This window comes from Isoptericola sp. F-RaC21, from assembly GCF_038593535.1.
Classification (GTDB): domain Bacteria; phylum Actinomycetota; class Actinomycetes; order Actinomycetales; family Cellulomonadaceae; genus Isoptericola.
The window spans coordinates 675768-732110 of sequence record NZ_JBCFYX010000004.1 but is presented as its reverse complement, the minus strand read 5'-3'; the positions used below and the strand labels follow the sequence as shown (position 1 = coordinate 732110).

The 56343-nt window shown below is 74.1% G+C and carries 50 protein-coding genes (2 of these 50 running past the window's edge); 24 read left to right on the top strand and 26 right to left on the bottom strand.

Going from position 1 to position 56343, the window contains the following annotated elements:
• Together AAG589_RS18195 and AAG589_RS18190 are read left to right on the top strand one after the other, a co-directional pair.
• A protein-coding gene (locus AAG589_RS18195) for a GDSL-type esterase/lipase family protein (RefSeq protein ID WP_430568685.1) crosses the window boundary here: on the top strand, positions 1–570 show its 3' portion. The gene continues 33 nt to the left of window position 1, outside the view; the window shows 570 of its 603 coding nt (coding positions 34–603); the start codon falls outside the window, past its left edge; it ends in the stop codon at positions 568–570.
• Between the two features lie 46 nt (positions 571–616).
• Entirely contained in the window at positions 617–1390 is a 774-nt protein-coding gene (locus tag AAG589_RS18190) for an alpha/beta fold hydrolase (protein WP_430568684.1), read from the top strand.
• A gap of 4 nt (positions 1391–1394) precedes the next feature.
• Here the strand turns inward: AAG589_RS18190 and AAG589_RS18185 are convergent, their stop codons facing one another.
• Positions 1395–2606 (bottom strand): beta-ketoacyl-[acyl-carrier-protein] synthase family protein, encoded by a 1212-nt coding sequence (locus AAG589_RS18185; protein WP_430568683.1) that lies wholly within the window; start codon positions 2604–2606, stop codon positions 1395–1397.
• Between the two features lie 205 nt (positions 2607–2811).
• On the opposite strand from AAG589_RS18185, the gene AAG589_RS18180 reads away from it, so the two are divergent.
• Entirely contained in the window at positions 2812–4308 is a 1497-nt protein-coding gene (locus AAG589_RS18180; protein WP_430568682.1) for an APC family permease, read from the top strand.
• 71 nt (positions 4309–4379) lie between these two features.
• Here AAG589_RS18180 and AAG589_RS18175 read toward each other — a convergent pair whose 3' ends face one another.
• The 4 genes from AAG589_RS18175 to AAG589_RS18160 all read right to left on the bottom strand — a co-directional run bounded on the left by AAG589_RS18175 (position 4380) and on the right by AAG589_RS18160 (position 7806).
• Positions 4380–5894: an HNH endonuclease signature motif containing protein gene (locus AAG589_RS18175; RefSeq protein ID WP_430568681.1), complete on the bottom strand. Its 1515-nt coding sequence runs from the start codon at positions 5892–5894 to the stop codon at positions 4380–4382.
• 75 nt (positions 5895–5969) lie between these two features.
• A complete protein-coding gene (locus tag AAG589_RS18170; protein WP_430568680.1) occupies positions 5970–6494 on the bottom strand; it encodes an O-acetyl-ADP-ribose deacetylase in 525 nt (174 codons plus the stop codon).
• Between the two features lie 34 nt (positions 6495–6528).
• On the bottom strand, positions 6529–6777 hold the full coding sequence (locus tag AAG589_RS18165) for a PspC domain-containing protein (protein WP_430568679.1): 249 nt from the start codon (positions 6775–6777) through the stop codon (positions 6529–6531).
• 96 nt (positions 6778–6873) lie between these two features.
• Complete coding sequence (locus tag AAG589_RS18160; RefSeq protein ID WP_430568678.1) at positions 6874–7806, bottom strand: aminoglycoside phosphotransferase family protein; 933 nt, start codon at positions 7804–7806, stop codon at positions 6874–6876.
• 51 nt (positions 7807–7857) lie between these two features.
• Between AAG589_RS18160 and AAG589_RS18155 the strand changes: the two genes are divergently transcribed.
• Positions 7858–8718, top strand: a complete 861-nt coding sequence (locus AAG589_RS18155; protein WP_430568677.1) for an endo alpha-1,4 polygalactosaminidase — start codon at positions 7858–7860, stop codon at positions 8716–8718.
• A gap of 16 nt (positions 8719–8734) precedes the next feature.
• On the opposite strand, the gene hrpA is transcribed toward AAG589_RS18155, so the two are convergent.
• The 3 genes from hrpA to AAG589_RS18140 all read right to left on the bottom strand — a co-directional run bounded on the left by hrpA (position 8735) and on the right by AAG589_RS18140 (position 14388).
• Positions 8735–13261, bottom strand: a complete 4527-nt coding sequence (gene hrpA / locus AAG589_RS18150; RefSeq protein WP_446719762.1) for an ATP-dependent RNA helicase HrpA — start codon at positions 13259–13261, stop codon at positions 8735–8737.
• A gap of 14 nt (positions 13262–13275) precedes the next feature.
• On the bottom strand, positions 13276–13875 hold the full coding sequence (locus AAG589_RS18145) for a VanZ family protein (protein ID WP_430568676.1): 600 nt from the start codon (positions 13873–13875) through the stop codon (positions 13276–13278).
• Positions 13876–13944: 69 nt separating this feature from the next.
• Positions 13945–14388, bottom strand: coding sequence for a winged helix-turn-helix transcriptional regulator (locus AAG589_RS18140; protein ID WP_430568675.1), 444 nt, complete (start codon positions 14386–14388; stop codon positions 13945–13947).
• 139 nt (positions 14389–14527) lie between these two features.
• Here AAG589_RS18140 and AAG589_RS18135 point away from each other — a divergent pair, with 139 nt between their 5' ends.
• Positions 14528–15445 (top strand): alcohol dehydrogenase catalytic domain-containing protein, encoded by a 918-nt coding sequence (locus AAG589_RS18135; protein WP_430568674.1) that lies wholly within the window; start codon positions 14528–14530, stop codon positions 15443–15445.
• Positions 15442–15819, top strand: coding sequence for a DUF4267 domain-containing protein (locus AAG589_RS18130; RefSeq protein ID WP_430568673.1), 378 nt, complete (start codon positions 15442–15444; stop codon positions 15817–15819). Before AAG589_RS18135 ends, AAG589_RS18130 begins: the two co-directional genes overlap by 4 nt.
• A gap of 18 nt (positions 15820–15837) precedes the next feature.
• Here AAG589_RS18130 and AAG589_RS18125 read toward each other — a convergent pair whose 3' ends face one another.
• Entirely contained in the window at positions 15838–16608 is a 771-nt protein-coding gene (locus AAG589_RS18125; RefSeq protein ID WP_430568672.1) for a class I SAM-dependent methyltransferase, read from the bottom strand.
• A gap of 86 nt (positions 16609–16694) precedes the next feature.
• Here AAG589_RS18125 and AAG589_RS18120 point away from each other — a divergent pair, with 86 nt between their 5' ends.
• Positions 16695–17636, top strand: a complete 942-nt coding sequence (locus AAG589_RS18120; protein WP_430568671.1) for a D-2-hydroxyacid dehydrogenase family protein — start codon at positions 16695–16697, stop codon at positions 17634–17636.
• Between the two features lie 16 nt (positions 17637–17652).
• On the opposite strand, the gene AAG589_RS18115 is transcribed toward AAG589_RS18120, so the two are convergent.
• Both AAG589_RS18115 and AAG589_RS18110 read right to left on the bottom strand, forming a co-directional pair.
• Positions 17653–18081 carry a hypothetical protein gene (locus AAG589_RS18115; protein ID WP_430568670.1) on the bottom strand — a complete coding sequence of 143 codons (429 nt, stop codon included), beginning with the start codon at positions 18079–18081 and terminating at the stop codon, positions 17653–17655.
• 64 nt (positions 18082–18145) lie between these two features.
• A complete protein-coding gene (locus AAG589_RS18110) occupies positions 18146–18649 on the bottom strand; it encodes a VOC family protein (RefSeq protein WP_430568669.1) in 504 nt (167 codons plus the stop codon).
• 68 nt (positions 18650–18717) lie between these two features.
• Between AAG589_RS18110 and AAG589_RS18105 the strand changes: the two genes are divergently transcribed.
• Complete coding sequence (locus AAG589_RS18105; RefSeq protein WP_430568668.1) at positions 18718–19566, top strand: siderophore-interacting protein; 849 nt, start codon at positions 18718–18720, stop codon at positions 19564–19566.
• 19 nt (positions 19567–19585) lie between these two features.
• Here AAG589_RS18105 and AAG589_RS18100 read toward each other — a convergent pair whose 3' ends face one another.
• On the bottom strand, positions 19586–20557 hold the full coding sequence (locus tag AAG589_RS18100) for a LacI family DNA-binding transcriptional regulator (protein ID WP_430568667.1): 972 nt from the start codon (positions 20555–20557) through the stop codon (positions 19586–19588).
• Positions 20554–21552, bottom strand: coding sequence for a LacI family DNA-binding transcriptional regulator (locus AAG589_RS18095; RefSeq protein ID WP_430568666.1), 999 nt, complete (start codon positions 21550–21552; stop codon positions 20554–20556). The genes AAG589_RS18100 and AAG589_RS18095 overlap by 4 nt, the downstream gene beginning before the upstream one ends.
• 237 nt (positions 21553–21789) lie before the next feature.
• On the opposite strand from AAG589_RS18095, the gene AAG589_RS18090 reads away from it, so the two are divergent.
• From AAG589_RS18090 to AAG589_RS18060, 7 genes are all read left to right on the top strand, one after another.
• A complete protein-coding gene (locus AAG589_RS18090) occupies positions 21790–22749 on the top strand; it encodes a carbohydrate ABC transporter permease (protein ID WP_446719761.1) in 960 nt (319 codons plus the stop codon).
• On the top strand, positions 22749–23654 hold the full coding sequence (locus AAG589_RS18085; RefSeq protein ID WP_430568665.1) for a carbohydrate ABC transporter permease: 906 nt from the start codon (positions 22749–22751) through the stop codon (positions 23652–23654). Before AAG589_RS18090 ends, AAG589_RS18085 begins: the two co-directional genes overlap by 1 nt.
• Positions 23651–24280, top strand: coding sequence for a hypothetical protein (locus tag AAG589_RS18080; protein WP_430568664.1), 630 nt, complete (start codon positions 23651–23653; stop codon positions 24278–24280). The genes AAG589_RS18085 and AAG589_RS18080 overlap by 4 nt, the downstream gene beginning before the upstream one ends.
• Before the next feature lie 23 nt (positions 24281–24303).
• On the top strand, positions 24304–25617 hold the full coding sequence (locus AAG589_RS18075; protein ID WP_430568663.1) for an ABC transporter substrate-binding protein: 1314 nt from the start codon (positions 24304–24306) through the stop codon (positions 25615–25617).
• 155 nt (positions 25618–25772) lie between these two features.
• Positions 25773–27389 (top strand): glycoside hydrolase family 43 protein, encoded by a 1617-nt coding sequence (locus AAG589_RS18070; protein WP_430568662.1) that lies wholly within the window; start codon positions 25773–25775, stop codon positions 27387–27389.
• 53 nt (positions 27390–27442) lie between these two features.
• Complete coding sequence (locus tag AAG589_RS18065) at positions 27443–29899, top strand: glycoside hydrolase family 28 protein (protein WP_430568661.1); 2457 nt, start codon at positions 27443–27445, stop codon at positions 29897–29899.
• Between the two features lies 1 nt (position 29900).
• Positions 29901–31355 carry a glycoside hydrolase family 28 protein gene (locus AAG589_RS18060; protein ID WP_430568660.1) on the top strand — a complete coding sequence of 485 codons (1455 nt, stop codon included), beginning with the start codon at positions 29901–29903 and terminating at the stop codon, positions 31353–31355.
• A gap of 37 nt (positions 31356–31392) precedes the next feature.
• On the opposite strand, the gene AAG589_RS18055 is transcribed toward AAG589_RS18060, so the two are convergent.
• Positions 31393–31869 carry a hypothetical protein gene (locus AAG589_RS18055; protein WP_430568659.1) on the bottom strand — a complete coding sequence of 159 codons (477 nt, stop codon included), beginning with the start codon at positions 31867–31869 and terminating at the stop codon, positions 31393–31395.
• 81 nt (positions 31870–31950) lie between these two features.
• On the opposite strand from AAG589_RS18055, the gene AAG589_RS18050 reads away from it, so the two are divergent.
• Both AAG589_RS18050 and AAG589_RS18045 read left to right on the top strand, forming a co-directional pair.
• Positions 31951–33228 carry an amidohydrolase gene (locus AAG589_RS18050; RefSeq protein ID WP_430568658.1) on the top strand — a complete coding sequence of 426 codons (1278 nt, stop codon included), beginning with the start codon at positions 31951–31953 and terminating at the stop codon, positions 33226–33228.
• 59 nt (positions 33229–33287) lie between these two features.
• Positions 33288–34142, top strand: a complete 855-nt coding sequence (locus AAG589_RS18045; protein ID WP_430568657.1) for a DUF3592 domain-containing protein — start codon at positions 33288–33290, stop codon at positions 34140–34142.
• Positions 34143–34148: 6 nt separating this feature from the next.
• Here AAG589_RS18045 and AAG589_RS18040 read toward each other — a convergent pair whose 3' ends face one another.
• On the bottom strand, positions 34149–34907 hold the full coding sequence (locus AAG589_RS18040) for an IclR family transcriptional regulator (RefSeq protein ID WP_430568656.1): 759 nt from the start codon (positions 34905–34907) through the stop codon (positions 34149–34151).
• A gap of 151 nt (positions 34908–35058) precedes the next feature.
• Between AAG589_RS18040 and hutH the strand changes: the two genes are divergently transcribed.
• The 3 genes from hutH to hutI are packed head-to-tail and all read left to right on the top strand — an operon-like array spanning position 35059 to position 39720.
• The gene (hutH, locus tag AAG589_RS18035) at positions 35059–36675 is read left to right on the top strand and encodes a histidine ammonia-lyase (protein WP_430568655.1); all 1617 of its coding nucleotides are present in this window, start codon (positions 35059–35061) and stop codon (positions 36673–36675) included.
• A 41-nt stretch (positions 36676–36716) separates the two neighbouring features.
• Positions 36717–38435 (top strand): urocanate hydratase, encoded by a 1719-nt coding sequence (gene hutU, locus AAG589_RS18030; protein ID WP_430568654.1) that lies wholly within the window; start codon positions 36717–36719, stop codon positions 38433–38435.
• A 1-nt stretch (position 38436) separates the two neighbouring features.
• Entirely contained in the window at positions 38437–39720 is a 1284-nt protein-coding gene (gene hutI / locus AAG589_RS18025; protein WP_430568653.1) for an imidazolonepropionase, read from the top strand.
• A 184-nt stretch (positions 39721–39904) separates the two neighbouring features.
• Here the strand turns inward: hutI and AAG589_RS18020 are convergent, their stop codons facing one another.
• A complete protein-coding gene (locus AAG589_RS18020) occupies positions 39905–40876 on the bottom strand; it encodes an arginase family protein (protein WP_430568652.1) in 972 nt (323 codons plus the stop codon).
• Between the two features lie 427 nt (positions 40877–41303).
• Here AAG589_RS18020 and AAG589_RS18015 point away from each other — a divergent pair, with 427 nt between their 5' ends.
• A complete protein-coding gene (locus AAG589_RS18015) occupies positions 41304–42779 on the top strand; it encodes a dicarboxylate/amino acid:cation symporter (protein WP_446719760.1) in 1476 nt (491 codons plus the stop codon).
• A gap of 60 nt (positions 42780–42839) precedes the next feature.
• Here the strand turns inward: AAG589_RS18015 and AAG589_RS18010 are convergent, their stop codons facing one another.
• From AAG589_RS18010 to AAG589_RS17980, 7 genes are all read right to left on the bottom strand, one after another.
• Positions 42840–43331, bottom strand: a complete 492-nt coding sequence (locus AAG589_RS18010; RefSeq protein WP_430568651.1) for a hypothetical protein — start codon at positions 43329–43331, stop codon at positions 42840–42842.
• 73 nt (positions 43332–43404) lie between these two features.
• Entirely contained in the window at positions 43405–44103 is a 699-nt protein-coding gene (locus tag AAG589_RS18005) for a response regulator (protein WP_430568650.1), read from the bottom strand.
• Entirely contained in the window at positions 44100–46613 is a 2514-nt protein-coding gene (locus AAG589_RS18000; protein ID WP_430568649.1) for a sensor histidine kinase, read from the bottom strand. The genes AAG589_RS18005 and AAG589_RS18000 overlap by 4 nt, the downstream gene beginning before the upstream one ends.
• Positions 46614–46615: 2 nt before the next feature.
• Positions 46616–47242 carry a K(+)-transporting ATPase subunit C gene (kdpC, locus tag AAG589_RS17995; protein ID WP_430568648.1) on the bottom strand — a complete coding sequence of 209 codons (627 nt, stop codon included), beginning with the start codon at positions 47240–47242 and terminating at the stop codon, positions 46616–46618.
• A 32-nt stretch (positions 47243–47274) separates the two neighbouring features.
• Positions 47275–49428, bottom strand: coding sequence for a potassium-transporting ATPase subunit KdpB (gene kdpB, locus AAG589_RS17990; RefSeq protein WP_430568647.1), 2154 nt, complete (start codon positions 49426–49428; stop codon positions 47275–47277).
• Between the two features lie 2 nt (positions 49429–49430).
• Positions 49431–51104 (bottom strand): potassium-transporting ATPase subunit KdpA, encoded by a 1674-nt coding sequence (kdpA, locus tag AAG589_RS17985; RefSeq protein WP_430568646.1) that lies wholly within the window; start codon positions 51102–51104, stop codon positions 49431–49433.
• A complete protein-coding gene (locus AAG589_RS17980) occupies positions 51104–51193 on the bottom strand; it encodes a potassium-transporting ATPase subunit F (RefSeq protein ID WP_430568645.1) in 90 nt (29 codons plus the stop codon). The genes kdpA and AAG589_RS17980 overlap by 1 nt, the downstream gene beginning before the upstream one ends.
• Positions 51194–51492: 299 nt before the next feature.
• Between AAG589_RS17980 and AAG589_RS17975 the strand changes: the two genes are divergently transcribed.
• Entirely contained in the window at positions 51493–52248 is a 756-nt protein-coding gene (locus tag AAG589_RS17975) for a DUF4118 domain-containing protein (RefSeq protein ID WP_430568644.1), read from the top strand.
• A gap of 72 nt (positions 52249–52320) precedes the next feature.
• Entirely contained in the window at positions 52321–53064 is a 744-nt protein-coding gene (locus tag AAG589_RS17970; protein WP_430568643.1) for a class I SAM-dependent methyltransferase, read from the top strand.
• 9 nt (positions 53065–53073) lie between these two features.
• Here the strand turns inward: AAG589_RS17970 and AAG589_RS17965 are convergent, their stop codons facing one another.
• On the bottom strand, positions 53074–54270 hold the full coding sequence (locus tag AAG589_RS17965; protein ID WP_430568642.1) for an FAD-dependent monooxygenase: 1197 nt from the start codon (positions 54268–54270) through the stop codon (positions 53074–53076).
• An 89-nt stretch (positions 54271–54359) separates the two neighbouring features.
• Between AAG589_RS17965 and AAG589_RS17960 the strand changes: the two genes are divergently transcribed.
• A complete protein-coding gene (locus tag AAG589_RS17960) occupies positions 54360–55100 on the top strand; it encodes a TetR/AcrR family transcriptional regulator (protein WP_430568641.1) in 741 nt (246 codons plus the stop codon).
• A gap of 84 nt (positions 55101–55184) precedes the next feature.
• On the opposite strand, the gene AAG589_RS17955 is transcribed toward AAG589_RS17960, so the two are convergent.
• Together AAG589_RS17955 and AAG589_RS17950 are read right to left on the bottom strand one after the other, a co-directional pair.
• Positions 55185–55724 (bottom strand): DUF4822 domain-containing protein, encoded by a 540-nt coding sequence (locus AAG589_RS17955; RefSeq protein ID WP_430568640.1) that lies wholly within the window; start codon positions 55722–55724, stop codon positions 55185–55187.
• A 122-nt stretch (positions 55725–55846) separates the two neighbouring features.
• On the bottom strand, positions 55847–56343 hold the 3' portion of the coding sequence (locus AAG589_RS17950) for a 5-oxoprolinase subunit B/C family protein (RefSeq protein ID WP_430568639.1). Its footprint extends 1267 nt past the window's final position; 497 of the gene's 1764 nt are visible here — the last part of the coding sequence; the start codon falls outside the window, past its right edge — the gene reads right to left on this strand; its stop codon occupies positions 55847–55849.

Sequence of the window (56343 nt, the reverse complement as noted above, 5' to 3'; positions counted from 1 at the left end):
GCCGGCGACTCCTACGTCGCCGGCACCGGTGACCCGGCCTGCCTGGGCTGGGTCGGCAGGGTGTCGGCCGCCGCGTTCGCGGAGGGTCGTCGGCTGACCTCCTACAACCTCGGCGTGCGCGGTGAGACGTCGTCCCAGGTGGCCGAGCGGCTGGAGGCTGAGCTTGCCCCGCGGCTGTCCGCCGGCGACGAGCGCCGACTCGTCCTGGCGTTCGGCGTCAACGACACGGTGCGTGTCGACGGGCACGTGCGTCAGTCGCTCGCTCAGTCGGCGCGGGCTCTGCACCGGGCCCTCGACGTGGCCGGCCGGGCGACGACGCTCGTGGTCGGACCGCCCGCCGTCGACGACGAGGCGCAGAACGCCCGCCTCCACGGCCTCGGCGACGCGTTTGCCGAGGTGTGCGCCGATCGCGGCATCCCGTACGTGGATACGTTCGACGCCACCGCGACGGACGCGACGTGGCGACGCGAGGTCCGCGAGGGGGACGGGTTCCACCCGGGGGCGGCGGGCTACGCGGCGCTCGCCGCCGTCGTGCAGCGGCCGTTCCTCGCCTCGCTGGCGTCAACATAGGGACACGCTGCCTGCGGCGTTGCCCGGCCCGCTACGCTCACGCTCCGTGACCTCGGCGCTGACGATCCACACCGCGGGCGACGCGGCCTCTCCCACGGTCGTGGTGCTGCACGGCCTGTCGGACGCGGGCGACAACTTCCCGGACCTCGTGGACCGGTGGCGGCGCGACTGGCGGATCGTGGCGCCGAGCATGCGCGGCCACGGCACGTCGCCGCGGTTCCGGCCGGACGAGATGGGCCGGACGGCGGAGCTGATGCTCTCCGACGTGCTCGCCGTGCTCGACGACCAGCCGGAGCCCGTCGTGCTGCTGGGCCACTCGATGGGCGGCGCGCTCGCCCTGCGCGCGGCGGTCGCCCGGCCCGCGGCGGTGCGGGCGCTGGTGCTGGAGGACCCGCCGCGGGCGAGCGGCGGCCCCAGCCCGGCCGAGGACGCCGCCGGCTTCCTCGGGTTCGTCGAGGGCGTGAGCGAGCGGGTCGCGGCCGGCGAGCTCGAGGCGCTGGTCGCGGAGAGCGCGTGGAGCCGGCCCGAGGTCGAGGCGTGGGCGCGGTGCAAGCCGCAGGTGCAGCGGGACTACCTGCGCCGGGGCCTGCACCTGGGCCGGGAGAGCTGGGCCGAGCTCGTGCCCCGGCTGGCGGTGCCGACGCTGCTCGTGCTGCCCGACCGGGACAGCGTCGGCCCTGCGCCGACCGCGCCCGGGCCGGGGAACGCGCTGCTCAGCCTCGCCGTCGTCGCCGACGCCGGGCACTGCGTCCGCCGGGACCAGCCCGCGGCGTACTTCGAGGCCGTCGAGGAGTTCCTCGCCGCCCACCTGCCCCGCTGACGGGTCACTCCCGCGACAGCGCCAGCGCGGCGCTGTGCCCGCCGAAGCCGAACGCGTCGACGAGCGCGTGGCGCGCCGTCGTCGGCCGGGCCGCGGTGACGACGTCGAGGTCCACGTCCGGGTCGGGGTCGTCGAGGTTGAGGGTGGGCGGGACGACGCCGTCGCGCAGCGCGAGCATCGCGACCAGCGCGCCCAGGGCGCCGGACGCGCCGAGCAGGTGCCCGGTGGACGCCTTCGTGGCCGTCACCGCGGGCGGGCTCCCGAGGGCGGCGCGCAGGGCGTCGGCCTCGTTGACGTCGCCCATCGGCGTCGACGTCGCGTGCGCGTGCACCAGCCCGACGTCGGCCGCGTCCAGCCCGGCGTCGTGCAGCGCGAGCGTGATGGTCCGGGCCTGGTTGGCCGGGTCGCCGCCGACGATGTCGTAGGCGTCGGACGTGAGCGCCCCGCCGTCGACGGCTCCCAGGACCCTCGCGCCGCGGGCTCGCGCGTGCTCCTCGGCCTCGAGGACGAAGAGCACGGCCCCCTCGCCCATGACGAAGCCGTCACGGCCGGTGTCGAAGGGGCGGGAGGCGCGCAGCGGTTCGTCGTTGCGGGTCGACAGGGCGCGCACCCGGCCGAAGCCGGTGAGGGACAGCGGCACGATGCTGGCCTCCGCCCCGCCGCACACCACGACGTCCGCCGCCCCCGAACGGATGAGGTCGCGGGCCTGCAGGATCGCCTCGACCCCCGCGGCGCACGCGCTCACCGGAGCGCGGGCGCCGGCCTTGGCCCCCAGGTCGAGGGACAGGTAGGCCGCCGGGCCGTTCGCCATCGCCATCGTGATGGTGTGCGGGGAGACGCGGCGGTAGCCGTCCCGGCCCAGGGTGTCCTGCATGGTGACGGTCGTCGCGATGCCGCCGTGCGCGGTGCCCACGGCCACCGCGACCCGGGTGGGGTCCACGGTCGGCGCCCCCGCGGACGCCCACGCCTCGCGCCCCGCGACCAGCGTCAGCTGCTCCACCCGGTCGCGGGTGCGACGCTCGGGCACGCTCAGCCCGTCGGCGAAGGCGTCGTCCACCCGCGCGGCGATGCGCACCGGCAGCGTGCCGGCCCAGTCGTCGGCGATCGCGCCTGCCCCGTTCGCCCCGGCCACGAGGGCCGCCCACGTCTCCTCGACCGTGCCGCCGACGGGCGTGACCGCCCCGGCACCCGTGACCACCGTTCGTCGCACTCGCATGCTCCTCGTCAGTCCGGTTGCCCCCTGCACCCGCACCGTGCGAGACCGTGTTGCGGGCAACTCTGCCGTGCCTGCCCGCGCGTCGCCCATGCAGGTCGTGCCCCGGCGCGGTTCCATGGGTGGTGGCCGGGCCTGCGCGACGACGCGAGAGGCGGCGGGTGACGGTGCGAGGACGATCAGCTGCGAGCCGATCCGGGAGGTCGCGATGAGCCAGGCGGTCGATCAGAGCGGGGCGGGCAGGGCCGGCGACGCGGTCCCCGACCACGGCCTCAAGCGGGTGATGGGGCGCAAGCTGCTGCTCCTCTTCATCGTCGGGGACATCCTCGGCACGGGCGTCTACGCCCTCACCGGGCAGGTCGCCGGCGAGGTCGGCGGCGCCGCCTGGGCCCCGTTCCTCATCGCGTTCGTCGTGGCGACGCTCACCGCGTTCTCGTACCTGGAGCTGGTCACCAAGTACCCGCAGGCCGCCGGCGCCGCGCTGTACACGCACAAGGCATTCGGCATCCACTTCGTCACGTTCATCATCGCGTTCATGGTGATGTGCTCGGGCATCACGTCGGCGTCGACGGCGTCCAACGCGTTCGCGGGCTTCCTCAGCGACGGGTTCGGGCTCGGCCTCGAGCCCGGCGGACCCGGGCTGCTGTGGATCGCCCTCGGGTTCATGACGCTCGTGGCCCTGGTGAACTTCCGCGGCGTCGGGGAGAGCGTCAAGGCGAACGTCGTGCTCACGCTCGTGGAGCTGTCCGGCCTGCTGCTCGTCATCTTCGTCGGCATGTGGGGCATGACGCAGGGGCGTGCCGACTTCTCCCGGGTGGTGATCTTCGAGAGCCCGGACGACAAGGGCGTGTTCCTCGCAGTGACGGCCGCGACGACGCTCGCGTTCTTCGCGATGGTGGGCTTCGAGGACTCCGTGAACATGGCGGAGGAGTGCCGCGACCCGGTGCGCGACTTCCCCCGCACCATGCTCACGGGCCTGTCGATCACCGGGCTCATCTACGTGCTGGTCGCGATCACGGCCGTCGCCCTCGTGCCCGTGGGCGACCTGACCGACGACTCCAAGGGCTCCGCGCTGACGCAGGTCGTGGCCGCCGGCGCGCCGGGGGTGCCGTTCGACACGATCTTCCCGTTCATCGGCATGTTCGCCGTAGCGAACTCGGCGCTCATCAACATGCTCATGGCATCCCGGCTGCTGTACGGGCTGGCGAACCAGGGCGTGCTGCCGCGCAGCTTCGGCAAGGTGCACCGCACGCGCCAGACGCCGTGGGTGTCGATCATCGTCACCACGCTCATCTCCTACGGGCTCATCACCTACGTGGTCCGCGCGAGCGGCACCGAGGCCGGCTCGAACGCCATCAGCCTGCTGGGCGGCACCACGTCGCTGCTGCTGCTCACCGTGTTCGCCGTCGTCAACGTGGCGCTGCTGGTGCTGCGCCGCCAGCCCGTGCAGCACGCGCACTTCCGCACCAAGGCGTGGGTCGCGCTGCTCGGCGCCGTCACGTGCGCCTTCCTCGCCGGTCCGTGGGCGCGCAGCGAGGAGCAGCAGGAGCAGTACGTCATCGCGGGCGGGCTGCTCGCCGTCGGGCTGGTGCTGTCGTTCATCACCTGGCTGTACAACCGCACCGTGCGCCACGAGCCCACCGAGTTCGAGGACATCGACGAGCTCGACGAGGACAAGCCTCAGGCGGGCTATCCCAAGCGGTGATGAGAGCGCCGGGCGGGCACGAGCACTCCGGTGTTCCCGCCGCCGTGTCGGCCGCGGCGAGCGGTGCCGGATCAAGGCGATCCACCTGGTCGGTCGGGCTCTGAAGACGAGCCCTCGGTGCGGTTCGGTGTGGGGTGTTCGGGCGCGGTGCGTTCAGGTTCCGAGCGTTCGGGTGTGCGGCGTCCGGCTGTGGGCCCCTCGTGGGTCGAGGCGTCGAGTGACCTCGGCTCGACCTGTTCGACGTGTACGACGTGCTCGACCTGTTCGACGTGCTTGACCGGAGGGTCCCGGTGGGTGCGTCCGGTCGGTGAGGTCCAGGTGACGGCGCCGTTCGGGTCGAGCCCGCTGCGCCACACCGACTGGTGCTTCATCACGTGATGGTGGCGGCACAGATGGGTCAGGTTGTCCGCGACCGTCCGCCCGCCGTCGGACCATGCGACCACGTGGTCGACGTCGCAGCGCGCGGCCGCGCGCGTGCAGCCCGGGAACCGGCACACGCCGTCGCGCGCCCGCAGGAACGCGCGCAGCGCGGCCGGGACGGTGTACGTGCCGGGGTCGGTGCCGAGCACGCGGCCGTCCACCGGATCGACGAGCAGCCGCCGCAGCGACGGAGCCGCGGCCGTGAGCCTCGACGCGGTCGCCGCGTCCACCGGCCCGTGGCCGTCGAGGTCCGCGGCCACGTCGGAGCTGCCCAGCAGGGACAGCACCGGCACCGTGACCCGCACGGTGGGGACGATCCGGCGCACGACCTCGAGCGGGTCCGGCACGCGGTCGGTGGTGTCGGCGTCTAGTCCTGTGCGGGTCTCTGTGCCGGCGAGCAGCAGGTCGGCGGCCGCGTCCGCCCGGAGCTGTGCGAGCGTCCGGGTGTCGCCGGCCTCCCGGGCGCGGGTGCCGGCGCGAGTGAGGCGGTCGTACGCGGCGTGCGCGACGGGGGCGGGCAGGTGAGCCGTGAGCCACGCCATGCCGTCCGTGCCCGGGTCGACGTAGACGGCCCGGGACTCCGCGGCCCGGCGGTGCCGCTCCACGAACGGCTCGGGGTGGGCGGCGTCGCGGGCGCGACGCAGGCGCCGACGAAGCTGTGGCAGGGTGCACCGGGTGGCCGAGGGGAGCACAGCGCCCTCGACGAGGCCGCGCGCGTCCTGGTCCGGGAGTTCGGCGAGGGTGTCGGCGACGGCCGTGGCGTGCGCCAGCGACAGACGGCCGTGGCGCAGGGCGTCCAGGGTCGCGCGACCCGGTGCCCCGACGTCGACCGCCAGGGTGCGCGCCGTGTCGAGGAGGTGGCCGGCCGCCTGTTCGGTGAGGCGCAGCGCCGTGGCGAGGTCGGCCGTGAAGGCGCGGCGGGCGAGGTCGCGGCGACGGGCGGCGCCCGCGCGGCTCAGCTCGACGTCGTCGTGCGCGAGCAGCGCCGCCTCCGCGCGCTCCGCCTCCACCCGGGCGCGCTCGGTGGCGACGAGCTTGCGCGCCTCCAGCGCGTCGACCTGGCGCTGGAGCTCCACGACCTCGTCGATCGCGGCCGAGACGCGCGCGAGCGACGGCGCCGCCGGGGGCGAGTCGGCGAGTCGCGAGGTCCGCAGAGGCTCGAACATGTGTTCGACCCTAGCGGGACGGGCCGGGCCTCACAAGGGTGTGGACAACCGCCTGTGGACAACCGTTCCCGCAGGTCAGGCGGCAGTCAGCAGCTGTTCGAACGCGGCCAGCACCGGGGCGTTGAAGAGCACGAAGCGGACCTCGTCGATCGCGGCCGGGTTGGCGTCGTCCCACGACCGGACGGCCTCGAGCGCGGCGCGCGCGACGTCGTCGGGCGACCAGCCGTACACGCCCGCGCCCACGGCGGGGAGGGCGACGGTCCGCGCGCGCAGGTCCGCCGCGACGTCCAGCGACCGGCTGAAGCACGAGGCGAGCAGCGCGGGATCCGTCTGCCCGGCGTGCCGGTTCGGGCCGACCGTGTGGATCACCCAGTCGGCGGGCAGGTCGAAGCCCGGGGTGGCGACGGCGTCGCCCACCGGCAGGCCGTCGGGCAGGGTGCTGTCGCGCAGCTCGCGGCAGGCCGCCAGCAGGCGGGGGCCCGCGGCGGCGTGGATGGCGCCGTCGACCCCGCCGCCGCCCAGCAGCGACGAGTTCGCGGCGTTGACGATCGCGTCCGTGGCGACGGTGGTGATGTCGCCCTGTTCGACGATGAGCTCCACGGTTCCTCCTGGGGTCGGTACGGCGGGCGCGGCGTCAGGCCGAGCGGAGTGCCTTGTCCTCGTCGGGCATGAGGATCCACAGCACGATGTAGGCGAGCACCTGCGGGCCGGGGATGAGGATCGACGCGACGGTGAGGACGCGGACGAGGCCGCGGCTCCACCCGAGCCAGTCGGCGAGGCCGGCGCAGACGCCACCGAGCACACGACCGTGGTTGGGGCGGTACAGCTTGCGTCGGGGAGTGGCGGCGGGCTGGGCGTACGGGGTCGAGGTGGGTGAGGTCATGCTTCGACGGTACGAGCCGCACCCGGCGCCCGGTATCGGGTGGTCCCCCCGTTCGACCCTGAGGGACCCTGACCTAACCGGGTCCTCGGTGGGTGGTCAGCCCGCGACGGCGGCCGCGACCCGGCGCTGCGACGCGCGGGCGAACGCGGGCCAGCGGTCCCAGTAGTACGGCAGGGCGATGACGCCCTGCACCAGCACCCAGCCGCGCCCGCGCTCCCAGGCGCCGTCGTCGAGGTCGCCCCCGGGGCCGGCCCCCGCGGCGTCGCGGAACGCGTCGCGGTCGCGGCCGGAGAACAGCCACCACGCGGGCGGGAGGTCCGCGGCCGGGTCGCCGACGCCGAGGGCGCCCCAGTCGATGACGGCGGCGAGCCGGCCGCCGTCGTCCGAGCCGTTCGAGATCAGGTTCCCGGGCATGAGGTCGCCGTGCAGCCAGGTGCCGGGCACGGGGTCGGCCGCGGCCTCCAGCGCCCGGTCCCACGCCTGGAGGACGGCCGGCCCGTCGACGCGGTCGCCCGCCTCGGCGGTGGCGCGGCGGACGTCGTCGTCCAGCCTGGCCAGCGGCACGCCGCGGCCGGTGCCGTCCTTGACGGGGCCGTCGGTCGGGTTGACGGCGCGCAGCGCGGCGACGAACGTGCCGAGGTCGACGGCGGCGCGCGCGGGGTCCACGTTCGGCTCCGCCGCGGGGTCGAGCGGGTCGGCCGTGGCGGTGCCGGGCACCCACGGCACCACGGACCAGTGGAACGGGTACGCGTCGTCGGGCTCGCCGACGGCGAGGGGTGCGGGCACCGTCAACGGCAGGTGCGGGGCGAGCCGCGGCAGCCACCGCGCGTCGGCGAGCGCATGCTCGGCCGCCCAGCCCACCTTCGGCATCCGCGCCACGAGCTCGTCGCCGAGGCGGAACAGCAGGTGGTCGGTGCCCGACTCGGGCACCGGCTGCACTGCCAGTGACGCCCAGCGCGGGTGCTGCGCCGCGAGCAGGCGGCGGACGTCGTCGGCGGTGACCAGGACCTCGTCGTCGTGCAGCGGCATGGGCTCGACCGTAGGCGCGCCCCGCGAGCGCGGCCAGGTGATACTCGGGTCATGCGACGGACGACGGCGATGCTGACCGCTGCCCTGGCACTCGCGGCCGTGTCGTCCTGCGCGGCCGGGACCGCGTCGTCGTCCGTGCCCACCACGAGCCCCGCCGCGGTGACGCTGCCGCCGACCGACGGCATCTTCGACTACCAGCTCGGCGGCGCGTACGACACCGTCGACGCGGGGGAGGGCCCGACGGCGATCGACGTCGTCGTGCGCGACGCGACGGCGGAGCCGCTGCCGGGCGCGTACAGCGTCTGCTACGTCAACGGCTTCCAGACCCAGCCCGACCAGGCCGACCTGTGGGAGGGGCGCGAGGACCTGCTGCTGCACGACGCCGACGGCGGGCTCGTCGTCGACCCGGACTGGCCGGACGAGCACGTGCTGGACCCGTCCACCGCCGCGCAGCGCGACGGCATCCTCGAGGTGCTGGGGCCGGTGGTGACGGGCTGCGCCGACGCCGGGTTCGACGCCGTCGAGCTCGACAACCTCGACACGTGGACCCGGTTCGACGCGATCGACGAGGCGGGCGCGTACGCGCTGGCGCAGGCGTACGTGGACCTGGCGCACGGCGCGGGCCTCGCCGTCGCGCAGAAGAACGCCGCGGAGATCTCGCGGACCGCGCACGACGAGCTCGGCTTCGACCTCGCCGTCACCGAGGAGTGCGCGGCGTGGGACGAGTGCGCCGCGTACACCGACGTCTACGGCGACCACGTGCTGCAGGTCGAGTACCCGGACACCCTCGACGGCGCCGGGCTGACCTTCGACGACGTGTGCGCGCTCGACGACCGCGCGCCGCTGACGATCCTCCGCGACCGGGACCTCGTCGCCGCCGGCGAGGACGGGCACGTCTACGACGCCTGCTGAGGGCAGCGCGCCGCCGCTACCAGCCGTTCGGGCTGAGGATCTTGCGGATGCGCTTCTCGCTGACGGCGCCGTCGGTGCCGAGCTGCTGCGCGAACAGCGAGACGCGCAGCTCCTCGATCAGCCAGCGCACGTCGGCGAGCTCCGCCGCGCCGGCCGGGTCGGCGGGGCCGGCGGCGTACGCGGCGCGCGCCTTGTCGTAGGCCTCGGTGACGTCGTGCACCCGCCAGGCGAGCTCGGCGTCGCGCGCGGGGTTGGTCTGCGCCTTCTCCAGGCGGTACGACGCCGCGCGCAGGTAGCGCACCAGGTGCGGCACGCGGCGCGGCGGCGTCTGCGCGACGAAACCGTCGTGGATGAGCCCCGCGACGTGGTCGCGGACGTCCTGCAGCGTGTTGAGCAGGGCCAGCGACGACGACGCGCGGACCTCGCCCTCCACCGCCCGCCACGCGGTCAGCGCGGCGACGACGTGCCCGACGATCCGGTGCACCTCGTCCTCCAGGTGCCGCCGCACGAACTCGCGCGCTGCCGTGTACGAGTCGGCGTCGCGGATCTGTACGGCCACCGGGCCGCCCGTGGGGGTCCCCGGCGCCTTGTCGGCGTCGGGGCTGGTCAGCGCGATGACCGCGGCGAGCTGCAGGTCGGCGACCAACGCCTCGGTGTTGTGGTACGGCGCGGCGGCGAGCGTCAGCGACTGCTTCGACGTCCACCGCGACGTGATCCGCCCCGGCTGCAGCGCCGTCTCCGCCAGCAGCAGCCGGCGGACGCCGCGCGCGTGCTGGGCGTCCCGGCCGGTCGCGTCGGCGAGAACGCGCAGCGCCACGGACGGCCTGCGCTGCGCGTCCTCCTCCTCGACCAGCGCGGGGTATCCGCGCACCACCACACCGCCGCCGAGGTCGGTCGACACGCTGTCGGGGAGCGCGCCGTCGGGCAGGCACTCCGGCCAGGTCGTGAGGCCTGTGCGCTCGGCCACCACCCCGCCGCTGGTTGAGCCTGTCGACACCCGGTTCGCGACCGACGACGGGGTCTCGACAGGCTCGACCGGCGAGTGCGGCTCGACCGGCGAGTGCGAGGAACCGCGCCGCGCCTCCTCGAGCGCCTGCCCGACGGCGCCCTTCACGGCGGCGCGGACGGCGGCCTCGGCCTGCGCCGCGAGCCGCCGCTGCAGGGACAGCAGGTCCTTGGACTCGTCCAGTGGGGCGGGCGCGGCGGGACGGGGCTTGCGCCTGCGCCCCTTGCCGGAACGTCTCTGGGTCTCGACAGGCTCGACCGACGGGGTCCCCTCGACGCGGAACGTCATGCGCAGGTGCGCGGGCAGCCGCTCGACCCGCTCGGCGTCCCACACGTCGTCGGGGATGACGACGTCCCGCAGCGCGCGGACGGCGCGGGAGAACGCGACGTGGAACGGCTCGGCCATGTCGCCGGCGCGGGTCATGTCCTCCCACGACGGCGTGTTCTCCCTCAGCCAGTCGGCGACGGCGCGGCCGACGTCGGGCGCGGGCACCAGCTGCACGCGCACGGCCTTGGGCAGGGACTTGATGGTGGCGACGCACAGCTCGTCGAGCAGCCCGGGCACCATCCAGTCGAAGCCCTCGGGGGCCACCCGGTTGAGGATCGACAGGGGGACGTGGACGGTGACGCCGTCGGCCGCCGCGCCGGGCTGGAACTGGTACGTCAGCGGCAGGGTGACCTCGCCCTGCGTCCAGGTCTCCGGGAACTCGGAGGTGTCCACGGCGTCCGCGTCGACGAGCTGGTCGAGCGTGAACGTCAGCAGGTCCGGCGTCTCCCGCTGCGCCGTCTTCCACCAGCGGTCGAAGTGGGCGGCGCTGACGACGTGGTCGGGCACGCGCTCGTCGTAGAAGGCGAACAGGTCGTCCTCGGAGGCGACGAGCCCGCGCTGCCGCGAGCGCGCCTCGAGCTCCTCCGCCTCGGCGAGCAGGCGCCGGTTCTCGGCGAAGAACTTGTGGTGGGTGGTCCACTGGCCCTCGACGAGGGCGTGCCGCACGAACATCTCGCGCGCGGCCTCCGGGTCCACCTTCGCGTAGAGCACGGGGCGGTCGGCGACGATCGGCACGCCGTACAGCAGCACCTTCTCCGTGGCCATGGCCGCGCCCTGCTTGGTGGACCAGTGCGGGTCGGAGTAGGTGTGCTTGGCGAGCGGGCCGGCGAGCTCCTCCGCCCACTCGGGCTTGATGCGGGCGACGTCGCGCGCCCACAGTCGGGACGTCTCGACGAGCTCGCCGGCCATGATCCACTCCGGCGGCTTCTTGCTCAGCGGCGAGCCGGGGAAGATCGCGAACCGGGCGCCGCGCGCGCCGACGTACTCGTTGCGGGCGCGCTTGGCGGCCTGCCGCAGCGCGCGGGCGCGGGCCTCGCCGCGCAGGTGCGCCACCGACGACGCCTTGATCTCGCCCGTGTCCTGCATGCCGATCTGGCTGAGCAGGCCCGCCAGCAGCGAGCGGTGGATCGTCTCGCCGTCCCACACCTGCCTGAGCTCGCTGGTTGAGCCTGTCGAAACCTGGTCCGCGGCCTCGTCGGGGGTTTCGACAGGCTCAACCAGCGGGGACGTCCGGGGCTTGAACGACATGTCGATGCCCAGCGGCTTGGCCATCTCGCGCAGCTGCGCGACGACGTCCTGCCACTCGCGGATGCGCAGGAAGTTGAGGTACTCCGCCTTGCACAGCCGGCGGAACGCGGACGACCCCATCTCGTGCTGCTGGCCGCGTACGTACTCCCACAGGTTCAGTGCGGTGAGGAAGTCGGACGACTGGTCGGTGAACCGGGCGTGCAGCTGGTCGGCCTGCGCGCGGCTCTCGGCGGGGCGCTCGCGCGGGTCCTGGATGGACAGCAGCGCCGCCACGATGGCCACCTCGCGCGCGACGCCGCGCTTCGAGCCCTCGATGATCATGCGGGCCAGGCGCGGGTCCATCGGCAGCTGCGCGAGCGTGCGCCCGACGTCGGTGAGGCGCGTCGCGCCGTCCTTCGTCTCCAGCGCGCCCAGCTCGGACAGCAGCTGCACGCCGTCGCGCACGGCCCGGGTGTCCGGGGGCTCGACGAACGGGAAGCGGGCGACGTCGTCGGGCGTGGTCACGACGCCCACCGAGATCATCTGCAGCAGCACGGACGCGAGCGACGTGCGCAGGATCTCGGGCTCGGTGAACTCCGGCCGGTTCTCGAAGTCCTCCTGCGAGTAGAGCCGGATGGCCACGCCGTCGGCCACACGGCCGGACCGCCCGGAGCGCTGGTTGGCGCTGGCCTGGCTGATCGGCTCGATCGGCAGGCGCTGCACCTTGGTCGCCTTGGAGTACCGCGAGATGCGCGCAGTGCCCGGGTCGACGACGTAGTGGATGCCCGGCACGGTCAGCGACGTCTCCGCGACGTTCGTCGACAGCACGACGCGGCGGCCCGCGTGCGGCTGGAAGACGCGGTGCTGCTCCGCCGCGGACAGCCGCGAGTACAGCGGCAGGATCTCGACGAAGTCGGGGCGCTTGCTGTCCCGCACCCGGTCCTTGAGGTGCCCCTCCAGCGCGTCCGCGGCGTCGTGGATCTCCCGCTCGCCGGACAGGAACACGAGGATGTCGCCCGGGCCCTCGCGCATCAGCTCGTCGCAGGCCTCGACGATGCCCGTGACCAGGTCCTTCTCCTCGCCCTTCTTCTTCGCGGGAGCGTCGGGGTCGGTGTCGGGGGACAGGGGGCGCCAGCGGATCTCGACCGGGTAGGTGCGGCCGGTGACCTCGACGACGGGCGCGTGGTCGGGCAGCACGTCCACGACGGCCTCGGGCGCGCCGCCGATCTGGGCGAGGTGCGACGGGGAGAAGTGCGCCGCGAACCGCTCGGAGTCGATCGTGGCGGAGGTGATGACGACCTTGAGGTCCGGGCGCCGCGGCAGCAGCCGCGACAGGTAGCCGAGCAGGAAGTCGATGTTGAGCGACCGCTCGTGCGCCTCGTCGATGACGATCGTGTCGTAGGCGAGCAGGTCCGGGTCCCGCTGGATCTGGGCCAGCAGGATGCCGTCGGTCATGACCTTGACCAGCGTCTCCTCGGACGAGGTGTCGGTGAACCGCACCTGGTAGCCGACGACGCCGCCCAGCTCCGTGCCGATCTCCTCCGCCACGCGCTCGGCGACGCTGCGGGCCGCGATCCGGCGGGGCTGCGTGTGCCCGATCTGGCCCTTCCGGCCGCGGCCGAGCTCGAGCAGGATCTTCGGCAGCTGCGTCGTCTTCCCGGAGCCGGTCTCGCCCGCGACGACGACGACCTGGTGGTCGCGGATCGCGGCGGCGATGTCGTCCCGGCGCGCCGAGACCGGCAGCTGCTCGGGGTAGTGGATCGGCGGCACCTCGACGGAGGCGCGGCGCGCGGCGGCCTTCTCCAGCTGCTCGCGGCTCACCCGGCGCGGGCCGCTGCGGCGCTCCGGCCCGTTCCCGCCCCGGCGCCCCTGATCGCGTCCGCGGCTCCGGCCGCGACCACGACCGTGCCCCCGGACCTGGGGACGGCGCGCACCGCCGTCGTCCGACGACGACTGCGGTGCGGGGCTGGGCTCGGTGCTCACGACGTCCGATTCTCTCAAGGACCGCAAGGTGATTGGTGCCCGGCCGGCGAACCGTCCCGGCAGCCCACCACGACGTCGCCCGGCGGCGGCCCCGTGAGCCGCACCGGCGACGCGACGAAGAGGCCCACGAGGACCGCCGCGAGCGCCGTCCCGGCGGCGCACCAGCGGGTCAGCACGACGGCGGTCCGGGCGCGCAGGCCGCGGCGCGCGAGGGCGACCACGCCCAGCCCGGCCAGGCCGCCCGCGGTGTTGACGACGACGTCGGTGACGTCCGAGCTCCCGACGGCCAGCGCGTACTGCGCCACCTCCAGGGCCAGGCTCGCGCCCGCGAGCGTGCCCGCCGTCCGCCACCAGGGCCACGACGGCGCGAGGAGCCCGAGGTAGACGCCGAACGGCAGGAAGAGCACGAGGTTCAGCACGAGCTCGACGGGATCGCTGGCGCCCGCGGAGCCGGTGGCCGCGAACGGCACGAGCTTGACGACGCGCCCTCCCGCGTCGCCGATGCGCGGGACGTCCAGCTTCCACAGGACGACCCAGACGAGGAGGGCGAGGTACGCCGCGAACAGCAGGACGAGCGCGGGCCGGGGGCGCGAGGCCGTCGCGAGGGTGGTCATGCGCTCAGTCCATCCGCCGCCATGTTGCGGGAGCGTATGCGAACGCGCGCCGTGGTCCGCGCGGGGCGGCTACCCGGCGTCCGACTGCCGACGGTCGTGGTGGTCGCGATGGGCGAGGACCTCGTCCATGTGCCCCTCGGCCCACGCCTTGATGTCCCGTATGACGCCCTGCAGGGAGGCGCCGAGATCCGTCAGCTCGTAGGTGACGGTCACGGGGACCGTCGCGGTGACGGTCCTGGTCACCATCCCGTCGCGCTCCAGCGACCGCAGGGTCTGGGTCAGCATCTTCTGGCTCACGCCGGAGATCTGCCGGGCCAGCTCGGAGAAGCGCATCGGCCGCCGACCGCGCGTGGGCCCCGAGCCCGGGCCGTCGCCCCCCAGCGCGGCGAGCACGAGGGCGACCCACTTGTCGGAGATCCGCGCGAGGAGCTGGCGGCTGGGGCACACGTCGAGGAACGCGTCGTACTCCTGCCTCGCGACGGCGCGCTGCTGCGCCGCGGTCATGGTCGGCATGGGCCCTCCCGTCGTCCCGGTGACCTAGGCACCTTGAGGTGCCTACTTCCCGATCGGAAGCACCGTGTCCATGGTGGTGGTGATCCGCCGTCCACGCAACGACGAGCACCGAGACACACCGACAGAGGAGCAGGAAGTCATGAACCACCAGACATCGCGTCACGCCGTGGTCCACGCGCCGCACGGACCCGAGTCGATCGAGATCCTCGACGTCCCCGTCGCCGAGCCCGGCCCGGGCCAGGTGCGGGTCAAGGTCGCCGCCGCGGCGGTCAACCCCGTCGACCTCGACGTCACGGGCGGCGGGCTGCACCGCCTCGGCCTGGTGACCCAGCCCGAGCACACCGGCCTCGGCGCGGACTTCTCGGGCGTCGTGGAGGCTGCGGGCGACGACGTCGACCTGGTCGTCGGCACCCGGGTGGCCGGCTTCCTCGGCGGCTTCGACCGCGACCACGGCTCGCACGCCGACCACGTCGTGGTCGCCGCGGCCGACGTCGCCGTGCTGCCCGACGGGCTGTGCCCCAATGTCGCGGCGAGCGCGCCCCTGGCCCTCACGACGGCCGCCCAGCTGCTGGAGGTCCTCGGAGCCGCGCCGGCGGAGGGACGCCGACTCCTGGTGACGGGGGCGGCCGGCGGGGTGGGCGCGGCAGTCGCGGCGCTCGCCGCCGAGCGCGGCTGGGAGGTGACCGGCCTGGCGCGCGCCGGCGACGAGGCGTTCGTGCGCGGCCTCGGCGTCGACTTCACCGCCGCGCCCCGGGCCGGGTGGGACGTGGTCGTCGACGCCGCGGCCATGCAGGACGAGGCGGTGACCCTCGTCCGTGACGGCGGGCGGTTCGTCGGCGTGAAGCCGGGGCTGGAGCCTCGCGAGGAGCGCGGCATCTCCGTCGACGTCGTCGTCAGCCACCCCGACGGCCCGCTGCTCGCGCGGCTGCTCGACCGCGTCGTCGACGGGACCGTCCCCGTGAGGATCCACGCGGCCCTCCCGCTCGCCGAGATCGTCGGCGCGTACCGGCTGCTGGCCAAGGGCGGCGTCCGCGGCCGGGTCGTGGTGCTCCCGTGATCGCCACCGTCGCCACCGTGGTGGCCGGGCTGATCGCCGCGGCCGTCGTGGTCATGGGCACGAGCTTCTTCTGGGCGCCGGGCGTCGCCGCCGGCTTCGGCATCCCCGACACCCCGGTCGCGGACCGCGCCTTCCGGTACTGGGCGCAGGTCAAGGGCAACCGCGACATCGGCACCGGGATCCTCCTGCTCGTGGTGCTGATCGGCGGCTCCCCGCAGCTGCTCGGCGCGGCCATGATCGCGGCCGCCGTGATGCCGGTGTGCGACGCCGTCACCGTGGCCCGCGCCGGAGGGCCCCGGTCCACCGTCTACGGCGTGCACGCCGCGACGGCGGCCGTCATGGTCGTGGTCGGGCTCGTGCTCCTCGTCGCCTGACGGGTGGCGCGGCCCAGGTCAGGGCGTGCGCGCGGAGCACCGGAAGCGGACCTGCGTGACGTCCACCGCGCCCCCGCGGTGCAGCTCCGCCAGGCGCCCGGGGTGCGCGGCGGGTTCGAACCCCGGCACCGTCCACGGGGTGAGGGCGAGGTAGGTGACCAGCGCCTCGACGTCGGCGAACCGCGCCCGCCCCTGCCACTCGTCGGCGACGACGACCGTCAGGCCAGCCCGCTCGAGGTCCGCGCGCGCCCGGTCGAGGCGGACCTCCGGGTAGAGCAGCTCGGCGCCGAACCAGTCGCGCAGCTCGACCAGGTCGCGCCCGTCGACCTGCTGGGTGAGGAACGCCCCGCCCGGGGTGAGGACCCGCGCGACCTCGGCGGCGTCGTACGCCTCGTGCCGCGCCATGACCAGGTCGACCGAGGCGTCCGCGAACGGCAGCCGCGGGGCGGCCTCGGCGTCGTACGGCACCACGGGCACGCCGTACGGCGCGAGGCGCTCGCGGGCGACCGGCTCGTTCGGGACCCAGCCCTCCGTCGCCACCACGGACGGAGCGGTCCCCGCAGGCAGCCGGTCCAGCAGCGCGGCGAGCCGCTCGCCGCCGCCCGTGCCCAGGTCGACGACGGTGCGCGCGCGCCGCATCGCGGCGAGGCAGTCCGCCTCGAAGTCCCACGGCGGGTTCTCTGAGGTCATCGCGCCGTCCAGGACGGCGAAGTCCCAGCCGACCATCGTCGTGCGGCGGTGCACGTCGGCCAGCGCGGCCACGAGCGCGGCCGGGTCGTCCTCGGTCACCACGGCAGGCTAGCCGGGCCCGGGCGCCCGGCTCCGGCAGCCGCGGGTAGCGTCGGCATCGCCCGCCACCGAACGAGGAGGTCACCGTGCGCATCGCCGTCCTGGACGACTACCAGCAGGTCGCTCACCGCTTCGCCGACTGGGCCGCCCTGGGCGCCGAGGTCGACTTCCTCGACCGCCCGTTGCCCGACGACGACGCGGTGGCCGCGGCGCTCGCCGGGTACGACGTCGTCGTGGCCATGCGGGAGCGGACGCCGTTCACCGCGGCGCGCCTGGCGCGGCTGCCCGACCTGCGGCTGCTGGTGACGACCGGCCGGCAGAACGCGTCGATCGACCTCGACGCCGCCCGCGCGCGCGGCGTCGTCGTGTGCGGCACGGACTCGCCCACGAACGCGACCCCCGAGCTCACCTGGGCGCTGATCCTCGCCGTGCTGCGGCACGTGCCGGCCGAGGACCGGGCGGTGCGCGACGGCGGGTGGCAGTACACGGTGGGCGGCGACCTCGAGGGCCGCCGCCTGGGCGTCGTCGGGCTCGGGCGGCTCGGCAGCCGCGTGGCGAGGGTCGGGCAGGCGTTCGGGATGGACGTCGTCGCCTGGAGCCAGCGCCTCGACCCGGCGAAGGCAGAGGAGGCCGGGGTGCGCGCCGTCGCGAAGGACGAGCTGTTCGCGACGTCCGACGTCGTCACCGTGCACTACAAGCTGAGCGACCGCAGCCGCGGCATCGTCGGCGCCGACGACCTGGCGCGCATGAAGCCCACGGCCGTGCTCGTCAACACCTCGCGGGGCCCGCTCGTGGACACCGGCGCCCTGCTCGCCGCGCTGCGCGACGGTCGCCTCGGCGGGGCCGGGCTCGACGTGTACGACGTCGAGCCGCTGCCCGCCGACCACCCGCTGCGGTCCGCGCCGCGCACCGTCCTCACGCCGCACCTCGGCTACGTCACCGAGGCGACCTACCGGACCTTCTACGGCCAGGCCGCGGAGGACGTCGCCGCGTGGGCGGCCGGGACGCCGGTACGGGTGCTGGCGTAGCGCGCGCCAGGAGCGGTCAGACCGACATCCCGTACTGCTCGAACGACGAGGTCGTCGAGAACGCCGCGAACAGCCCGCCGAACACGGCCAGCACGATGAACAGCACGTACAGCACCGCGAGCGCCGTGAAGGCGATGGACAGCCACAGCCCCCACTTGCCGAGCACGTTCGGGTAGCCCACCTTCTTCGACTCCGACAGGGCCATCGCGGACACCACGATCCCCGCGGGCGCGACGACGAACGCCAGCACGAAGCCGACGATGCCCATGGTCTTGCCGGGCGGCTCGGGCGCGTACGCCGGGTACCCGTAGCCCGCCGGCGGGTACGGGGCCTGCGGGTATCCCTGCGCGTACCCCTGCTGCGGGTACGGCTGCTCGGCGTAGCCGGGCTGGGGCTGCTGCTGGCTCGGCTCCGGGTACTGGCCGGGCTGGTACGGATCGCTCACCGGCACAGTGTGACGCAGCGCGGATGGCAGGTCGAGCACGTCCTCGCTCCGCCGCGGCGCGCCCTCAGGGGGCGGCCGGCGTGCGCAGGTGCTCGTCCAGGGTCCGGAAGACGACGTCGGACCCGCCGGCCCAGTGCGGGGCGGGGTCGGCCTGGCCCGGCGCGGATGCGTACAGCCACCACAGGTTCCCCCAGGGGTCCGCCATCCGGGCGAGCGTGAGCTCGCCGTAGAACGGGGACGGCGGCGTGACGACCTGGCCGCCGCGCTCGACGGCCCGCGCGAGCACGTCGTCGACCGACGACACCCAGACCTGCAGGAGGCCCGGCCGCGCCTGCCAGCCGTCCTGCCGGTCCGCCAGCAGCAGGAACGAGTCGCCGAGCCGGACCTCGGCGTGGATGAGCGAGCCGGCGGGCGTGGCGGTGCGCGCCTCCGGCACCTCCCGGGCGCCGAAGACCTCCTCGCAGAACGTGATGAGGCCGGCGGCGCCGTCGACGACGACGAACGGGTTGAGCGAGCGCCCGCGGCCGGTGACGTCCGGGCCGGCGAGCACCGTGGGGATGTCGGTCATCCTGCGACGGTAGGCGGCGCCACCGACGGCGCACGGTCGCGGGGTCGCGGCCGTGGTGGAATCGAGGGATGTTCGACCGACCCCGCACCCGCTTCGACCTCGTCCCCCGCCGCGTGCGCGTGCACGCCGTCACCGAGCTCACCGGCTCGATGCGCCGCACCACGTTCCGGGACGTCGACGGCGCCGACCCCGGCGCGCCGACGTCGCTCGCCGCCCTGCGGGCGCCAGGGCCGGAGGACCACGTCAAGGTCTTCCTGCCCGACCCGGCCACCGGCGAGCTGCACGCCCCCACGCTCGCCGCCGACGGCGGGCTGCAGCGTCCCACCGGCGTCGTGTCCATCTCGCGCGACTACACGGTCCGGGCCGTGCGGGTGGTCGACGGCGCGGCGGAGGTCGACGTCGACTGGGTGCTGCACGGCGACGAGGGCCCGGCGTCCGCGTGGGCGGCGCGCGCGGCGGAGGGCGACGAGGTCGTGCTGGCCGGCCCGCGCGGCAGCGTCGGGGTGCCGGACGGGATCGGCCGGCTGACGCTCGCCGGCGACGAGACCGGGCTGCCGGCCCTCGCGCGCTGGGTGGCCGCCGTCGGCGACGACGTCACCGTGACCGCGGTCGTCGAGATCGGCGACGACACCGACGAGGACTTCGTCGAGTCCGAGCTGGGCCGCGCCGACGTCGAGATCCTCTACCGCACGGACGGGCCGGGGCAGCTGGCCGAGGCCGTGCGGTCGCTGGGCGGGCTGGAGCCCGACGAGATGTTCGTCGGGCTCGGCGAGGCCGGCGACCTCGTGCCCGTGCGCCGCTACCTCCGGCGCGAGCTGGGCCTGCCCGCCGAGCAGGTGCAGATCTCCGGGTACTGGCGGCGCGGCACGGTCAACCTCGACCACCACCTGCCGTTGGACCCGAGCGACCCGGACTGAGGCTCGGTAGCGCCGGGCGTCAGGAAGGCGCGGCGGTCGACTCGCGGACGACGAGCTGCGTGGGCAGCACCACCGACGAGGTACCGGGCCGCAGCAGCAGGTCGACGGCGTGCTCCGCGGCCAGCGCGCGCGGCACGGAGACGCTGGTCAGGGGGTTGGCGAGGGTGGCGACGTCCAATCCGTCGAACCCGATCACGCTCATGTCCTTCGGCACGCGTACGCCACGGGCGGCGAGCCGGGACACCAGGCCGAGCGCCGTGATGTCGTTGTACGCGACAACGGCCGTGGCGCCCGTGGCGAGCAGCGCGTCCGCCACGGAGAAGCCGCCCTCGAACTGGTCCACCACGGGCCCGAGCATCACCTGCTCCACCTCGGGAACTTCCGCCTCGTAGCCGCGGCGGCGTTCGCGCGCGTTCCACGACCCGGCGGGCCCGGCGACGTACGCGATGCGCGCGTGCCCGAGCGCGCGGAGGTGGTCGAGTGCCTGCCGCATCCCGTCGTGCAGGGCGGCCGTGACGCTCGGCAGTCCCTCCACTTCGCGGTGCATGACGACGGCGGGCACCCCCGACAGCGCGGCGACCAGGCGCTCGTCGTCGGACCAGGGGGAGCACACGACGAAGCCGTCGACGTCGCGGCGCATCATCTCGACCGCCTCGAGCTCCGTCTCGGCCGAGAGGTTCGTGTCGGCGACGTAGACGGCGTGGCCGCGCGCCCGGGCGCGGTTCTGCGCCCCCTTCGCGATCTCGGCGAAGAACGGGTTGCGCAGGTCCGGCACGAGCAGGCCGAGGGCGTGCGTGCGCCCCGTCGACAGGTTCCGGGCGGCGCTGTTCAGGCGGTACCCGAGGCGGGCGGCGGCGTCCTCGACGCGCCGTCGGGTCTCGTCGCTGACGACGCCCTGCGGGGACAGCGCTCGCGAGACGGTGGAGGCGGAGATCCCGAGGTCGGCGGCGACGTCGTGGATCGTGGTGCGGCCGGTGGTGCGGGCGCTCATGCGGTGCGCCCCAGCGGTTCGACGGCGCGGGTGCTGGACCGCACGACGAGGTGGGTGGGGAGCACGACGGCGGCGTCGCCCACGGGCCGGCCCTCGACGAGGTCCACCAGCATGTCCACCCCGGTCCGCGCCGACGCGACGAGTGGCTGTGCGACGGTCGTGAGCCCCGGCGTGGCCATCGCGGCGGAGGGGACGTCGTCGTACCCGACCACGCTGAGGTCGTCGGGGACACGCACGCCCCGCGCGACGAGCCGGTGCAGCAGGCCCAGGGCGACGACGTCGTTGAACGCGAGGACGGCGGTGGCGCCGCTCGCGACGACGAGGTCACCCCCCGCGACGCCGCCCTCGAACCGGGCGGGCACCTGGCCCACGGTCCGCACGGCGACGCCGTCGGGCAGGTCGAGCGCGGCGATCGCCGTCCGGCGCAAGCCCGCGGACCAGGACTCGGGCGGCCCGTCGAGGTAGGCGATGTCCCGGTGCCCGAGCGCGACGAGGTTGTCGACGGCGAGGCGCACCCCCTGCGCGACGTCGCTGATGACGTACGGCACGTCGTCGCTGGTGCGGTGCAGCAGCACGGTGGGGCCGCGGGACGTGAGGCGGCCGAGCTGGTCGTCCGGGGTGCGCGGCGTGCACAGGAGGCTGCCGTCCACTCGGTCGGCGAGCGACGCGAGCATCTCGCTCTCGGCGCGCGGGTCGTCGTCGGTGTCGGTGACGAGGACGAGGTAGCCGAGCTCGTGAGCCCGTGCCTGGGCGCCGCGAACGAGGTCGGCGAAGAACGGGTTGGTGAGGTCCGGCACGATCATCGCGAGCTTCTTGGTGGCGCCGCCGCGCAGGCTGCTCGCCCAACGGTTGCGCCGGTAGCCGAGCTCCTCCGCGACGGCGAGCACGCGGGCGTGCGTCTCGGGGTCGACCGGGCCCGAGAGCGTGAACGCCCGCGAGGCGGTGGACGGGGACACGCCTGCGTGCCGCGCCACGTCGCGGATCGTGACTGCCATCGGTCGGCTCTCCTTCGAGGTTCGGCTCGCGCCGGGGCCACTGTCCCATCAGTGGTGGCGACGGCGGGCGAGGCCCACCCTATGCCACCTTGTGCCACCCGCCGTTCCATCGGTTTGTGGGACGGACTTGGCAACGAGTGGAATTGGTGCAACCCTTCCCATCGACGAAGCAGTCACCGGAACGACGCAGTTCATCCCGCCAGGCGCGGGACACCATCTCGACGGGGAGTTGATCTCGTGGCACTGACCACCGCCGTGCAGCCCACCCGGGCTCGTGGCGCCGCGCAGCCGCCGACGGCACGCGGCCGAAGGACCCGCCGGTCCGGACGGTCGGCGCCGTACGTGTTCATGACGCCGTGGATGCTTGGCGCCGCCCTGCTGACCATCGGGCCGATGCTCTACTCGCTGTACCTGTCGTTCACCGACTACGACCTGTTCAGCGCGCCGTCGTGGATCGGCCTCGACAACTACCGCGAGATGTTCGCCGACCCGCAGTTCTGGGCCTCGGCGAAGGTCACGCTCAAGTACGTGCTCCTGTCGGCCCCGCTCAAGCTGGTGCTCGCGCTGCTCGTCGCGATGCTCCTGGCGCGACCCCGCAAGGGGCTCGGCTTCTACCGGTCCGCGTTCTACGCGCCGAGCCTGCTGGGCGCCTCTGTGTCCGTGGCGCTCGTGTGGCGAGCCCTCTTCTCCGACGGCGGCACCGTCGACCGCGGCCTGTCCGCCATCGGCATCCACACCGGCGGATGGGTCGACAACCCGTCCTACGCGCTCTACACCCTGGTGCTGCTCGCCGTGTGGCAGTTCGGCGCGCCGATGGTCATCTTCCTCGCCGGGCTCAAGCAGATCCCGCCCGAGCTGTACGAGGCCGCGTCGCTCGACGGCGCCGGCTCGTGGCGCCGGTTCTCCAGCGTCACGCTGCCGATGCTGTCGTCGGTGATCTTCTTCAACCTCGTGCTCGAGATCATCCACGCGTTCCAGTCGTTCACCGGCGCGTTCGTCATCAGCGGCGGCCGCGGAGGCCCTGCCGACTCGACGCTCTTCTACACGCTGTACCTGTACCAGAAGGGCTTCACCGACTTCGAGATGGGCTACGCCTCCGCCCTCGCCTGGGTGCTGCTCGCCGTCATCGGCGTCGCCACCCTGATCGTCTTCAAGACCGCCAACTTCTGGGTCTTCTACACCGCCGAGGAGAAGTGATGGCCGCCGTCGACACGATCCCCGCCTCGCACGCATCGCAGACGCCGCCCGCCCGTGCTGTGGCGGTCCGCAGCCGCGCGGTCCGCAGCACCGGCTGGCACCTGTTCATGCTGCTCGCGCTCGTCGCGCTGCTGTTCCCGCTCGCCTGGCTGGTCTCGGCGTCCTTCAAGTCGAGCGGTGAGATCTTCACGACGACGAGCTTCTGGCCGCAGGAGTTCACGCCGGCCAACTGGACCGACGCGCTCGATGGCGCCGGGGGCCTGACGTTCTGGCAGCTCCTGGCGAACTCGCTGATCCTGTCCACCCTGACGGTGATCGGCAACGTCGCCTCGTGCGCCCTCGCCGGCTACGCCCTGGCGCGGATGCGGTTCCGCCTGCGCGGCCCGTTCTTCGCGTTCACCATCGTCACGCTCATGCTGCCGATGCACGTGGTGCTAATCCCGCAGTACATCATCTTCCAGCAGCTCGGCCTCATCGGGACGTTCCTGCCGCTCGTGCTGCCGAAGTTCCTCGCCACCGAGGGCTTCTTCGTCTTCCTCGTCATCCAGTTCGTGCGCGGCATCCCGCGCGAGCTCGACGAGGCCGCGCTCGTGGACGGCGCCGGACCGTACCGGACCTTCTTCTCGGTGATCCTGCCGCTCATCCGGCCGGCCCTCATCACCACCGCGATCTTCTCGTTCATCTGGAGCTGGAACGACTTCTTCGGCCAGATGATCTTCCTCAACAAGCCGGAGACGTACACGCTCCAGCTGGGGCTGCGGCTGTTCATCGATCAGTCCAGCACGTCGTCCTACGGGCCGATGTTCGCGATGTCCGTGCTCGCACTGCTGCCGATCCTGTTGTTCTTCCTGGTCTTCCAGCGCTATCTCGTGGACGGCGTCGCGACCTCGGGGCTCAAGGGATGAGCGCCCTCGTGCGCCGGCTGCGCCGCCCCGACGCGCACCGCACCTACGCGGGCCGGTTCGTGGCCTTCACGGACGCGCTGCTGCTGGGCATGCTCGTGGTCGCGGGCGCCCTGCCCGTGGTCACGTGGTTCGTGGCGCTCGCCGCTGGCGCCGACCTGGTGCGGTCCCGCGAGGAGCGCGACGTCACCGTCGGCGCCCGCCAGTACGCCCGGCGCTGGGTGGCCGCGCTCCGGTCCGGAGCGGCCGGCGTCGTCGTGCCGACCCTCGCGCTGCTCGTCGTCATCGCCGACGCCTACGCGGTACGCGCCGGCCTCGGCGGGCCGGCCGCCTTCGCGGCGACCGCCGCCGCCGTCGTCGTCGGGACGATCGCGCTCCGCGTCGCGGCCGCCTGGCGCCCGAGCACGTCGTGGGCGGACGCCGCCCGCGACGGCATGGTCCACGCCCGCGAGGACCTCCCCGGCACCGCGCTCCTTGCGGTCGCCGTGCTGATCGTGGCGGCGCTCGTGCAGTGGATCCCCCCGCTGCTCGTCGTCGTCGCCGGGCCGCTGTGCGTCGCGGCCGCCGCAGTCACCGCCCGTCGTCGTGGCGACACGGGCTCCACGTCTGATGGAACAGAGCTCCTGTGATGGAGCGACGAAGGAGGATGGTCATGGCTTCAGGTACCGGCTCGCGACGGGGCGCGCTGGTCGCCGTCGGCGCGGCGCTCTCGATGGTGGCGCTCACGGCGTGCGGCGTGGGGGGCGCGGGCGGTTCGTCCGACGACGACGGCGACGTCACCCTCACCTTCCAGTGGTGGGGCAACGACGACCGCGCGGCGGCGACCGAGAAGGTCGTGGACCTCTACGAGAAGAAGCACCCCGGGGTGACGATCGAGACTTCGTTCGCCCCCGACACCAGCTACTGGGAGAAGATGGCCACCCAGGTGGCCGGCGGCAACACGCCCGACATCTTCCAGATGAAGTTGGAGTACTTCAAGGAGTACCAGCAGCGCGGCGTCATCGCCGACCTCACGCCGTATACCGAAGGTGACGACCCGGCGCTGCGCACCGACACGACGGCTCCCATGGCCCTCGCCGCCGGGAAGATCGACGACAAGGTCTACGGGATGCCGACCGGCAGCTCCACGCAGGCGTTCTTCTACGACGCCGCCGCGTGGAAGAAGCTCGGCCTCGACGCGCCGGCCGACGGTTGGACGTGGGACGACCTCGTCGCCGCCGGCGAGAAGGTGCAGAAGGAGACCGGCGGCAAGCAAGCCGTCATGGCCGACTTCGGCAACGAGCAGGCGTGGTTCGAGTCGTGGCTGCTGCAGCGCGGCAAGAGCGTCTACACCGACGACGGCGCGCTGAACTTCACCGAGGCGGATCTCGAGGAGTTCTGGAACTTCACCTCCGGCCTCGCGAAGGACGGCGTCCTCACCCCCGCGTCGGTCACCACGGCCAACGACCGCACCACGGCGAACTCGCCGCTGGTCAAGGGCAAGGCGCTCGGCGAGCTCAACGACGTCTCCCTCGCCTCCGCCTACTTCGACGCGTTCGGCGAGGTGGCCATGGCGCCGATCCCCGCCGACGAGGGCGCGAAGACCACCGGCCAGTACGCCGGCGTCACCCAGCTGCTCACCGTGGCCAAGACGAGCGAGCACGCCGAGGAGGCCGCGAAGTTCGTGGACTTCTTCCTCAACGACCCCGAGGCCGGCAAGATCCTCGGGATCACGCGCGGCATGCCCGCGAACCAGAACGTGCTGTCCGACATCGCGACCGGCTTCGAGGCCGGCGACAAGGCGACCTACGACTTCGAGCAGAAGATGGCGCCGACCGTCATCGCGAAGCCGCCGGTCGCGCCCGAGGGCGGTTCGCAGAGCCTGACCGACTTCAAGAGCGAGTACGACCAGGTCATCTTCGGCAAGCTCTCCGTGAAGGACGCCGCGGCGGACATGTTCCAGAAGTTCCAGGACAACATCTCCTGACGCGCGTCTTCTGAACCGGTCGGGGCGGGCGGCGCCGTCGTCCGCCCCGCGCCGTCCGTCCCGCCTGAACCCCCGCCTGACCCCACCGCCCGCAGCGCCACCCGTGGTGGCGTTCCGTGGCATGCCCAGAACCATGCTCAGAAACGAGGACCCGCATGGACACCGGCGCCGTGCCGCACTACCGCAACCCCGTCGTCGACGCGGACTACTCCGACCCCGACGTGATCCGCGTGGGCGACGAGTACTGGATGGTCGCGTCCAGCTTCAACCTCGCCCCCGGCCTTCCGCTGCTGCGCTCGGACGACCTCGTGCACTGGGAGCACGTGGTCAACGCCCGCCCCGCGCTCGCGCCGACGGACCACTTCGACGTCCCCAGGCACGGCGGCGGCGTGTGGGCGCCGAGCCTGCGGCACCACGACGGGGCGTTCCACATCGTGTTCCCCGACCCGGACCACGGCATCTTCGTCACCAGCGCCACCGACCCTCGAGGCGAGTGGAGCGCGCCGCACCGGCTGCTGCCCGGCGTCGGGCGCATCGACCCCTGCCCGCTGTGGGCGCCCGACGGCCGCACGTTCCTGGTGCACGGGTGGGCGCGCAGCCGCGCCGGGTTCAAGAACCGGCTCACCGTGGTCGAGGTGTCGAGCGACCTGCGCGACGTCGTCGGAGCGCCGCGCGACGTGCTCGACGGCGAGCAGATCGAGGGATTCCACACCCTCGAGGGTCCCAAGTTCTACGCCCGCGACGGCTGGTACTGGATCTTCGCCCCCGCCGGCGGTGTCGCCACCGGATGGCAGACGGTGTTCCGCTCCCGGTCCGTGTGGGGACCGTACGAGCACCGCATCGTGCTCGCGCAGGGCGACACCGACGTCAACGGCCCGCACCAGGGCGCGTGGGTCGACACCCCCGCAGGCGAGGACTGGTTCCTGCACTTCCAGGACCGCGGCCCCGCCGGGCGCGTCGTGCACCTGCAGCCCATGCGGTGGGACGACGACGGCTGGCCGCGCATGGGCGCGCCCGGCCCGGGCGACGGCATCGGGCAGCCGGTCGTGACGCATCCCGTGCCGGCAGGTGGCACGCGCCCCGGGCCGGCGCGCCGCCTGCCGTACGCCGACGACCCGTTCACCGGGCCGCTGCGCCCGCAGTGGGCGTGGGAGGCCAACCCGGCCGACGACTGGTCCGAGGGGCCCGCCGACGGTCGGCTGACCCTGCGCGCCGTCCCCGACGACGGCGGCGACCTGCGGACTCTCGGGCACGTGCTGGGGCAGCGTGTCCCCGGCCAGGCGGCCACGGTGGAGGTGACCGTCGACGGGTCCGGGCTGCTCGGTGACGGGGTGGCGCCCGACGGCGCCCGCGCCGGGCTCGTGCTCCTGGGCCGCGAGTACGCGTGGATCGGCGTGGAGCGGACCGACGGCGCGCTGCGGCCCGTGGTGCGGATGTCCGGCGCGCCGGGGGCGCAAGAGATCCCCGTCGTCGTCGGCGATCCCGTCTCCGAGCCGCTGCGGCTGCGCGTGCGGATCGAGGGAGACCCCGATTCTCCCCTCGCCACGCTCGCCTGGTCGACGGACGGCGCGCGGTGGACCGCGACCGTTGACCCGATCCCGCTCACGGTCGGGCACTGGGTCGGCGCGCGCGTCGGGCTGTTCGCCGCCGCGCCGTGGGGCGGGCCCGGCGACGGGACCGCCGTCGTCGGCCCGCTGACCGTCGTTGTGGACGACGAGAGCTCCCCGGGTGCGACCCGGGAACGCGAGGCGGCGCTGACCGCCTCGCAGTGACGGCTCCCGCCGTCGGACGTTTCAGTTTTTGCACCGAGCTCGAGGAGGAGAAGGTGAAGGACGCACGAATCCGACGCAGGCCCTGGGGGGCCCTCGTCGTCGCGCCGCTGCTGGCGGGAACGATGGCGGGCGCGATACTCGCACCCGCCGCGGCCGCCGCGCAGAAGGACGAGCCGCAGGCCACCTCGCCCGTCAACGTCGACCGCGCCCCGGACGGCGCGCAGGTACTGGCGCAGTCCGTGGGCGAGGTGAGCGGCGGCGCCGGGCACCGGCTGCACGCCACCCTGGTGTGGGGTCGGCCGGCCGGCGCGGACCGCTTCGTCGACTACGCCGTGTACTCGGCCGACCGGTCCGCCGACGGCGGCACGTTCTCGCGCGCCCGGCTCGTGGGGCGGGCGGGCCAGGACGCCCACCTGCCCGCGCAGCGCGCGTTCGACGTGTTCTACGCCGACCCGGACAACGCCGACGCCGTGCGCGTCGCGCCGCAGAACATCGTGCTCGACGACCTGAGCCGCGACCGGGAGTACCGGTTCGAGGTCCGGGGCGTGACGGCCGACGGGACGCAGGTGCCGCTCGACAGCGCGTACACGACGAGCGTCGTGACGCCGGCGAAGCCCGCGAAGCAGTTCGTCGTCACCGAGCACGGGTACGGCGGCGTGCCCGCCGTCCGCTCCGCCGCCGACGGCGGCGCTCTCGTCCAGACCGCCGCGCTGCAGCGGGCCATCGATGATGCGGCCGCTTTCGCCGTCGCCGTGCCGGACCGCTCCGCCGAGGTGGTGGTGCCCGCCGGCGACGAGCTGCGCTCCACGGCGCTGCACCTGGCCAGCGGCGTGACGCTGCGCGTGGACGGCACGCTCAAGGCGTCCCTCGACCTCGACGGGTACGTGCCGGAGGGGACCAAGTTCACTGCAGTGAACGCGGAGAAGTACCTCAACCTCATCAACGTCGACGGCACCAAGGACGAGCGCCTGCAGAACGTGCGCATCGTCGGCACCGGCGTCATCGACGGGCAGGGGTGGAAGTACCGCACAGACGGCGAGGCGCCCGACGTCGAGTACGCCGACCAGCTCGGGCTCGAGCAGTCGCGGGAGAGCACCTGGCGGACTGTCGCCGAGAACGGCCTGCTCGCGGGCGAGGTCTACCGGTCGTGCGTCGCCGCCGGCGGTCCCGAGGGCGACGACGCCTGCTACAAGAAGCGCGCGAACCTCGTCGAGGGCGAGTACGTGGACCACCTGTACATCGGCGACGGGCTTCGGCTGCAGAACTCCTCCAACACCGTCACCGGGTTCAAGTACCTCACCGACTACGTCGTCAACGGCGTCACGATCCAGTCGTTCAACTCGAACAACGGCGACTCCGTCAACGTGGCCCGCTTCAAGGGCTTCACCGCGCTGAACAACGTCATCAACTCCGGTGATGACAACCTGGTCATGAACGCCGGCAACAGCTCCGAGTACGACAAGAACGGCGACGCGGCGGTCGCCGGATCCGCGTGGGTGTTCGACAACTACATGGCGCGCGGGCACGGCGGCGTCGCATTCGGCAGCGGCACCGCGTCGTGGATCGACAACGTGCTCGTGGAGAACAACGTCTTCGTCGGCACCAGCGACGGCATCCGCGCCAAGTCCAAGCCGGGCTCCGGCGGCGGCGTCCGCTTCGTCACCGTGCGGAACATCGCGATGAAGAACCTCACCAACCTCGTGGGCGGCAAGGTCGACCCGCTCACCGTCGGCTACCAGATGGACGGCGCGCCGTTCATCTTCACCACCCACTACCCGGGCGACTACCAGGCGACCCGTTGGCCGTCCTTCCACGACTGGGACGTCTCGCACGTCACCGTGGACGGCAGCCGCACCGCCGGGATCGTCGTCGACGGCATCCACGACGACGCGAAGATGGCCGCCGCGGGGCTGGAGTTCATCCCCAGCAACAACCTGCACTTCCGTGACGTGCACTTCCGCGGCGCCGGCGTCCCGCTCGTCGACGGGCTGCGCGACTCCACCTTCGACGACGTCACGTTTGCCGACGCCGACGGCGCGTCCGTCGCGCACCCGTGGACCAACGCCGAGGACGTCGCGGGCGTCACCGCCGACGGCGTTCCCGTCGCCGGGGCGGACCAGACGTTCGCCGTCACGTCGGGCGACGGCGCGGTCGTCGGAGCCGACGACGAGCTGCGCGTCGTCACCGAGGGCTCCTTCACCCGCCTGTACACGAACACGCTCCCCGAGGACGTGTACACGCGCACCGGAACCGTGAGCATCGACGGCGTGCCCGTGGCCGACGACCTGTACCCGCGGTTCGCCCCGAAGACCGACGACCTCGCGCTCGTCGAGGGGTCCGACGCCGCGCTCGGTCTCGCGCCGCGCTCGCACACCAACATCGGCTCCGTCATCACGCTGCGCCGGCCGCTGCTGGACGGGCTCGCACCCGGCGAGCACACGCTCCGCGTGGACTACACCAACGGCGCCGCCTCCGCGACGTTCACCGTCGCCGGCGGGGAGGAGAACTGACATGAGCACCCGACCCAACCGCCGGCAGTTCCTCGCCCTGGGGGGCCTCGCCGCTGCCGCGGTGACCCTGCCGGTGACGCTGCCCGCGACGTCCGCCTCCGCGGACGCCCTCGACGGCGACCCGATCCCCTTCGCCGGCGACCCCTGGCACCGCGCCGACCGCGTCGTGCGGTCCGTGCGCCGTCCGCGGATCCCGGCTCGGTCCGTCGCCGTCACCGACTTCGGCGCCGTCGGCGACGGCGTCACCGACGCCACCGGGGCGTTCCGGGACGCGATCGCGTGGCTCACCGAGCGCGGCGGCGGGCGCGTCGTCGTGCCGGCGGGCGACTATCTGACCGGCGCGATCCACCTCGAGAGCCGCATCGACCTGCACGTCGCCGAGGGCGCCACGCTGCTGTTCTCGACCGACCCCGCCGCGTACCTGCCCGTCGTGCCGACGCGCGACGGCGGCATCGAGTGCATGAACTACTCCCCGTTCATCTACGCCCACGGCAAGCATGACGTCGCGATCACCGGCACCGGCGTGCTCGACGGGCAGGCTGACGACGCGCACTGGTGGCCCTGGGCCGGCAAGAAGAACCACGGCTGGGTGCCCGGCATGCCCACAGCGAGCGCCGCCGTGGCGCGGCTCGAGGCGATGGTCGACGCCGGGGTGCCCGTCGCCGAGCGGGTCATGGGAGAGGGCAGCTACATCCGCCCGTCGCTCATCGAGACCAACGGCTGCGAGCGGGTGCTGATCTCCGGTGTCACCGTGCACCGCACGCCGAACTGGCAGATCCACCCCGTGCTGTGCACCGACGTGACCGTGGAGAACGTCGTCGCCAGCAGCCACGGCCCCAACAACGACGGCTGCGACCCCGAGTCGTGCCGCCGCGTGCTGATCCAGGGGTGCACGTTCGACACCGGTGACGACTGCATCGCCATCAAGGCCGGCAAGAACACCGACGGCCGTCGCGTCAACGTGCCCACCGAGGACGTGGTCATCCAGGACTGCACCTTCCTCATGGGGCACGGCGGCATCACCATCGGCAGCGAGATGACCGGCGGGGTGCGCGGGCTGTACGCGCGGGACTGCGTCATCGAGAGCACCGAGCTCAACCAGGGCGTGCGGCTCAAGACCAACTCCCTGCGCGGCGGCTTCATCGAGGACGTGCACGTCAAGAACGTCACGATGACGAACGTCGCCGACTCCGTGCTGCTCGTCGACTTCACCTACGGCGAGGGCGAGGGGCACGGCTTCAACCCCGTCGTCCGGAACATCTCGCTGGAGAACGTCACGGTCGGAACCGCCAAGTACCCCGTGTACGCCGCCGGGTACGACGACGACCACATCTCCGGGATCACGCTGCGCAACGTCCGCGTCGACAAGGCGTCCGCGCAGAGCGTGTTCCGCAACTGCGACGACGTCACGTTCCAGGACGTCGTCGTCAACGGGGCGCAGGTCACCGCTCCGTGAGCCGTCGCTGGGGTCGGGCCGTGGGCCGACCCCAGCGTCAGGCGGCGGCGCTCTGCGTCTCGCCGCGCAGGGCGTCGATCTGCTCCTGCAGCGTGGACAGCAGGTCGGCGACCTTCTCGGAGCCGTTCTCGCGTGCCTCGCCGGTGACGTGCTTGACCTCGGCCGACGCCGCCTCGAGGGCCACCTGCGCGTCCTCGAGGGCGACGACCGCGCCGTCCTTCGACTGCTCGGCCTGCGCCAGGGCGCCGCGCGCCTCGTCGGTCGCGGCCTGGGCGGAGGCCATGGCGTTCGTGACGTCGGTGCGGAGCTGGGCGGGGATGCCGGTCACCTGCTGCTCGATGCGCTGCAGGTCGGAGTCGATGGCCTCCGCCTGGCTCTGGGCGTCGGCGATGAACTGTTCGACGTCGGCGGGGGCGGAACACGCGCCGAGCATCATCGCGAGGGCGAGGAGGCTCGCCGCGGCGAGACGGGTCGTCGTCTTGCCCTTCGTGGTGCTCGTCGTCGCTGACGTCATGGCCACGATTGTGCCCGGTCTACCTGAACGTTCGCCTACCGTCCTGTGGAGATCTTGGACACACGGGCCCAGGATGACGCCATGAGCGCACTGGCGACGGCCGAGCTGACCGCGATCTACACGGACCTGCACGCCCACCCCGAGCTCGGCTATGCCGAGCACCGCACGGCGGGGATCGTCGCCAACCGGCTGCGTGGCTGGGGCTACGACGTGCACGAGGGCATCGGCGGCACGGGCGTCGTCGGAGTCCTGGCCAACGGTGCGGGCCCGCGGGTCCTGCTGCGCGCGGACATGGACGGCCTGCCGGTGACCGAGCGCACCGGCCTGTCGTACGCGTCCACCGACACGGCCGTGACGCCGGAGGGACGCCAGTCGGGCACCATGCACGCCTGCGGCCACGACGTGCACACCACGTGCCTGCTCGGTGCGGCCGCCACCCTCGCCGGCGCGCGGGACGACTGGGCGGGCACCCTCGTGGTCCTGTTCCAGCCGGCGGAGGAGCTCGGCAGCGGCGCCCGGGCGATGGTCGACGACGGCCTCTACCGCCGCATCCGCGTCGTGCCCGACGTGGTGCTCGGGCAGCACGTCATGCCCCTGCCCGTCGGCGTGGTGAGCCTGACGGCGGGCACGGCGATGGCCGCGGCGGACTCGCTGCGCATCACGCTGCACGGCGCCGGCGGGCACGGGTCGAGCCCCGAGGCGACCGTCGACCCCGTGGTGATGGCCGCCGCGGCCGTGATGCGCCTCCAGGGCATCGTGGCGCGCGAGGTCGGCGCGACCGAGTCCGCGGTGGTCACCGTCGGCTCCGTGCAGGCGGGGACGCAGGCGAACGTCATCCCCGACCGGGCCCAGCTGCTGGTCAATGTCCGAACCTTCGACACCGGCGTCCGGGAGCGGGTGCTCGCCGCGATCCGCCGCATCGTGGACGCGGAGGCGGCCGCGTCCGGTGCGCCGCAGCCGCCGGAGTACGAGTCGACCGCGGCGTTCGCCCTCACGGCCAACGACCCGGAGGCCTCCGAGCGCACCCGCGCGGTCCTCGACCGCGCGCTGGCCGACGAGCGCTCGCGGATCGAGGCCGCGGGCGGCAGCCCGCACGTCGTGAGCCTGCCGCCGATGCCGGGCTCCGAGGACGTGGGCGAGCTCGCCACCGCGGCCGGCGCACCGCTCGTCTACTGGTTCCTCGGGGGGTTCGACCCCGCCCTGTTCGCCGGCTTCGACCTGGCGGGCGCCACCGGGCTCGGCGGACTGCCCGCCGGCGTCGCGTCCAACCACTCGCCGTTCTTCGCCCCGACGGCCGAGCCCACGCTCGACGTCGGGGTCGCGACGCTCGTGGCCGCGGCCCGGGAGTGGCTGGACTGACGCGCCCGGGCGGGTCTCGTAGAGTCTTCCGGCACCCGAGCGCGAGGAGACCCCGCACGATGAGCACGACCGACCCCCATCTGGCACGCCGCGATCTCGACGGTGGCCGTCGGGCCGGGGGCCTGCTCGCCCTCGTGCTGACCGGGCTGCTGCTCCTGGCCGCGGGCGGTGCGGCCGGGTACGCCGTCGCGGCGTTCTTCGACACGTTCCGGGACATGAACATCAACAGCGTCTTCTCCGACGCGGAGTCGTCGATGCTGCTGGGGTGGGGAGCGCCGGTCGCCGTCGTCGGCTCCCTCGTCGCCTTCGGCCTGCACGGCAACGCGCGGCGCGCGTGGTTCGGGTCCGGGGGCGAGAACCGCGGGATCGGCCAGGGCACCGTGTGGGGCCTGGGCATGGTCGCGGTGCTGTGGTGGGCGACCCTCACGCAGTGGGTCCGGCCCGACCAGGTCGGGGTCGCCGTCGACCCGACCTTCGGGCAGGACGAGGCCTGGGGCGTCGGCGAGTGGATCTGGTACACGATGCAGTGGTGGCTGCCCGGCCTGATCACCCTGGTCGTGCTGTACAACGCGCTCCCGGTGCGCCGGACGGCCGAGGACCGTCGCCGCGCCGCCGTCGCCCGGCTCCTGACGACCGGTCGCCGCGTGCCCGGCGAGGTGACGCACGTGCAGGGCATGGCCGCCCAGCCCGGCACGTACAGCATCCTCAAGTGGACGTTCCGCTTCACGGACCTGCAGGGCCAGCAGCGCTGGGTGGAGCGCACGGAGACCTTCCCGTCGGTGGCCGTGCCGCGCGTCGGCGACACCGTCCAGGTGCTGTTCGACGCCGAGCACCCCGGCGACCGCAAGCAGATCTTCGCCGCCCTCGGCGACGGCGAGAAGGCCGAGGAGTACGTGCGCAAGAGCGTCGGCTGACGCCCCTCACCGGGCGCCCAGGCGCCTGCTGATCTCCGCGGCGGCGCGGCCGGCGGCGTCGGCGAGCTCGTCGCGACGCGCGTCGTCGACGTCGTCGGACCAGAACGTCAGGGCGACCCCCGCCACCGGGTGACCGGTGTGGTCGAGCGCCGCGTGCGCGACGGACGCGAGGCCGGGCGTGACCTCGCCGTCCTCGGTGGCGTGGCCGCGGCGGCGGGTGTCGCGCAGCACCTCGCGCAGGTCGCGCAGCGTGCGCGGCCCGACGCCGGTGCGGTCCGCGAGCGCCGCCGCCGACGGGAACAGCGCCCGCACCTGCGCGGCGGGCAGCAGGGCGAGGACGGCGCGCCCGCTGGCGGTGAGCTGGCTGGGCAGGCGCACGTCGACGTCGGTGACGAGGCTCGGCCGGTGCGGCGCGCGCTGCTCCACCAGGTACAGCACCTCCCGGCCGTGCAGGACGGCGAGGTGCGCGCTCTCGCCCGTCGTCTCGACCAGCCGCGCGACGACGGGGCGCGCCAGCCGCGCGAGCGGCGCCTGCCGCGCGTACGCCGAACCCAGCGACAGCGCCGCCGTCCCCAGCCCGTACCGGTGCTCCTCCGGCAGGTGGGTCACGAAGCCCTCGTCCACCAGCACGGACAGCAGGTGGTAGACGGTGGACCGCGGCAGGCCCAGGTGCTGCGCGACCGCCGCCGCCGGGACCGGGCCCGCCTGCGCGGCGAGGAACGTCAGCACCCGGAGCGTGCTGCGCGCCGCGGGGACGTCCGCCATCGTGCCTCCTGCCCCCCATCGCTGGTTGAGCTTGTCGAAACCCGGTTCTCGGTTTCGACAGGCTCAACCAGCGGGCGGGGTGTCTGGGATCTCAGACTGAACCTGACCGGAACCCGTGTCCAGCGCGCCGTCGACGGTGTGTGCTGGCGGCATGACCGTCACCACGTCCCGCGCCGTCGTCGAGCACCGTGTCGTCGAGCTCGGCGGAGATCCCCTGACCGTCGACGAGGTCGTCGCCGTCGCCCGCCACGGCGCGCAGGTGCGCCTGACCGACGCCGCGCTGGCGGCGATGGCCGCGAGCCGGGCCGTCGTCGAGGACCTCGCCGACGACGCCCGCCCGCACTACGGCGTCTCCACCGGCTTCGGGGCGCTGGCGCGCCGGCACATCCCCACGGACAAGCGCGCGCAGCTCCAGCTCGGGCTGGTGCGGTCGCACGCCGCGGGCACCGGGCCGGAGGTGGAGCGCGAGGTGGTGCGGGCGCTCCAGCTGCTGCGGCTGGCGACCCTCGCCACCGGACGCACCGGTGCGCGCCCGGTCGTCGCGGAGACGTACGCGGCGATGCTCAACGCCGGGATCACACCGGTGGTGCACGAGTACGGGTCGCTCGGGTGCTCCGGCGACCTCGCGCCGCTCGCGCACGTCGCCCTCGCCGCGCTCGGTGAGGGGCCGGTGCGGGTTGCGAAATCGGGGGACGCCGACGGCGAGCTCGCCGACGCCGCCGCAGCGCTCGCGGCCGCCGGCATCGCGCCCCTGGAGCTGCGCGAGAAGGAGGGGCTGGCCCTCATCAACGGCACCGACGGGATGCTCGGGATGCTGTGCCTCGCGCTCGACGACCTGCGCCGCCTGGTGACGACGGCGGACGTCGCGGCGGCCTCCAGCGTGGAGGCGCTGCTCGGCTCGGACGCGCCGTTCGCCGAGGACCTCGTCGCGATGCGGCCGCACCCGGGGCAGGCGGCGTCGGCGGCGAACCTGCGGTCGCTGCTCGCCGGCTCGCCGGTGGTCGCGAGCCACCGGACCCTCGACGCCGACGGGCGCCCCGAGTGCACCCGCGTGCAGGACGCGTACTCGCTGCGCTGCGCGCCGCAGGTGCACGGGGCGGCGCGCGACACCGTCGAGCACGCGGCGACCGTCGCGGGGCGCGAGCTGGCGTCGGCCATCGACAACCCCGTCGTCACGGTGGACGGGCGCGTGGAGTCCAACGGCAACTTCCACGGCGCGCCCGTCGCGTACGTGCTGGACTTCCTCGCCGTCGCGGTGGCCGACGTCGCGAGCATGAGCGAGCGCCGCACCGACCGGTTCCTCGACGTCGCGCGCAACGAGGGACTGCCCGCGTTCCTCGCCGACGACCCGGGCGTCGACTCCGGCCTGATGATCGCCCAGTACACGGCCGCCGGGATCGTCTCGGAGCTCAAGCGGCTGGCCGCGCCCGCGAGCGTCGACTCCATCCCGTCGTCGGCCATGCAGGAGGACCACGTGTCCATGGGCTGGGCCGCCGCTCGCAAGCTGCGCCGCGCCGTCGACGGCCTGGGCCGCGTGCTCGCCGTCGAGCTCATGACCGCCGCACGCGCCCTCGATCTGCGCTGCACCCCGGAGTCCGGCCTGGAGCCCGCGGCCGGCACCGGTGCCGTCCACGCGCTGCTGCGCACCGCCGTCCCCGGCCCCGGGCCGGACCGGTTCCTCGCCCCCGAGATCGACGCCGTGACGCGGCTCGTCGCCGACGGCGAGGTCGTCGCCGCCGCGAGCGCCGCCGTCGGCCCGCTCCGCTGACCTGATCCACGCCTGAAGACCCACGCCTGAAGGAGACGACGATGTCCCACGAGCTCGGCACTCCCGTCCCCGTCCGTGCGCCGCGCGGCACGACGCTCACCGCCCGCAGCTGGCAGACCGAGGCGCCGCTGCGGATGCTCATGAACAACCTGGACCCGGAGGTGGCGGAGCGGCCCGACGACCTCGTCGTCTACGGCGGCACGGGTCGCGCCGCGCGCGACTGGCCGAGCTACCACGCCATCGTCCGCACCCTCACGACGCTGGCCGACGACGAGACGCTGCTGGTGCAGTCCGGCAAGCCGGTGGGCGTGCTGCGCACGCACGAGTGGGCGCCGCGGGTGCTCATCGCCAACTCGAACCTCGTGGGCGACTGGGCCACCTGGCCGGAGTTCCGCCGGCTCGAGGCGCAGGGCCTGACGATGTACGGGCAGATGACGGCCGGGTCGTGGATCTACATCGGCGCGCAGGGGATCCTCCAGGGCACGTACGAGACGCTCGCCGCGGTGGCCCAGAAGATCGCGGGTTTCGACGGGCTCAACCACCGGGACGGGACGCTCGCCGGGACGCTGACGCTCACGGGCGGGTGCGGCGGCATGGGCGGAGCGCAGCCGCTGGCCGTGACGCTCAACGGCGGCGCGTGCCTCGTGGTCGACGTCGACCGGTCGCGGCTGGAGCGGCGCGTGCGCGAGCGCTACCTCGACGAGGTCGCGGACGACCTCGACGACGCCGTCCGCCGCGTGGAGGCGGCGCGCACCGAGAAGCGCGCGCTGTCCGTCGGCGTGGAGGGCAACAGCGCGGAGGTCGTGCCGGAGCTGCTGCGCCGCGGCGTCGAGGTGGACGTCGTCACGGACCAGACGTCGGCGCACGACCCGCTGTCGTACCTGCCGGTGGGCGTCTCGGTGGCCGAGTGGCACGACTACGCCGCCGCCAAGCCGGAGGAGTTCACCGACCGGGCGCGCGAGTCGATGGCCCGGCACGTCGAGGGCATGGTCGGCTTCCTCGACGCCGGGGCCGAGGTGTTCGACTACGGCAACTCGATCCGCGACGAGGCGCGACGCGGCGGCTACGACCGGGCGTTCGACTTCCCCGGCTTCGTGCCCGCGTACATCCGGCCGCTGTTCGCCCAGGGCAAGGGGCCGTTCCGCTGGGCCGCGCTGTCGGGCGACCCGCGCGACATCGCCGCTACGGACCGCGCGGTGCTGGATCTCTTCCCGGAGAACGACCACCTGCACCGCTGGATCCGCGCCGCCCAGGAGCGCGTCACGTTCCAGGGCCTGCCGGCGCGCATCTGCTGGCTCGGGCACGGCGAGCGCGACCGTGCGGGGCTGGCGTTCAACGACCTCGTCGCCTCCGGGGCGGTGAGCGCGCCCGTCGTCATCGGCCGCGACCACCTCGACGCCGGGTCCGTCGCGTCCCCGTACCGGGAGACGGAGGGCATGGCCGACGGCTCCGACGCCATCGCCGACTGGCCGCTGCTCAACGCGCTCACCGCCGCGTCGTCGGGCGCCACGTGGGTGTCGCTGCACCACGGCGGCGGCGTCGGGATGGGCCGATCGATCCACGCCGGGCAGGTGTCCGTCGCGGACGGCACCGACCTCGCCGCGCAGAAGCTGGCGCGCGTGCTGTCCAACGACCCGGGGCTCGGGGTGCTGCGGCACGTCGACGCCGGGTACGACGACGCCGCGGCCGCCGCCGCGCGGGGCGGGCTGCGCGTGCCCATGCTGGAGGGCGACGAGCCTGCACCCGAGCGAGAGGCGTGACGTGCGCGAGGTGGAGCACCCGGGCGGGTCGCACCCGGCCACGCTGATCCTCGGGATCGGCGAGCTCACGACCAACGCCCCCGAGGCGGTGGGCCTCGACCCGGTGGACGACCCGACGGGCATGATCCGGGACGCCGCGCTGCTGCTCGACGGCGGCCGCGTGGCCTGGGCGGGCCCGGAGAGCTCCTGCGCCGACGGCGTCGAGCGGGCGCTCGGGCGCGCGCCGGACCGCGTCGTCGGGGTCGAGGGGCGTGCCGTCGTGCCCGGCTTCGTCGACTCGCACACGCACCTGGTGTTCGCCGGCGACCGGTCGGCCGAGTTCGAGGCGCGCATGGCCGGCCGCCCGTACGCCGCGGGCGGCATCCGCACCACGGTCGCGGCCACGCGGGCGGCGTCGGACGACGAGCTGCGCGCGACCCTGCGCCGGCACGTCGACGAGGCGCTCACGCAGGGCACGACGACGCTCGAGGTCAAGAGCGGCTACGGCCTGTCCGTCGCCGACGAGGAGCGGTCCGTGCGGCTCGCGGCCGAGATCACCGACGAGGTGACGTTCCTCGGCGCGCACGTGGTGCCCCCCGAGCTCGCCGGCGACGGCGACGGTGCCGACGCCTACGTCGACCTCGTCGTCGGCGACATGCTCGCGGCCTGCGCCCCGCACGCCCGCTGGGTCGACGTGTTCTGCGAGACCGGCGCGTTCACGCCCGAGCAGTCGCGGCGCGTGCTGGAGGCCGGCGCCGCCGCGGGGCTGGGTGTGCGGGTGCACGCGAACCAGCTCGGGCCGGGGGAGGGCGTGCGGCTCGCCGTCGACCTCGGTGCCGCCGCCGTCGACCACTGCACCTACCTGTCCGACGACGACGTCGCGGCGCTCGCGGCGTCGTGGGCGGCGTCGGGACCGGGCGCTGGCGCGCAGGGGACCGTCGCGACGCTGCTGCCCGGCGTCGAGTTCTCCACCCGCCAGCCGTACCCCGACGCGCGCCGCCTGCTCGACGCCGGCGCCGTCGTCGCGCTGGCCAGCGACTGCAACCCCGGCTCGTCGTACACGAGCTCCATGCCGCTCATGGTGGCGCTCGCCGTCCGTGAGACGGGCATGACCGTCGCCGAGGCGGTCTGGGCCGCCACGGCCGGCGGCGCCCGCGCGCTGCGACGCGACGACGTCGGGCACCTCGCGCCCGGCGCTCGCGCCGACGTCGTCGTCCTCGACGCGCCGAGCCGCACCCACCTCGCCTACCGCCCCGGCGTCCCGCTCGTGCACGGGGTGTGGAAGGACGGCCATCCCGCGAGGTAGTCGAGACCTCCGCGAGGTAGTTCAGATCCCCGCGAGGTAGTTCCGGAGCTCGCGAGGCAGTTCGAGACTCCGTGAGGTAGTTCGACAGGCTGCATTGAGACACCTTTTGTGGCCTTTGCCCGAACTACCTCGCGGGGATCTGAACTACCTCGCCACGCTTCGAACTACCTCGGCAGAACCGGTACTACCTCGGGCGGGTCGCGAGGCCGGCGAGGACCTCCAGGACGCAGAGCGCGGCGAGGCGGACGGTGCGGCCGTCGGGGGCGTCGGCGGTGGCGTCCACCTCGGCGAGGTCGACGGAGCGGACGCGCGGGTCGACGGCGGCGGCGCGGACGAGCGCGCGCAGCTCCCACGCCGCGAGCCCGCCGGGCACGGAGGCGGGACAACCGGGCGCGACGGAGCGGTCGCAGACGTCGACGTCCACGTCCAGGTGCACCGGGCCGCCCGCGGCGCCGGCGACGTCGAGGGCCTCGCGGACGACGTCGCCCAGGCCGGCGGGGCCGGCCCCGCGGGCGCGCAGGTCGTCGAGCGTCACGACCGTGATCCCGAGGTCGCGCACCCGCCGCGCGTAGGCGGCGGAGTTGGCGAAGTCCGCGATCCCGACCTGCACGATGCGCGCCGGGTCCAGCCCGGCCTCGATCAGCCGCCGCACGGGCGACCCGTTGGAGACGCCGTCGCGCAGGTCGTGGTGGGCGTCGAAGGTGACCAGGCCTGCCGTCGGGAGGTCGTCGCCCCACGCGCCCAGCGCCACCGGCACGGTGAGCGCGTTGTCCCCGCCCAGCGCGACGACGGCGCGGGCGCCGCGCCGGTCCCGACCCAGCGTGGCGGCGACGGCGGCCCGCGCCCGGGCCTCGCCGTCCGGCCCGTCCGGCTCGGCGACGTCGCCGTGGTCGACAACGGTCAGCTCGCCCAGGTCGACCGGGGCGCCGGGTCTCGATTTGCTCGACCAGCGGGGCATCAGAGCGGGGCTGTAGCGGCGTAAGGCGTCCCGCACGGCGGCGGGCGTCGCGTGCGCGCCCGTCGCGGACAGCGACGTGCGCCAGGTGGGGACGCCGATCAGGGCGAGGGCTGCGGGAGTGCCGGCGTCGTCGGACGGCGCGGGCCAGCCGCCGGCGCGGGGCCAGAGCGGGTCGTGGGGCAGGGGAGCGGACGTCACCCGCCGACCGTACGACCACGATGAGGTGCCTCACACCCCCGGGGGATCCCCTGGGCATCGTGGTATCCCGCTGCTAGGGTCTGGCATTCGTGGGTTCGATACCTACGTTCGATCGCGTCGATCATTCGATCGCCCGGTCCCCCTCTTCCTCGATCCGTGCATGGAGCTCCCGTGGCTGTCAGCGTTCCCGTGAGGCGTCTCCTCACCGCGCGTCTCGACGTCGACTTCCGTCGCGTCGCCAGCGCGCTGTGTCGCTGACCGCTCCGCGTCGCTGACCGCGCGCCGACGTCGTCGCCGCCGCCGACGTCGCCCCGACGCCCCACGCGTCCCCCGCACAGCCTCCTGTGCACCCCGTCCTCCCGGACGACCGCCTCGTGCCGTCGTCCACCCCCAGGCGCCCCGCGCGCCCGAGGCGAAAGGTTCCTCCGTGTCCTCCGCAACCAAGATCCCCGGCGCGCAGCCGCGCGCCCGCAAGGGTCTGCGCTTCCCGTCGTTCTCGGTCCAGATCATCCTGGGCCTCGTGCTGGGCGTGCTGCTCGGCTGGCTCGCGCTGTCGATGGGCCCGCAGGCCGACGGCGAGACGCCCAACGGCCTGACGACGACTCTCGACACCATCGGCTCGTCGTTCGTCACCCTGCTCAAGGCGATCGTGCCGCCGCTGGTCTTCACCGCGATCGTCGCGTCCATCGCGAACCTGCGCACCGTCACCAACGCGGCCCGCCTGGCAGGCCAGACGCTGCTGTGGTTCGCGATCACGTCCGCGATCTCCGTGGCGATCGGCATCGGCCTCGGCCTGATCTTCCAGCCCGGCCACAACACGACGCTGACCGTCGCCGACGGCGAGGGCGCGCCGTCCAGCACCGGGTCCTGGCTCGACTTCCTCAACGGCCTCATCCCGACCAACGTGCTCGGCCTGGGCGCCTCGACCCAGGTGGAGGCCGGGGCCGACGGCGCGCTGAGCGCCGAGACCGGCATCAGCTTCAACGTGCTGCAGATCCTCGTGGTCGCGCTCGTCATCGGCATCGCCGCGCTGAAGTCCGGCGCCAAGGCCGACCCGTTCCTCGCCTTCAACAAGTCCGCCCTGGCGATCGTGCAGAAGGTGCTGTGGTGGATCATCCGCCTCGCCCCGCTCGGCACGCTCGGGCTCATCGGCAACGCGGTCGCCACCTACGGCTGGGAGTCGCTGCGCTCGCTCGCGTCGTTCGCGGTCGCCATCTACGTGGGCCTCGCGCTGGTGCTGTTCGTCGTGTACCCGATCCTGCTGCGCTCCAACGGCCTCGGCGTCATCAGCTGGTTCAAGGGCGCGTGGCCGGCGATCCAGCTCGCGTTCGTCTCGCGCTCGTCCGTGGGCACGATGCCCGTGACGCAGCGCGTCACCGAGCGCAACCTGGGCGTGCCGAGCGAGTACGCGTCGTTCGCGGTGCCGCTGGGCTCGACGACGAAGATGGACGGCTGCGCCTCGATCTACCCGGCGATCTCCGCGATCTTCGTGGCGCAGATCTTCGGCATCGACCTGTCGATCACGGACTACCTGCTCATCGCGTTCGTCTCCGTCGTGGGCTCCGCCGCGACCGCCGGCCTCACCGGCGCCGTCGTCATGCTGACCCTGACGCTGTCCACCCTGGGCCTGCCGCTGGCCGGCGTCGGCCTGCTGCTGGCCATCGACCCGATCCTCGACATGGGCCGCACCGCGGTGAACGTCGCGGGGCAGACGGTGGTCCCGACGATCGTCGCCAAGCGGGAGGGCATCCTCGACCTCGCGCAGTACCGTGCCGCGTCGTCGGAGCACCTGTTCGACGAGGACGAGGCGACGGACGAGGCCGTGCAGGACCAGTCCGCCCAGGACGAGTCCGCGAAGGACGACGCCGGCCGCGAGCCGGTGGGGGCCGGCGCGAACGCCTGACGTCCCGAGCACGACGGAGGCCCGGCGGGGACACCCGCCGGGCCTCCGTCGTGCTCCGGGCTACCGGGCGAGGTCGGCTGCCGCCACCAGGCCCGCGCAGGGCACCGCGAGGACGTCGCCGCGGCGCAGGTCGCGCGGCAGCGGCACGACCGGCCCGCGGCGGCCGGGCGACGGGTGCACCGTGAACGGGCGGGCGGGCTCCGCCGACGCCCGACCGACGAGCCGCGCGCGGTCGAGCAGGACGACGCAGCCGCCGAGGTCGGCGTCGAGCCAGGCCTGGCGTGACTCGCCGCCGAGCGGCGGGACGGCGTCCTCCACCCGTGCCAGGACGACGGTCCGCGCGGGGGCGTCGCCCCAGAACCGGTCGACGCGCGTGACGTCCGCGCCCACCGGCACGTACACGCGGGGCGTGGGGTAGTGCTCCGCGAGCCGGGCCAGGCTGGTGCCGTCGACGAGCACGTCGTCGCGGGTGAGCTCGGTGCCCTCCGGCCATCCCTCGAGGGCCGCGCGCCGGGGGCGCGCCAGGGTGGTGAGCAGCGTCGTGAAGGTCATGCCTCCGGTCTACTGCGGCCCCGGCCCGCGGGACCCGGACCTCACGGAACGCATACGGGACGGGGCCGGATCCTCACGCCCGTCCGCCGTCCGGGTCGAACCGGTAGCCCATGCCCGCCTCGGTGACGAGGTAGCGGGGGACGGCGGGGTCGGGCTCGAGCTTCTTGCGCAGCTGCGCCACGTACAGCCGCAGGTATCCGGTGTCGCTGACGTGCTCGGAGCCCCAGATCTCCGTGAGCAGCGTCTGGCGGGTGACGAGCTTGCCGGGGTTGCGCACCAGCCGCTCGAGCATCTGCCACTCGGTGGGCGTGAGGCGCACGTGCTCCGCCCGGCCGTCGCGGTCGCGCGTGACGCTGTGCGCCGAGAGGTCCACAGTGACGTCGCCGAACCGCACCACGGGGTCGGAGGCCTCGGGCGCCACGCGCCGCGTGAGGGCGCGGATGCGCGCCAGGAGCTCCTCGATGGAGAACGGCTTCGTCACGTAGTCGTCCGCGCCGGCGTCGAGCGCCTCGACCTTGTCGGCGGCGCCCGTGCGCCCGGACACCACGAGGATCGGGGCGTCCGACCAGCCGCGGACGGCGTGGATGACGTCGATGCCCTCCAGCTCGGGCATGCCCAGATCGATCATGAAGACGTCGGGGCGGTGGTCGATGGCGCGCGCGATCGCCTGCGTCCCGGTGGTCGCCGTGACGATCTCGTACCCCTGCGCGGTGAGGGTGATCCGCAGGGCGCGCAGGATCTGCGGGTCGTCGTCGGCGATGAGGATCTTCATGGCGCGGTGGCCTCCGGGTCGGCGGGGTGGTGGGCGGCGCCCGCGGCGGGGAGCGCGACGACCATCGTGAGGCCGCCGCCGGGGGTGTCCTCGGGCGTCAGCGTGCCGCCCATCCCCTCCACGAACCCCTTGGACAGCGCGAGCCCGAGCCCCAGGCCCGCGGTGTTGTCCGTGTCGCCGAGGCGCTGGAAGGGCACGAACACGTCCTCGCGCCGGTCGGCGGGGATCCCCGGGCCGTGGTCGACCACCCGGATCTCGACCGTGCCGGCGAACGTGCTGGTGGCCACGCGCACCCGCCGCCCGGCCGGCGAGTGCCGCAGCGCGTTGGCCAGCAGGTTCACCAGCACGCGCTGCAGCAGCACGGCGTCCGCGACGACGCTCGGCGCGGTGAGGTCGAGGTCGAGCTCCACGTCGTCGGGGCCGGCGCCGAGCTCGTCGAGGGCGGGCAGCACGACGTCGGCCGTCTCCACGGGGCCCGTCGAGACGGCGAGGACGCCCGCCTCCAGGCGGCTCACGTCGAGGAGGTCGGTGATGAGCGTGCCGAGGGCGGCGAGGCTCTCGTCGGCGGTCGCCAGCAGCTCGTCCCGGTCGGCCTCGCTCAGCGCGCCGCGGGCGGAGCGCAGCCCGCTGACGGCGGCGGTCGCCGAGCTCAGCGGGCGGCGCAGGTCGTGGCTCAGCGCGGACAGCAGCGCGCTGCGCACGCGGTCGGACTCGGCGAGCTGGTCCACCTCGCTCGCCACCTCGGCCAGGTCGCTGCGCTCGAGCGCCGCCTGGAGCTGGACGGCGATGACGTTGAGGAGGCGGCGCTCGGAGGCCGCGAGGTCGCCTCCGGACAGCTCGAGGACGGCGCGGTCGCCGACGTCGATGGTGGTGCGCGGGCCGGCGGGGTCGTGCTCGCCGTCGGCGGCCAGCACCGCGCCGCCGGCCACGAGCCGCGCCCCGGTGAGGCCGAACGCCTCCCTCGCCCGGCTCACCAGCGCCTGCACGGCGTCCTGCCCGCGCAGCACGCTGCCCGCGACCGTCGCCAGCACCTCCGACTCGGCCGCGGCGCGGTGGGCGGCGCGCGTGGTGCGGGCGGCGCGGTCCACGACGACGCTCACCAGCACGGCCGTGACGACGTACAGCACCAGGGCGACGACGTGCAGCGGCTCGCCCACGGTGATGGTGTGGATCGGCTCGACGAAGAAGAAGTCGAGCGTGATCCCGGACAGGATCGCGGCGTACACGGCGGGCCCGGCGCCGCCGACCAGCGCCACCACGACGACCAGCAGCTGGTAGGCGAGGACGTCCGCGACGATGGACTCCGGGCTGCGGAACGCCACCAGCCCCCACGTCAGCAACGGCCCGCCCAGGACGGCGAGCAGGAAGCCGGCCACGCGGCGCTTCACCGACAGCGCGCCGCCCATCCGCGGCAGGCGGGAGCGCCCGCCGGCAGCCGCGTGGTTGACGATGTGGACGTCGATGTTGCCGGCCTCGCGCGTCACGGTCGCGCCGATGCCGGGCCCGCTGAGGGCGGCGGCGAGGCGGCCGCGGCGGGACACGCCGATGACGAGCTGCGTCGCGTTGACGCCGCGCGCGAACTCGACGAGGGCCGTGGGGATGTCGTCCCCGACCACCTGGTGGTACGTGCCGCCAAGCTCCTCGACCAGCAGCCGCTGCCGGGCGAGCGCGCCGGGGGTGGCGCCGCGCAGCCCGTCCTGGCTGGTCACGTGGACGGCGAGGAGGTCACCGCCTGCCGACCGGGCCGCGATGCGCGCCCCACGCCGCAGCAGCGTCTCGCCCTCGGGGCCGCCAGTGAGCGTCACGACGACGCGCTCGCGGGCCTCCCAGGTCGAGTCGATCCCGTGCTCGGTGCGGTAGTGCTGCAGCGCCGCGTCGACCTCGTCGGCCAGCCACAGCAGCGCGAGCTCGCGCAGCGCGGTGAGGTTGCCGAGGCGGAAGTAGTTCGACAGCGCCGCGTCCACCCGCTCGGCCGGGTAGACGACGCCGGAGGCGAGCCGGTCGCGCAGCGCCTGCGGGGCGAGGTCGACGACCTCGATCTGGTCGGCGGCGCGCAGGACGGCGTCGGGGATGGTCTCCTGCTGCGCCACCCCCGTGATCTGCTGGACGACGTCGTTGAGCGACTCGATGTGCTGGATGTTCACGGTCGAGAGGACGTCGATCCCCGCGTCGAGCAGGGCGTCGACGTCCTCCCACCGCTTCACGTGCGCCAGGCCGGGCGCGTTGGTGTGCGCGAGCTCGTCGACGAGCGCGACGTCGGGCCGGCGGGCCAGGACGGCGTCGAGGTCGAGGTCGGTGAGCTCCACGCCGCGGTGCGTCACCGTGGCGCGCGGCACGACCTCCAGGCCCTGCGCCATCGAGGCCGTCGCGGCGCGCCCGTGCGTCTCCACGAGCGCGACCACGACGTCCTTGCCGTCCTCGCGCAGCCGCTTGCCCTCCTCGAGCATGGCGTAGGTCTTGCCCACGCCCGGTGCCGCGCCGAGGAGGACGCGCAACCTGCCGCGACCCATGCTCACCTCCCGAGCTCGGCCGTGCTCTCGTCGAGGGCCACGTTGAGCTCCAGCACGTTGACCACGGGCTCCCCGAGGTATCCCAGGGCGCGACCCTCAGTGTGCCTCGCGACGAGGGCCGAGACCTCCTTTGCCGGCAGGCCGCGCGCGGACGCGACCCGCGCGACCTGCAGGTCGGCGTACTCGGGGCTGATGTGCGGGTCGAGGCCCGACGACGACGCGGTGACGGCGTCCGCGGGGACGTCGGCCTCCTCGACCCCCTCGAGCGCGGCGACGGCGGCCCGCCGCTCGGTGATCGCGGCGACGAGGTCGGGGTTCTCCGGGCCGAGGTTCGACCCTCCTGAGGCCTGCCCGTCGTAGCCGTCGCCCGCGGCCGACGGCCGGGGCTGGAAGTACTGCGGCAGGGGCGCGCCGTCGGCGTCGGTGAAGCCCTGGCCGATCAGGGCCGACCCGACGACCTGCCCCGCGCCGTCGTGCACCAGCGAGCCGTCGGCCCGCGCGGGCAGCACCAGCTGCCCGACGCCGGTGACCACCAGCGTGTAGCCCACGCCGAGCAGCAGGGTGAGGACGACCATCGCGCGGACCGCGACCCCGAGGGTCCGGCCGGTGCTGCGTGTCGTGGCGTTCATGATTCTCCTTGTTCCTGCGGTGTTCCTGCTGCTCAGTACCCGGGGATGAGGCGCACGACGAGGTCGATGAGCCAGATGCCGACGAACGGCGCGACGACGCCGCCCAGCCCGTAGACCAGGAGGTTGCGGCCGAGGGTCTTCGACGCGTCCATCGGCCGGTACCGCACGCCGCGCAGCGACAGCGGGATGAGCAGCACGATGATGATCGCGTTGAACACGATGGCCGAGACCACGGCCGACGACGGCGAGCTCAGGCCCATGATGTTGAGGGCCTGGAGACCCGGGAAGACCCCCATGAACATCGCCGGGATGATCGCGAAGTACTTGGCGACGTCGTTGGCGATCGAGAACGTCGTCAGCGCGCCGCGGGTGATGAGCAGCTGCTTGCCGATGCGGACCACGTCGATGAGCTTGGTCGGGTCGGAGTCGAGGTCGACCATGTTGCCGGCCTCCTTCGCGGCCGAGGTGCCCGAGTTCATCGCCACGCCGACGTCAGCCTGCGCGAGTGCGGGGGCGTCGTTGGTGCCGTCGCCCGTCATCGCCACGAGGCTGCCGCCCGCCTGCTCGCGCCGGATGAGCTCGAGCTTGTCCTCGGGCGTGGCCTCGGCGAGGTAGTCGTCCACGCCGGCCTCGGCGGCGATGGCCGCGGCGGTCAGCGGGTTGTCGCCGGTCACCATGACCGTGCGGATGCCCATGGAGCGCAGCTCCGCGAAGCGGTCGGCGATGCCCTCCTTGACGACGTCCTTGAGGTGCACGACGCCGAGCACGCGGCCGGCCTCGCCCGGCGCACGGACCGCGACCACCAGCGGCGTGCCGCCGGACCGTGCGATCCGCTCGACGGCGTCCTCCACCTCGGCGACGACCGGGGCCGCCGTGCGCGCGCCGTCCTGCTCCAGCCAGGCCATCACGGCCGATCCGGCGCCCTTGCGGATCTGCGTCCCGTCGGGCTCGTCGAGGCCCGACATCCGCGTCTGCGCCGTGAACGGCACGACCTCGCCGGGAGCGTCGGCGCCGACGTCGACCCCGGCCGTGCGGGCCAGCGTGACGATCGACGCGCCCTCCGGCGTCGGGTCGGCGAGCGACGACAGGGCCGCGGCCCGCACCAGGTCGCGGGCGTCGACGCCGGACAGCGGCACGAACTCGCTGGCCCGCCGGTTGCCGTAGGTGATGGTGCCGGTCTTGTCGAGCAGCAGCGTCGTGACGTCGCCGGCGGCCTCGACGGCGCGGCCGGACATCGCGAGCACGTTGCGCTGCACCAGGCGGTCCATCCCCGCGATGCCGATGGCGGACAGCAGCGCGCCGATCGTCGTCGGGATGAGGCACACGAGCAGCGCGACCAGCACCGCCACGCTCACCGGGCTCGCCGCGTACGACGCGATCGGGTCGAGGGTGAGCGCGACGACGACGAACACGATCGACAGCGACGCCAGCAGGATGCTCAGCGCGATCTCGTTCGGCGTCTTCTGCCGGCTGGCGCCCTCGACGAGCGCGATCATCCGGTCGACGAACGTCTCGCCGGGCGTCGAGGTGATGCGCACGACGATCCGGTCGGACAGCACGCGCGTGCCGCCCGTCACGGCGGACCGGTCGCCGCCGGACTCGCGGATCACGGGTGCGGACTCGCCGGTGATGGCGGACTCGTCGACCGACGCGATGCCCCGGACGATCTCGCCGTCGCCCGGCACCAGGTCGCCCGCGGTGACCACGACGACGTCGCCGAGGCCCAGGTCGGCCGACGAGACGTCCTCGACGCGGGCGCGCAGGGCGTCGGGGTCGGCGGCGGCGTCGTAGGCGGCGACGCGGTGGGCGACCGTGGCCGTGCGGGTCTGGCGGAGCGTGTCGGCCTGCGCCTTGCCCCGGCCCTCGGCCACCGACTCGGCGAGGTTCGCGAAGAGCACGGTGATCCACAGGACGAGGGCGATCACGGCGGTGAAGGAGCCCGGGACGGCGGTGCCGCCCGACTCCACGGGCCCGCCGGCGAACGGCTCGACGACGGCCAGCAGCGTGGTGAGCGCTGCGCCGACCCAGACGACGAACATCACGGGGCTGCGCCACATCCGGCGCGGGTCGAGCTTGCGGAAGGCACCCGGCAGGGCGTCCCGCACCTGGGCCCAGGTGAAGACCCCTCCCGGGGTCGGCGCCGCGGGGGTGGTGTGCGACGGGGTATCGGTCACGGTGATGGACATGGTCAGACGAGCCCTTCCGCCAGGGGACCCAGCGCGAGAACGGGGAAGTAGGTGAGCGCGGTGAGGACGAGCACGACGCCGACGAGGAGCCCGACGAACTGCGGGCGGTGCGTCGGGAGGGTGCCCGACGTGGCGGGCACCTTGTCCTGCCGGGCCAGCGACCCGGCGAGCGCGAGGACGAGCACGATGGGGACGAAGCGGCCGAGCAGCATCGCGACGCCCAGGGCGGTGTTCAGCCACGGCGTGTTCGCGGTGATGCCGGCGAACGCGGAGCCGTTGTTGTTGGCGGCCGACGTGAACGCGTACAGCACCTCGGACAGGCCGTGCACGCCCGGGTTGAGGATCGACGTCGACGTGACGCTCTCGCGCACCGCGGGGATCGCGAAGCTCAGGGCGGTGCCCGCGAGCACCAGCGTGGGCGTCACGAGGATGTACAGGCTCGCGAGCTTGATCTCGCGGGGGCCGATCTTCTTGCCGAGGTACTCCGGCGTGCGCCCCACCAGCAGCCCCGCGACGAACACGGCGATGAGGGCGAGCACGAGCATCCCGTACAGGCCGGAGCCGACGCCGCCGGGGGCGACCTCGCCGAGCATCATGTTGAGCATCGGCAGCATGCCGCCCAGCGCGGTGAACGAGTCGTGCATCGCGTTCACTGCGCCGGTCGACGTCGCCGTGCTGCTCGTGGCGAAGAGCGTGGTCCCGACGACGCCGAACCGCGCCTCCTTGCCCTCCATGGCCCCGCCGGCGAGCTGGGGCGCGGTGCCCTGCCCGGCGGACTCGAGGGCCGTGAGCGCCACGAAGGAGCCCACGAAGATGACGCCCATCGCGGCGAGGATCGCGTACCCCTGGCGGTGGTCGCCCACCATCCGCCCGAAGGTGCGGGGCAGCGAGAACGGGATGGCGAGGATGAGCAGGATCTCGACCAGGTTCGTCCACGCGGTCGGGTTCTCGAACGGGTGGGAGGAGTTGGCGTTGAAGAAGCCGCCGCCGTTGGTGCCGAGCTCCTTGATGACCTCCTGCGAGGCCACCGGCCCGCCGGGGATGCTCTGCGTGGCGCCGGCGACGGTCGTGACGTCGGTGAAGCCGTCGAAGTTCTGCACGACGCCGCCGATCATCAGCACCACGGCGCCGACCAGCGAGATCGGCAGCAGGATGCGCAGGCAGCCCCGGACCAGGTCGACCCAGAAGTTGCCGATCGTGCCCGTGCGGCGGCGCGCGAACCCGCGCACCAGCGCGACCGCCACCGCCATGCCGACGGCCGCCGAGACGAAGTTCTGCACCGCGAGCCCGGCGAGCTGCACCGTGTAGCCGAGGGTCTGCTCGGGCGAGTACGACTGCCAGTTGGTGTTCGCCACGAACGACGCCGCCGTGTTGAACGACAGGTCCGGCGACGGCGCCGGCAGCCCCAGCGAGTACGGCAGCCACTGCTGGGTGCGCTGCAGGGCGTAGACCAGCAGCAGGCCGACGACCGAGAACGTCAGGACGCCGCGCGCGTACGCCTGCCAGGTCTGGTCGGACCTCGGGTCGACGCCGAGCACGCGGTACAGGCCCCGCTCGACCCGCAGGTCGCGGGGGTGGGTGTAGACGCCTGCCATGTAGTCGCCGAACGAGCGGTACACGGTGGCCAGCACGAGGGCGACGGTCGCGAGGGACGCCGCCGCGAGGAGCCACGTCATCAGAACTTCTCCGGCTTCACGAGGGCCACGACGAGGTAGACCAGCGCGGCCACACCGAGGGCCGCGGCGAGCAGCTCGAAGGCGATCACAGCTTCTCCACCGCCTTCGCCACCCCGGCGATCAGCGCGAACAGGGCGATCACGCCCAGCACGTAGACGACGTCAAGCACCAGCACGTCCCCACTTCGAGGTCGACGGCCGGCTCCCGGATCGGGGGCCCGGCCGAGCGTCCCTGCGGGGCGCCGATGTCGATGCAACACCGCCCGGGAGGCCGAGAAGCCCGTCCTCACGGGATCCATACGGCGCCGGGGCGGACCCTGACGGAAGCCCTACGGGGAGGGCCGTCCGGCCCGTTGACGCCCGGGTGCCGCCGGGCGGTTGATGGAGGTATGAGGACGACGACGCGGGGCTCGGTCCTGGTGCTGTGGGCGGCGCTGCTGGTGCCGCTGGCGGCCTGCGCGGCGCTCGCGGCGTTCCGTGACGACGTCGCGAACACCAACGCGGCGCTGGGGCTCGTGCTGGTGGTCGTCGCGGTCGCGGCGACCGGCCGCCGGTGGGCCGGCGTCCTCGCCGCCCTGTCGTGCGGCGTCTGGTTCGACTTCTTCCTCACGCAGCCCTACCAGCGCCTGACGATCGACGACCCGGCCGACGTCGAGACGGCGGTGCTCCTGCTGCTCGTGGGTGTCGCGGTCACCGAGATCGCGCTGTGGGGGCGGCGCCAGCAGGCGCGGGCCAGCCAGCGGGCCGGATACCTCGCCGGCATCGTCACCGCGGCGCGGACCGTCGCCGACGGGGCGTCGGCGGGCGAGCTGATCGGCGTCGTCGGGCGCCGGATCGTGGACGTGCTCGAGATCGACGCCTGCCGCTTCGACCCGGCCACCGCGCCCGGCCCACGCGGGCGGCCCCGCCTGCACGGCGACGGCACCGTGACCCGGGGCGGCCGCCCGGTCGACGTGGCGCGCGACGGGCTCCCGGTGGACGACGTGACCGAGCTGCTCGTCGAGCACGGCGGCGTGGTGCACGGCCGGTACCTGCTCACCTCCTCGACGCGGGTCTGCACGCCCGACCTGGACCGGCGGCTGGTCGCGGTGACCCTCGCCGGGCAGGTGGGCGCCGCGCTGAGCGGCGCGCGACCGGCGGCATGATCGGAGGCCCGGCGGGCGGGCCGTCGGGGATATCCGCTGGGGCGCGGGCCGCGACCGTGCCAGGGTGCCCGCATGGACGTCACCGGGGACGAGACCCGCGCCGCCTGGGCGGTCGCGTCGCGCAAGTACACCGACGAGCACGACGAGCTCCTGGAGGCGGCCCGCACGGCCGCGTTGTTCCCCGCTGAGGTGGCGGCGCTGGGCGAGGTCGTCCGGGGTGCCGACGTCGTCCACCCGCTGAGCGGCCACGGCCTCGACGACGTCGCCCTCGCGCGGATGGGGGCGCGGTCGGTGCACGGCCTGGACTACAGCGAGCCCGCCCTGGCGAGCGCGCAGCGCCGGGCCGACGAGCTCGGCGTCCCGTGCCGGTACACGCGGGCCGTGCTGCCTGACAGCGGGCTCGACGACGCGTGCGCCGACCTCGTGTACACCGGCAAGGGCGCGCTGATCTGGATCGCTGACCTGCCCGCGTTCCTCGCCGAGGTGCGCCGGCTGCTGCGCCCGGGCGGACGGTTCTACGTCTACGAGGCGCACCCGCTGGTGCCGTTGTGGGCGTGGGACGCCGACGAGCTCCGCGTGCGCCCCGACCGCGGGTACTTCCAGCGGTCGCACGTCAACGACACGTTCCCCGGCCACGGCGCCGTCGAGCGGCAGCGCACCCTCGCCGAGACCGTCATGGACTGCCTGCGCGCGGGGTTCACGATCGAGCACCTCGAGGAGCACCCCGAGCCGTTCTGGCGCCCCGACGGCGTCGACGCCGCCGCCTGGGACGGGCGGGTGCCGAACGCGTTCAGCCTGCTCGCGCGCCTGGCCTGAGCGCGGCGCTCAACGCAGGTCGTAGGCGGGGATCCTGTCGTCGGTCGCGAACGCGTCGGTCATCCACAGCATGGAGCGGTACATCCACCTCGTGCTGAACGTCCGGTCCCGCATCCGGATCCGGGCGGCCGACGGCGGCGCCAGGAACGGCCCGGCGTTGCCCGACCGCGCGACCTTCGTCGGCGTGCGCATCCGGCGGTCGTAGGCCGCGAACGCGGCCTCGTGGTCGCCGTGCGCCGCGACCAGCTCGCCGGCGAGGACGTAGGCGGCGACGAGCGACAGGCCGGTCCCGAAGCCGCCGAGCGTGTTGGCGTGCCCGGCGTCGCCGACGAGCGCGAACCGGCCGCGCGTGAAGGACGTCATGCGGGTGCGGGCCAGGGCGTCCAGGTAGAAGTCGCCGGCCCGGCGCGCGGCGTCCAGCGCGGCGGGCACGCGCCACCCGGCTCCGGCGAAGGCGGCCTCGAGGAACGCGCGCTGCGACGCGACGTCGTGCCGGTCGTAGCCCGGGTGCGGACCCTGGGAAGCAGGCGCGCGGAAGACGAACAGGCTGGGCGCCTTCTGCCCGCCGAGGAGCGCGAGCCGACCGGGCTCGTTGTACCCGTACGCGACGGCACGGCCGTCGGGTCGCCGTGTCTCGAGGTCGTCGAGCGGGGCGGCGGCCCCGGCGACGGCGTAGTAGTGCCCGAGGTGCTGCACGAGCTGCTCCTCCGGCCCGAACGCCAGGCGTCGCACGGCGGAGTGCACGCCGTCGGCCCCGACCACGAGATCGAACCGCTCGGTCGGGCGGTGCGCGAACGCGACGTGGACGCCGTCCGTCGTCGCGGTCGTGCCGACGATCTCGTCGCCGAAGACGTACTCGGCGTCGCGGGCGGAGTGCTCGTGCAGGATCGCGGCGAGGTCGCCGCGCAGGATCTCGAGGTCGCCCCCGATGAACTCGCCGGGGATCACGGCGCGCACCCGGTCCCGCTCGTCGACCATGCGCCAGTCGGTCCGGGGGGTCTGGCGTGCGCGCACGTCGTCGAGGATCCCCATGCGGTCCAGGACGTCGCGGTGCGTGCGGCCCTTGAAGTCGACGGCCTGGCCGCCGGGCCGCAGGGCCGGCGCCTTCTCGACGACCGTGACGTCGAACCCGTTGCGGCCGAGCCAGCGGGCGAGAGCGGGGCCGGCGATGCTCGCGCCGGAGACGAGGACTGTCGTCGCGGTCATGATCTCTCCTCGATTTATTGCGTCTGAGGGACACAGTAAGTTACCGCGTACGATGGACGCAATAACCTTCCGAGATCGAGGGCAGGCCGATGAGCGCACAGGCGAGGGGCACCGCACCGGGGCCGGACGCACCGAGCAGCGGCCCGGACGGCGTCGTCGCGCTGCTGTGGCGCGGCCCGGCACCGGCGCGCCGCGGCCCGAAGCCGCGGTTCAGCGTCGACGCCGTCGTGGCCGCCGCGACCGAGATCGCCGACGAGCACGGGCTCGACGCGGTGACGATGCAGAGCGTGGCCGCACGCCTCGGCACCACCAAGATGGCGCTCTACCGCTACGTGCCCGGGCGGGTCGAGCTCGACGCCCTCCTGCTCGACACGGCGCTCGGGGCCGCGCCGCCCGTGACGGCGGGGGCGGACTGGCGGGCCGCGCTGACCGGCTGGGCGGGGAGCGTCCACGCGCGGGCCCTCGAACGCCCGTGGGCGGTGGAGCTCGCGCAGCGGCCGCACGTCCCGGGCCCGGTCGAGCTCGCCTGGTACGAGGCCGGCCTCGCGGCGCTCACGGACCTCCCGCTCAGCGGCGCGGAGAAGCTCGACACGCTCGCCCTGCTCGTCGGGCACGTGATGGCGAACGTCCGCCAGCAGTCCCGCGGGGCGTCGCCGGAGTCGGACCTCGCCGCCGGGCTCGCGCCGGTCCTCGCCGAGCACTCCCACGACTACCCGCGCACCGTGGCGGCCTTCGCCGACGCGGAGCCGGGGGGCCGCGACGACGCCCTGCGGTTCGGCATCGAGCGGGTGGTCGCGGGCGTCGCGGCGCTCGCCGCCGCGCGCCGCTGACCGGCCGGTACCCGGGACGACGACGCGCCCGCCCCCGGGTGGGGGAGCGGGCGCGCGTGCTGGTCAGGCTGGAGGCGGCTCGGCTCAGGAGGCCGCCGGCTCCGCGTGGTCGGTCGGGGTGTGGACGATGTCGTAGTAGACGTCCGTGTTCCCCTCCTCGGGGAAGACCCGGTACGTGAACTCCTCGTCGGTCAGCGTGACGATGTCGGAGTCGCGCTCGAACAGCACCTCGCCGGCGTCGTCCTTCGCGACGATGTGGCGGGTGGTGCCCTCCTCGTCGACCGTCCAGTCGCCCTGCATCTTCGGGGCGTCGTCGAGGGTGTACATCGTGAACGTGCCGTCGGCCTTGAAGTACGCCCAGCCGACGAAGTCGCGGACGTTCTCGTCGTCGAGCGGGACGTCCGCGCCCGACGCGTCGGTCGCGCCGGTGGTCTCCCACGCCGTCGACGCGAGCACGTCGGACGGCGTCTGCGCCTCGTCGGCCGCCGCGGCCTCCTGCGACGTGGTGGTGCCGGTGCCGGCAGCGGCGTCGGCCTCGCCCGTGCCGCAGGCCGTGAGCGCCCCCAGCGCGATGAGCGCCGAGACGGCGATCGTGGCGGGCTTCGTCGAGGTCATGAGCTTCATGTGGCTGTCCTTCTGTCGTGCCCGGGACGGCGATGGGGGCCCCCTGGGCGTCGGTCGGTGCGTCGGATCCATCGTGGTTCCGGGCCCCGGCCGCCCACATCGCCTGGCGGGCTCGACGGATCTCAGCCGAACGGATGATGCGGCGCGAACCGCAGCAGCGCCCCCGGCGGCAGCTGGCCCAGCAGCCACAGGTGCGTCGAGGCCACGGCCGCGACCACGGGATACCCGCCCGTGAGCGGGTGGTCGACGCCGAACAGCACCGGCCGCCCGTCCGGCGGCACCTGCAGCGCGCCGGTCACGCAGCCCTCGCTCGGCAGCTCGCGGTCCTGTGCGTCCGTCGTGCGGGTCAGGGGCGCGCCGTCCAGCCGCAGCCCCACCCGGTCGGAGCGGTCCGTGACCCGCCACGTCTGGTCGGCCAGCAGGGCGACGGCGTCGGCGGTGAACCAGTCGTCGTGCGGGCCGAGCACGACGGGGAGCGTCGTGACCTCGCCCGGCGCGGGCAGCGCCGCCGGGTCCGGCGCCCCGACGTCGTCCGCCGCCACCGCCCCGATGTTGTGGGTGGGCTCGTGGCCCTGTTCAGCCCCTCGAGGAGGGCCAGGAGCCCACCCACAACGCAGCC

Excerpts from the sequence above, each read along its gene's own strand:
- AAG589_RS18175 (WP_430568681.1), bottom strand. The coding sequence starts at position 5,894 with ATGTTCGAGCCTCTGCGGACCTCGCGACTCGCCGACTCGCCCCCGGCG.
- hutU (WP_430568654.1), top strand. The coding sequence starts at position 36,717 with ATGTCCCACGAGCTCGGCACTCCCGTCCCCGTCCGTGCGCCGCGCGGC.
- hutH (WP_430568655.1), top strand. The coding sequence starts at position 35,059 with ATGACCGTCACCACGTCCCGCGCCGTCGTCGAGCACCGTGTCGTCGAG.
- AAG589_RS18080 (WP_430568664.1), top strand. The coding sequence starts at position 23,651 with ATGAGCGCCCTCGTGCGCCGGCTGCGCCGCCCCGACGCGCACCGCACC.
- AAG589_RS18155 (WP_430568677.1), top strand. The coding sequence starts at position 7,858 with ATGCGACGGACGACGGCGATGCTGACCGCTGCCCTGGCACTCGCGGCC.
- AAG589_RS18075 (WP_430568663.1), top strand. The coding sequence starts at position 24,304 with ATGGCTTCAGGTACCGGCTCGCGACGGGGCGCGCTGGTCGCCGTCGGC.
- AAG589_RS17955 (WP_430568640.1), bottom strand. The coding sequence starts at position 55,724 with ATGAAGCTCATGACCTCGACGAAGCCCGCCACGATCGCCGTCTCGGCG.
- AAG589_RS17965 (WP_430568642.1), bottom strand. The coding sequence starts at position 54,270 with ATGACCGCGACGACAGTCCTCGTCTCCGGCGCGAGCATCGCCGGCCCC.
- AAG589_RS17975 (WP_430568644.1), top strand. The coding sequence starts at position 51,493 with ATGAGGACGACGACGCGGGGCTCGGTCCTGGTGCTGTGGGCGGCGCTG.
- AAG589_RS18005 (WP_430568650.1), bottom strand. The coding sequence starts at position 44,103 with ATGAAGATCCTCATCGCCGACGACGACCCGCAGATCCTGCGCGCCCTG.
- kdpB (WP_430568647.1), bottom strand. The coding sequence starts at position 49,428 with ATGTCCATCACCGTGACCGATACCCCGTCGCACACCACCCCCGCGGCG.
- AAG589_RS18040 (WP_430568656.1), bottom strand. The coding sequence starts at position 34,907 with ATGGCGGACGTCCCCGCGGCGCGCAGCACGCTCCGGGTGCTGACGTTC.
- AAG589_RS18095 (WP_430568666.1), bottom strand. The coding sequence starts at position 21,552 with ATGGCAGTCACGATCCGCGACGTGGCGCGGCACGCAGGCGTGTCCCCG.
- AAG589_RS18135 (WP_430568674.1), top strand. The coding sequence starts at position 14,528 with ATGAACCACCAGACATCGCGTCACGCCGTGGTCCACGCGCCGCACGGA.
- AAG589_RS18070 (WP_430568662.1), top strand. The coding sequence starts at position 25,773 with ATGGACACCGGCGCCGTGCCGCACTACCGCAACCCCGTCGTCGACGCG.
- AAG589_RS18010 (WP_430568651.1), bottom strand. The coding sequence starts at position 43,331 with ATGACCTTCACGACGCTGCTCACCACCCTGGCGCGCCCCCGGCGCGCG.
- AAG589_RS17960 (WP_430568641.1), top strand. The coding sequence starts at position 54,360 with ATGAGCGCACAGGCGAGGGGCACCGCACCGGGGCCGGACGCACCGAGC.
- AAG589_RS18055 (WP_430568659.1), bottom strand. The coding sequence starts at position 31,869 with ATGACGTCAGCGACGACGAGCACCACGAAGGGCAAGACGACGACCCGT.
- AAG589_RS18165 (WP_430568679.1), bottom strand. The coding sequence starts at position 6,777 with ATGACCTCACCCACCTCGACCCCGTACGCCCAGCCCGCCGCCACTCCC.
- AAG589_RS18045 (WP_430568657.1), top strand. The coding sequence starts at position 33,288 with ATGAGCACGACCGACCCCCATCTGGCACGCCGCGATCTCGACGGTGGC.
- AAG589_RS18140 (WP_430568675.1), bottom strand. The coding sequence starts at position 14,388 with ATGCCGACCATGACCGCGGCGCAGCAGCGCGCCGTCGCGAGGCAGGAG.
- AAG589_RS18050 (WP_430568658.1), top strand. The coding sequence starts at position 31,951 with ATGAGCGCACTGGCGACGGCCGAGCTGACCGCGATCTACACGGACCTG.
- kdpC (WP_430568648.1), bottom strand. The coding sequence starts at position 47,242 with ATGAACGCCACGACACGCAGCACCGGCCGGACCCTCGGGGTCGCGGTC.
- AAG589_RS18085 (WP_430568665.1), top strand. The coding sequence starts at position 22,749 with ATGGCCGCCGTCGACACGATCCCCGCCTCGCACGCATCGCAGACGCCG.
- AAG589_RS18100 (WP_430568667.1), bottom strand. The coding sequence starts at position 20,557 with ATGAGCGCCCGCACCACCGGCCGCACCACGATCCACGACGTCGCCGCC.
- AAG589_RS18000 (WP_430568649.1), bottom strand. The coding sequence starts at position 46,613 with ATGGGTCGCGGCAGGTTGCGCGTCCTCCTCGGCGCGGCACCGGGCGTG.
- AAG589_RS18145 (WP_430568676.1), bottom strand. The coding sequence starts at position 13,875 with ATGACCACCCTCGCGACGGCCTCGCGCCCCCGGCCCGCGCTCGTCCTG.
- AAG589_RS18160 (WP_430568678.1), bottom strand. The coding sequence starts at position 7,806 with ATGCCGCTGCACGACGACGAGGTCCTGGTCACCGCCGACGACGTCCGC.
- AAG589_RS18185 (WP_430568683.1), bottom strand. The coding sequence starts at position 2,606 with ATGCGAGTGCGACGAACGGTGGTCACGGGTGCCGGGGCGGTCACGCCC.
- AAG589_RS18105 (WP_430568668.1), top strand. The coding sequence starts at position 18,718 with ATGTTCGACCGACCCCGCACCCGCTTCGACCTCGTCCCCCGCCGCGTG.
- AAG589_RS18180 (WP_430568682.1), top strand. The coding sequence starts at position 2,812 with ATGAGCCAGGCGGTCGATCAGAGCGGGGCGGGCAGGGCCGGCGACGCG.
- AAG589_RS17970 (WP_430568643.1), top strand. The coding sequence starts at position 52,321 with ATGGACGTCACCGGGGACGAGACCCGCGCCGCCTGGGCGGTCGCGTCG.
- kdpA (WP_430568646.1), bottom strand. The coding sequence starts at position 51,104 with ATGACGTGGCTCCTCGCGGCGGCGTCCCTCGCGACCGTCGCCCTCGTG.
- AAG589_RS18110 (WP_430568669.1), bottom strand. The coding sequence starts at position 18,649 with ATGACCGACATCCCCACGGTGCTCGCCGGCCCGGACGTCACCGGCCGC.
- AAG589_RS18060 (WP_430568660.1), top strand. The coding sequence starts at position 29,901 with ATGAGCACCCGACCCAACCGCCGGCAGTTCCTCGCCCTGGGGGGCCTC.